Origin of the sequence: Aeromonas sp. R4-3, assembly GCF_040908275.1 — a bacterium.
GTDB lineage: Bacteria > Pseudomonadota > Gammaproteobacteria > Enterobacterales > Aeromonadaceae > Aeromonas > Aeromonas rivipollensis.
The window spans coordinates 1-57671 of sequence record NZ_JBFODK010000019.1; the positions used below are offsets into that span (position 1 = coordinate 1).

A 57671-nucleotide genomic window follows, 5' to 3' on the forward strand; every position below is an offset into this window, starting at 1 on the left:
CGTATCGAGGGTTCGAATCCCTCCCTCACCGCCAAATAAAGTAAAAGGGCCTGTCGCAAGACAGGCCCTTTTACTTTATCCGGTGATGGGCGGCTCGGTTCGAACCCTGGTTCGACAAGGGGGCATGATGGTCCGGTTAAATCCAGACCCGCCGGCAACATAAAAACCCGACCTTATGGTCGGGTTTTTGTCTTGTGGTGCCTGGTCATCTCTCACGCATTTCCCTTGAAGCAGGCCTGGCGGCATGCAGGGAGTGAGCGTCAGGCGAGATCGAAGCGATCCAGGTTCATCACCTTGGTCCAGGCCGCCACGAAGTCCTTCACGAACTTCTCTTTCCCGTCCGCACTGGCATACACCTCGGCCAGCGCCCGCAACTGGGAGTTAGAGCCGAACAGCAGATCGACGCGGGTGCCGGTCCACTTGACCTTGCCCGTCTTGCGATCACTCCCCTCGTAGATGCCCTTGGCTCCTGCCGCCGGTTTCCACTCAGTGCCCATGTCGAGCAGGTTGATGAAGAAGTCGTTGGAGAGGGTCCCAGGCGTTGCGGTAAACACCCCGTGGCAGTTGCCGGTGTTGGTGCCGAGCACGCGCATGCCACCGATCAGCACCGTCATCTCGGGGGCGCTGAGAGTCAGCAACTGGGCCTTGTCCACCAGCATGGCTTCCGAGAGCTCTGCGTAGTCACCGCCCAGATAGTTGCGAAAACCGTCGGCGAGGGGTTCGAGCACGGCAAAGGAGTCGACATCCGTCTGCGCCTGGGAGGCATCCATGCGACCCGGCGTGAAGGGCACAGTCACTGTGACCCCCGCCAGTTTGGCCGCCTGCTCGACGCCGACGCCGCCAGCCAGCACGATCAGATCGGCCAGGGATACCTGCTTGCCGCCAGTGGCCGAGGCGTTGAACCCCTGCTGGATGCCTTCTAGGGTCTTGAGCACCTTGGCCAGCTGTGCCGGTTGGTTTGCTGCCCACTCTTTTTGCGGTGCGAGCCGGATGCGCGCCCCGTTGGCGCCGCCCCGCTTGTCAGAGCCGCGGAAGGTGGCGGCAGAGGCCCAGGCGGTCGATGCCAGCTCGGCGACGGTCAGGGAGGCCGCGAGGATCTTCTCCTTGAGGGCGGCCAGGTCCTTGTCATCGACCAGGGGGTGATTGACGGCGGGGATGGGGTCTTGCCAGATCAGCTCCTCGCTGGGCACTTCCGGCCCCAGGTAGCGTGCGATGGGGCCCATGTCCCTGTGGGTCAGCTTGTACCAGGCGCGGGCAAAGGCATCGGCGAAGGCCTGGGGATCCTCGTAGAAGTGGCGGGAGATCTTGCCGAATTCTGGGTCAAAGCGCAGGGTCAGGTCGGTGGTCAGCATGGTCGGCTTGTGGAACTTGCCCGGGATATGCGCATCGGGGATGATCTCCGGTGCATCCTTGGCCACCCACTGTTTGGCGCCTGCCGGTGACTTGGTCAGCTCCCACTCGTACTTGAACAGGTTCTCGAAGAAGTTGTTGCTCCAAAGGGCCGGGGTCTTGGTCCAGGTCACCTCGAGACCGCTGGAGACGGTATCCTTGCCGTGGCCGCTGCCGTAGTCGCTCATCCAGCCCAGGCCCTGGGCTTCCAGGGGCGCGGCCTCCGGCTCGGGCCCCTTGTGGGACTCGGGGGCGGCGCCGTGGGCCTTGCCGAAGGTGTGGCCACCGGCAATGAGGGCGACCGTCTCTTCGTCATTCATGGCCATGCGGCCGAAGGTGGAGCGGATGTCTTTGGCCGCCTCCATGTAGTCGCCGCTGGCATTGGGGCCTTCGGGGTTGACGTAGATCAGCCCCATATGGGTTGCGCCAAAGGGCGCCGCGAGCTCGCGATCGCCCTTGACCCGATCGGGGTCGACCCCGAGCCAGGCGATTTCATCACCCCAGTTGACGTCCTGATCCGGCTCCCACACATCCGGGCGGCCGCCACCAAATCCGAAGGTTCTAAAGCCCATGGACTCCAGCGCGACGTTGCCGGCGAGGATCAGCAGATCGGCCCAGGAGATCTTGTTGCCGTACTTCTGCTTGATGGGCCAGAGCAGGCGGCGGGACTTGTCGATGTTGACGTTGTCGGGCCAGCTGTTGAGGGGGGCGAAGCGTTGCTGGCCACGACCGCCACCGCCACGGCCATCCGTGATGCGATAGGTGCCTGCGGCGTGCCAGGTCATGCGGATGAACTGGGGACCGTAGTGACCGAAGTCCGCCGGCCACCACTCCTGGGAGTCTGTCATCAGCTTGACCAGATCTTTCTTGAGTGCCTTGTAGTCGAGGCTGTTGAATGCCTCGGCATAGTTGAAATCTTTGTCCATGGGATCGGAGCTGGGGGAATGCTGGTGCAGCAGATCCAGCCGCAACTGATTCGGCCACCAATCACGATTGGTTCTGCCGACGCCGGCGGTGTGGTTGAAGGGGCATTTGCTTTCTTCACTCATCTCAGTCTCTCCTTGGAGGGCATGTACATTGCTGACAACTTAGTATGGGAAGATTTCCACTGCGCTGTGTGGGGTCATGGCAGGGGAGCTGTCTGCTGTTGTTCGGGTCCTTATCAATAACTCCTTTATTTTCAATTTATTGCGTTATTGTGCAGTGAACGGATTACGAAAAGATGAATCACGACCATCTAGTTTAACAATCTATTTACGTTCTGCCCGTCTTCCCCTGGTGTCAGGCGCGGCGGCCACGCGTGATAGTGCTGCCTGGGCGCAAGGGGTTGCTTGCCCTTGATGAGGGAAGCTGGCAAGGCATTTGTCTGGTTTTTATCCATATCACGGCCATCGGCATTTAAGCTTGCGCTGCATCATGGTGAGCAGGGATACAGCTGGGGGCCGTGGTGGCTCCGATCATTTCTGTGATCAGGCCGGGCGATGTGGCAACGCGGCGGGCTGGCGTGACGCTGACCGACCAGCAAAGAGACAAGCGTGAGGGAGCAGGGGGAACAACGAGAATATAAGAGGAAGCAGAGCGCTCGGGGCAGGCGGTGAGTCTGGAACGCAGGCACAAAAAAACCGGCGCAGGGCCGGTTTTGATGAGGGCATCAGATGCCCGGTTCATGGCAAGTCAGGCTTGCCCCTGTCGGCTTGACTCAGCACGAACAGGCAATAATGGGGTGGCTGATGGGGCTCGAACCCACGACAACCGGAATCACAATCCGGGACTCTACCAACTGAGCTACAGCCACCACTGAAATCTGCCTTCAATGCTCCTCTTCGAGGGAAGAGTCACATTAATGGCGCGCCCTGCAGGATTCGAACCTGCGACCCACGGCTTAGAAGGCCGTTGCTCTATCCGACTGAGCTAAGGGCGCTCTGTATCGAGCCGTCACAAGACGTCTCGATGAACCTGGTCGGTGATAAAGGATTCGAACCTTTGACCCTCTGGTCCCAAACCAGATGCGCTACCGGGCTGCGCTAATCACCGAAATCTCATCGTCCAGCATACCGGGGGCGGTATGACTGGGCAACGGGCGGGCATCATACCCAAGCGTCAAAGTCAGCGTCAATGACTTTTTCCGCCAGTAAATTCAAATGCCTACTTATTGCCCGCCAGGCGAGAGCCGCTAACACCCGCGCCAAAAAAATGCGACAATGCGCGGCAGTTGAACACATGGTGAGTGAAGAACGATGTCTGCCAAAATCATTGATGGAAAACAGGTTGCGCAAACGATTCGCAATCAGGTCGCCGAACAAGTCCAACAGCGGTTGGCACTGGGCAAGCGGGCACCGGGTCTGGCGGTGATCCTGGTAGGGCTGGATCCGGCGTCCCAGGTCTATGTGGGCAGCAAGCGTCGTGCCTGTGAAGAGGTGGGGTTTGTCTCCCGCTCCTATGATCTCAGCGCCAATGCGACCCAGGAAGAGTTGCTGGCCCTGATCGACCGGCTCAATGAGGATGCGGAGGTGGACGGCATTCTGGTGCAACTGCCCCTGCCGGCTCATTGCGACACTACCCAGGTGCTGGAGCGCATTCGTCCCGACAAGGACGTGGATGGTTTCCACCCCTACAACGTGGGTCGTCTGGCCCAGCGCATCCCGGCGCTGCGTCCCTGCACCCCCAAGGGGATCATGACCCTGATAGAGGCGACCGGCGTCAAGACCCACGGTCTGCATGCTGTGGTGGTCGGTGCCTCCAACATAGTCGGTCGCCCGATGACGCTGGAGCTGTTGCTGGCGGGTTGTACGACCACGACCTGCCATCGCTTCACCCAGGATCTGGAGGCCCAGGTGCGCCGTGCCGATCTGCTGGTGGTGGCGGTGGGCAAGCCGAACTTCATCCCGGGGGAGTGGGTCAAGCCCGGCGCCCTGGTGATCGACGTGGGGATCAACCGCCTGGCCGACGGCTCCCTGGTGGGGGACGTGGAGTTTGAAACGGCGCGCAATCATGCCGCCTTCATCACCCCTGTGCCCGGTGGCGTGGGACCCATGACGGTGGCCAGCCTGATGGAGAACACCCTGAGCGCCTGCCAGGATTATCACGACGCCTGAGCAGGGCCCCTTCCCGCACTAGGGAAGGGATGAGAGAAAGGGAAGGCCTGGCCTTCCCTTTTTTATTGCTGGTCGAACGTGATGCTCTGCCGAGGCGATTGGGCAGAGGCGGCCTTGTCAGATCAGGGCCAGCGCCGCCGCCAGATCGGCGATGAGATCATCGGCATCCTCCACCCCTATGCTGAAGCGGATGAGATCGTCGTTGACCCCGGCGGCGAGGCGGCTCGCCTCGTCCATGGCCGCGTGGGTGGTGCTGGCCGGATGGCAGGCCAGGCTCTCGAGATCCCCGAGGCTCACCGCCTGCACGAACAGCTGCAGGCTGTCGAGCAGGGTGGCGCAGAGGGCAAAGCCCCCTTCCAGCTCTATGCTCACCATGCCGCCAAAGCCGCTGGCGAAGGCGCCGAGGGCGTCGTGGCCCGGATGGCTGGCGAGGCCCGGGTAGATCACCTTCTTCACCGCCGGGTGGGCGGCGAGGAAGTCTGCCACCTTCTGGGCATTGTGCAGGTGGGCATCCATGCGCAGGGGCAGGGTCTTGACACCGCGCTGCAGCAGGTAGGCCTCCTGTGGCCCAATGGGGGAGCCTATGTGCTTGAGGGCCACGGTGCGCACCGACTTCATCAGCGCGTGGGAGCCCGCCACCACACCGGCGATGATGTCGCCGTGGCCGCCCAGGTACTTGGTGCCGCTGTGCATCACCAGATCGATGCCCAGCTCCAGCGGGCGCAGCAGATAGGGGGTGAGGAAGGTGTTGTCACAGACGCTGATGGCGCCGACCTTGCGGGCGGCTTCCACCACCACCCGGGGATCCACCACCTTGAGGGTGGGGTTGGTCAGGGTCTCGAACAGGATCACCTTGGTGGCGGGGCTGATGTTGGCCAGCAGATCCTGATCGCTGTCGTAACTTGTGATGGTGATGCCGGCCCGGCTGAAGGTCTGTTTCAAGAAAGCATCTGTGCCGCCGTACAGCGGGCCGACATAGGCCACTTCATCTCCGCTGCTGGCCAGGGCATAGAGGATGGCGCTCACCGCCGCCATGCCGCTCGCCACCACCAGCGCCTCGTCGGCGCCCTCGAGGGCCGCCAGTTTCAGCTCCAGCTCGGCGGTGGTGGGGTTGCCGAAGCGGCTGTAGATAAAGCCCGGGGCCTGGCCTGCGAACCGCTCCTTGCCCGCCTGGGCATTGACGTAGCTGAAGGTGCTGCTCTGGTAGAGTGGTGTGGTGAGGGCGCCGGTCTGGGGATCGATCCGCTGGCCGCTGTGCACGCTCATGGTCTTGAATTTCATTGTTTTGCTCCGTGATCGCCAGGCTATGGCGTTGTTGTTCTGGTGTGAAAATCGGTGGACGGGGCCGCGCCGGCGCCCCTCTCCTGTGGTCGGGATGGCAGCTTGTTGCCATCCCCCTTGATGGCGTCAGGCCGGTACCGGCTCCTGCGCTACCCTGTGTTGCTGAGCATAGTGGCGCGCCGCCACATCGGGATGGGAGCGCAGCCTGCCCTTGAGCACGTTCTCCCCCACCTGATAGAAGAGGGGGTTGGCGGGGTCGCTCTCTGGCCCTTGTGCCTGCGCCGCCAGCTCGGGGGAGAGGGTGAGCAGCGGCACTGTGGCATCGAGTCTCGCCGCCATGAAGAAGGCGCAGGAGAGACGCGAGACTCCGGGGGGCGGGCTCTGCACCCGGTGCAGGGTCGCCTTGAGGTAGCCGTTGGAGGCAAGCTCCAGCAGCTCGCCTATGTTGACCACCAGGGCGCCGGGCAGGGGCGGTGCGGAAATCCAGCCGTGCGCCGTCTCCACCTCTAGCCCCGAGTGATCGTCCTGCATCACCAGGGTCAGGTAGCCGGGATCCTTGTGGGCGCCGACCCCCTGGCCGCTGCCTCCCGCTTCCCGTCCCGGGTAGTGAATGAGCTTCATGTGCTGATAGGGGGCACCCTGGATGCTCTCGTCGAACACCCCGGCCGGTTGCTCCAGCACCTCGGCAAAGGCGGCGAGCAGGGTGAGGGTGATGTCGCTCAGCCGCTCCTGCCAGTCCAGCAGTTGCGTCTTCATCTCGGGCAGGGCGGTGGGCCACTGGTTGGGCCCTGTGAGCCGCTGCCAGGGTTTACCGGTCTGCGCCAGGGGGAGGGCCTGCTCCTCGTTCATGATGTCGAACTGCTCCCGCCTGTCCGGCCGCTCCCGGGTGAGCTCGGCCCCCACCAGGTTGTAGCCACGAAAGTGGGGGGAGTGCACCATCTGCACCGCCAGCTTCTCCTGCAGGGGCAGGGCGAAGAAGCGGGCCGCCAGCGCCAGGGTCTCCCGTTGCTCCGCTTCGCTCAGACCATGGCCTGTCAGATAGAAGAAGCCGATGTCGCGGGCTGCCCGGCCAAGCTTGGCCAGCATCAGGCGACGTTCCTCGGGGGGGCCATTGATCGCGGCATAGTCGATGATGGGCAGTGATGAATGTTCCATGTGCATCTCCTCACTTGCCGGATGTCGGGTGCAGTCCCGAGGCTCCGGTACAAAGACGGCGGTGTGGTTCGTGGCAGGAGTCGGGGTCTGTGGCTCACGATGGCACCATTTGGGTTGAGGGGGATGCTACTGTTCGGGGTTATAAGGTGGAAGCAACAAAATATTCTTAGTTATATACAAAAGTCGAAATAGAATTCGAGCCCTGTGGGGCAGCCTGTCGATTGCACGGAGAAAATGCGCCCCTGACGATCGCCTTGCCCATGCATCCGCCAGGGGCAGGGAAGGCGCAGTGCCCGTGGGAGGCGAATGAACAAAGGGGAGGCATCAGCCTCCCCTTTGTTGGTGGGGCGCAAGGAGCAAGGGCGAGCGCCCGCTCGGTGCGCACCGGTCAGTGTCTTCAGTAACCCAGGGTGAAGCGCTGGCGCAGGTGAGCCGGTTGTTCCGCTTCGTTGAGCACAGCGTTCGCCAGATCCCCGACCGTGATCCCGGCAGGCTTGTCGCCGCTAAAGAGCACCTGATCGCCCCCGAGACGATAGCCGCCGCGCTTCTCGCCGGGTTCGAGGAACACAGGCGGGGAGACGAAGCGCCAGTCGAGGGCGGCTTCGCGGCGCAGGGCGGTGAGACCGTCGCGGGCCGCAAGCGCCCCTTGCTTCCACTCGGCCGGGAAGTCCGGGGTATCCACCAGCTGCACGCCGGGGGCTATCTCCAGGCTGCCGGCACCGCCGACCACCAGCAACCAGCTGTGGGCGGCTTTGGCTGCCTCGACAATGGCGCTGGCGCCCTTGAGGTACTGATCATGGATATCAGGGGCACTCCAGCCCGGGTTGTAGGCGCTGATCACCCTGTCCTGCCCCTTGAGCACGTCGGCCAGCGCCTGCGGGTCCTGGGCATCTACCGCCACTGTGGTGATCTGCGGGTGGGGGGCGACTTTACTTGTGTCGCGCACTATGGCGGTGACGTGATGGCCACGGCTGACGGCCTCATCGAGGATGGCTGAACCGACAAAACCGCTGGCACCTATGAGGGCAATTTTCATGGAGACGTCTCCTTCACTGTGGGAATGAGGCTATCCTACGCCCCCGGATGTGATTTAATAATCACCTGTAAATTGCATTCACTTGTAAGCTGGATTTAATAATGGATCAGCTCAGACGTTACGCCATCTTCGCCGCCGTGGTGGAGGCGGGCACCATGACGGGGGCCGCCAAGGCCCTCGGCATGACCCCCTCCGCGGTCAGCCAGCATATAGGCCAGCTGGAGAGCCTGCTCGGCCTCACCCTGCTCCATCGCTCCACCCGCCGCCTCAGCCTGACCGAGGCGGGAGAGGTGGTGTGGCAGGGGTGCCAGTCCCTGCAACAGACCCTCAACCAGACCGAACTGCGCCTCTCGGAAGTGCGCGACAGCCTGCTCGGGGAGGTGCGGATCACCGCGCCCGTGGGCATGGCGGGCCAGCCGCTGGCGCTGGCCTTGTCACCCCTGTTGCAGGCCCATCCGGGCCTCTGCATCCAGATCATCGCCGACGACGAGAAGCGGGATCTCATTGCCGAGCGCATCGACGTGGCGCTGCGGGTCGGCACCCTGCCGGACTCCACCCTGGTGGCCCGCAAGCTGGGCCAGACCCGGATGCTGCTCTGCGCCGCCCCCGCCTACCTGGCGCGCAAGGGGACGCCGCGCACCCCCGCCGATCTGGCGACCCACGACTGGCTCAGTGGCGACATGCTGGGGAGCGGCTTGCTGCTCCTTGACGAGCGAGGGGGCGAGCACAGGGTGAGGTTCAAACCCAGGGTGCTCTGCAACAACGTCCTGCCCCTGCGCCAGTTTGCCCTGGCGGGGCAGGGGATCTCCCTGCAACCCGAGGGGGAGGTTGGCGAGGATCTCGCCCAGGGCCGCCTGCTGGAACTGCTGCCGGGCTTTCGGGTGCCGCCCATGGAGATCCACGCCATCACGCCGCAGCGGGAGATCCCGGAGAAGGTGCGGCGGGTGATCACCGCCCTGCGCAGCCATTTCGCCGAGCCAGGGGGGACGGTGCGTCCGCTGTAACGCTGGCCAATAAAGAGGGCAGCCCGTTGGCTGCCCCCTGTGGATCCCGCTTGTCCCGCGCTACTTCATATAGAGGCCGCCGTTGATGGCCAGGGTCTCCCCCGTGATATAGGCCCCCGCTTCGCTGGCGAGGAAGGCCACGGCGGCGGCTATCTCCTCCGGTTTGGCGAGGCGGCGCATGGGGATGTCGGCCTTGATGCTGTCGAGGATGTCGGAGCGGATCGCCGCCACCATGGGGGTGGCGGTGTAGCCGGGGGCGATGGCGTTGACCGTGACCCCGAAGCGGGCCCCTTCCGCCGCCAGCGCCTTGGTGAAGCCCAGCATGCCCGCCTTGGCCGCCGAGTAGTTAACCTGACCGAACTGTCCCTTCTGGCCGTTGACCGAGGAGATGTTGATGATGCGGGCATCGCGCTGCTCGCACATGGCGTCGAACAGCGGCTGGGTCACGTTGTAGAGGCTGCACAGGTTGGTGTGGATCACCTCGAACCACTGATCTGGCGCCATCCGCTTGAAGGCGCCATCCCGGGTGATGCCGGCGTTGTTGACCAGCACGTCCACCCGGCCCTCCTCCTGCAACAGGCGGCCCAGGGTCTCGCGGCACATGGCGGTGTCGGCCACGTCCAGCGCCAGCAGCCGCACCTGATCCTGGTGATAGCCCTGCTCTGCGTACCAGTCGTGGGCCGCCGCACTGTTGACGCTGGAGTGAGTGGCGATGATGCGATACCCCTGGGCCAGCAAGGCGGTGGTGATGGCGGATCCGATGCCGCCGCGGGCTCCGGTGATCAAGGCAATCTTCTTCATCTTGGCTCTCCCTGCATATCACGAGTTGAACTGTGCCCCTGGGGGCAATTGACAACATTGTTTGCAAACAATGTGGCAGGGAAAGGCGTCACTTTTGTGACAAGGGGGCGCCTGGGGGAGGGCTCTTGCGAGAGGGAGCCGGGCCGCCACCGGCCAGGCGCCGGGGTTGCCGGGGCCGCAGAAGGCTTGCCCCCGGCACGGCGGCCATGTTTAATGTGGTCACTTGGGCGACTGCGCCCCTTCGCCGGCACAGAGCCCGACCACAGCATGACAAGCTCCCTCGCTTTCCCAGACCCGGCGCCACGGACGCGCCCCCATTTCACCCGCATCGAGCGGGTGCTCGACTACATTCACGCCCACCTGGATCAGCCCCTGTCGCTGGAGCAGCTGGCCGAGCAGAGCTGCTGGTCGCGCTGGCAGTTGCAGCGGGTCTTCTTGCACGAGACCGGCCAGACGGTGGCCCACTATGTGCGCGAGTTGAAGCTGAGCCTGGCGGCGGAGGCGCTGCTCTCGAGCCGTCAGCGGGTGCTGGATCTGGCGCTGAATCACGGTTTTGGCTCGGAAGTCAGCTTCAGCCGGGCCTTCAAGCAGCACTTTGGCTGCTCCCCCCTGGCCTATCGCAAGCGGGGCCTGCGGCTGGGGCTACGTACCCCCCTGGTACGGGTCCCCATGCCCCTGGCCAGTCCCCCCAGACTGGTGCAGGTGCGGGTGGAGAGCCGGCCTGGGTTCACCCTGCACGGCGTCAGGGGGGAGATCCGGGGCCTCTTTGCGAAGGCGCCCGATTTTCAGCAGACGGTGCCCGCCATCTGGGGCGCCTGGCGCGAGGCGGGGGGACGCCTGTCCTCCAGCGAGCTGCTGGGGGTGGTGGACGTGTCGGGGGCGGGGGAGCGGCTGCCTTACTGGGCCGGGGTGGCGGCAGAGGAGGGGAGTGAGCCCGGCCTCGGGCTGGCGCGCCTCAGGGTGCCGGCACAGGAGTATGCGGTGCTCAGCCACCTGGGTCCCATCGATACGCTTGGGCAGTGCCTCAACTGGTTCATCCTGCACTGGCTGCCCTCTTCCAGCTATCGCGGGCTGGATGGCTTCGAGCTGGAGCGCTATGCCCCGGGCTTTGACGGCCAGCAGCCCGATGCCTCCATGGAGTACTGGCTACCCATAGCGCCCCGCTAGGCTCGGCAACGGGGCCTTTCATCCTGCCCGTATGACGCCAGATGGCCAGCCCCGTCAGTTTGCCGGGTGAACCCGGTTCTTGCCCGCCTCCTTGGCCTGATAGAGTGCCCGATCGACCCTTGCTATCAGCTGTGCGGCCGATTCATGGCGCCACAGCCCCAGCCCCGCCGAGAAGGTCACCACCAGTCCGGCCTCTCGCCATTGACGCTGCAGGACTCGCAGGCGCCAGCGCCCCAGCAGGGCCAGTGCCTGGGTCTCGTCTTCCCCCGGGATCAGGATGGCCAGCTCCTCCCCGCCGTACCGGTAGAGCCTGGCCAGGCCGTCGGCCACCGTCACCCCTTCCTGCGCCACGGCCTGGAGGACGCTGTCGCCCACCAGGTGCCCCAGCTGGTCGTTGATGGACTTGAAGTTGTCCAGATCTATCATGCCGAGGGAGAAGGGGCCGCCATCAGCCAGATGGCTGGCCAGATCCTGATCGAAGCTGCGGCGATTGAAGAGGCCGGTCAGGGCATCCGTGTTGGAGGCGGCGACGGCCTCCTGCATCTGGTGATGGGCGCTTTGGATCTCCTGGCGCAGCAGCTCTCCGGGCTTGCTCATGTCGATGCGGCCGACGCGCATCAGGGCGATGATCTCGACGATCATCTTGTTGATGGCATGGCGCAGTGAGCCCCAGCAGAGCAGGCAGATCAGCAGGCAGCCCGCCACGGCGATCTGCAACTGATAGGATTCGCTGTGGCTGGCCTCCTTGAACTCGGCGTCGCTGACGGTGTAGATGGCGAACCAGTCCGGGTTGGAGAAGGCGTAGTAGTAGACATGGGTCTGGTGCTCGGCGTCATAGAGATGGTCGGCCCCGTTGGTCATCTGTGCGATGAGCCGTGGCGCCAGCTGGCGGTGAAACAGGTTGCCCACATTGGCGTGCAGCAGGGTGTCGCCGGTACGGGCGATGAGATAGAACTCCCCCTTGAGGGGGCTCTTGAGCAGGCGCAGGGGATGGCTCATCTGCTCGAGATCGAGCTCCATGGCCAGGGTGCCGAGGGGAAAGCCCTCCCTGTCGACGATGGGCCGGGAGACGGAAATGGTCCGCTGCTGGTCAATCCTGCTGGCGTAGTGGTCCGTGTAGCTGACGAAGAGGGGGCGGGAGGTAGCGGATTTGAACCAGGGCCGCTCCCTGGCATCAAAGTCCGCCTCGACCGGCAGGTGGGGGACAGAGTTGAAATGCCCCTGCTGATCGGCGACCAGGATGCTTTTCACATAGGGGGTGAGGGACAACGTTTGCATCAGGGTCATGCGAAGGGGGGCGTGCCCGTTACCGAGGAAGGCCTGCAGGGCGGGCTTGTCAATAAAGCTGCCGGTCTCGTTGAGGACGTGCTCCAGCGGCTTGAATTGCAACGCGATGAACTGGGTCGCCATGTTGTGCACGAACATGGCGGCCACCTTGTGATACTTCACCTCGGCCGCACGCTGGATGCTGCAGCTGACCCCCACCAGGGCGGTGAGCAGGGTCAGCACTATCACGGCGAAGGAGACGTGGAGCTGGGTGTGACAGTGCAGATCTTTCTTGATGATGTCATTCATTGGCGTGATCGTTTGGCCTCGTATCGTCTCAAACAGGACTGATAAAAGGGGCCGCATACTATCGCCATCCCTGTCGGCAGGGCTTGACCCGGATCAAGGGTGTGGATGAAAAAAGAGCAAAAACTCTAAAACGAAGGTCGGATGCGAGGGCTGATCCGGCCCGGTTCGGCCAGCAGGGCAGGGGGCCTTGAGGCCACCCCGGCGAAAGCGCATCCAGACCAGCCCCAGGCCGCATCCTCTCCATTTGGCTTCCCCTGCACTCTATTTCACTCGTCACGAAGTCAGATGGCGCCCTTCTCTCCCCCTTTCTTTGTCACTGACCCGCCAACATGCCCCAAATTGTTAATTCCGGGGCAAATTAGAACAATAAAATGCAAATGATATTTGTTACTATTCACATGCAGTAGGCAGTCGAGGATCAGATGCAACTTGTTCACCCCCCATTGACCGTGGTCGCCGCGACCATCTCCACCCTGTTGGCAGGCTCTGTGCTGGCCGCCGCGCCCAGCAGCCAGGACGCGGCGCTGGCCGACGAGACCTTGACGGTGCTGGGTCAGACCTATCGCAACACCGCGACCAAGACCCGGCTCGATCCCATAGAGACGCCCCAGGCCATCTCGGTAGTGGAGAGCGAGACCCTGGAACAGCGTGGCGTGAGCTCGGTGAGCGAGGCGCTGCGCTACGTGCCCGGGGTCAATACCGAGCTGCGCGGCGGGGCGGTCAACCGGCTGGATCTGTTCAACATCCGCGGCTTTGACAACTACCAGAACTTCTATGACGGCCTCTTGCTGCAATACAACGAATGGAACCTGCAACCCCAGATAGATCCCGTGGCCATAGAGCAGCTGGAGGTGTTCAAGGGGCCGACCTCGGTGCTCTATGGCAGCATGCCGCCCGGCGGCATGGTCAACCTCATTGCCAAGCGCCCCCAGCGTGAAGCCAAGCACAGCGTCAGCCTGGCGACGGGGACAGGTACTCTCAAGGAGATGACCCTCGACAGCACAGGGGCCATCAACGATCAGCTCGCCTACCGTGTGGTGGGGCTGGCCCGCCAGAAAGAGGGCCAGGCGGTGACCTCCGAAGAGGAGCGCTACGTCTTTGCACCCTCCCTGGACTGGCAGCTCGGCGAGCGCACCCTGCTGAACCTCAACCTCTACTACCAGAAAGACCCGGAGGCGGGCATCTACACCACTGTACCCGCCAGCGGCTCGGTCAAGAGCAACCCCCTGGGGCAGCTTGGCAGCGATAGCTTCCTCGGCGACCAGAACTGGAACGAGTACAACCGGGATGTGACCCTGCTCGGCTACAAGCTGAGCCACGACTTCAGCGACAACTGGCAGGTGCTGCAAAACGCCCGCTACATGGACGCCTCCGCCTATCAGCGCAACACCTACAACGCGGCGCTGGCGGCGGACAACCGCACCCTGGCCCGCAACGCTTATTTGACCGACGAGCATTCCAAAGGGTTCGTCATCGACAACCAGCTGGCGGGCAAGGTGATGACGGGGCCGGCCCAGCACAACCTGTTGCTCGGGGTCGACTATCAATATCTGGACGCGCGTATCCTCTATCAGGACACCCTCGACTACTCTGCCCCCGCCATCGACATCTTCAACCCGGACCACAACCAGATCCGGCCGGATGCCCTGGCCTTCTCCTATGAGGATCGCAAGACCATCCGTCAGTCCCAGACCGGCGTCTATCTGCAGGATCAGGTGCGTCTGGACCGGCTGGTGGCCATAGGCGGCGCCCGCTACGACAGCTACCGGATGGACACCGACAGCCGCGGTCTCTACCTGGGGGCCGCCAGCCAGTCCCTGGCCCAGATCGATCAGGACAACCTCTCCTTCCGCCTCGGCGCCCTCTACGAGCTGGACTACGGCTTGTCACCCTATGTGAGCTATGCCGAGAGCTTCGAGCCGGTGCCGGGGGCGGACAAGAGCGGCAAGGCGTTCGATCCCTCTACTGGCCACCAGTGGGAGGGGGGGCTCAAGTTCCTCTCCGAGGACATGAGCAAGACCTTCACCGTCGCCGCCTTCCATATCACCAAGGAGAACGCCCTGGTGACGGATCCGGACAACGTCTACGGGCCCAAGCTGCAGACCGGCGAAATCGTCTCCAAGGGGATAGAGCTGGAAGGGCGCGCCGATCTCACCAGCCGGCTGGATCTGGCGCTGAGCTATACCCGCCAGGACATGGAGATCACCCGCGACACCACAGACTTGCAGGGCAAGACCCCGGTCTGGGTGCCCAGGCAGATGGCCTCCTTGTGGAGCAACTACCAGGCGGGCGGCAGCCTGGAGGGGATGCGGGTCGGCGCCGGCCTGCGCTACGTGGGGGAGGCCCAGCTCGATGCCGCCAACACCGACACAGTGCCGGATTATCTGCTGATGGACATGTCCGCCTCCTATGATCTCGCCGCCCTCAGCGCGAGCCTGAAGGGGGTGGGGGCATCCCTTAGCGCCAGCAACCTGCTTAACAAGACCTACTACTCCTGCTACGACCAGAACAACTGCTGGTTCGGGGCTGAGCGCAATGTGGAGGCTCGACTCAAATACGTATTCTGACCTTGCGCCCCGGACCTGCGCCGGGGCATGCCCTCTCTGCGGGGCCCGATGGCCGCCAGCACGCCCTGCCTCGCGGCCTCGGCACTCTGGCGGTGCACAGCCAGCATACCCTGCTGGCGGATCACGACGCCCTGTTTGCGGCGGCGGCCGGGCTCATCCCCTCCCTCAAGGGACGGCTGGCGGGAGAGTCCCCCGCTCTGCTGATGGCGTCCCCTCATGGCGCCCCGAGTGACGTCGCGGCTGCCCTGCATGGCCACTGGCAGCAGGCGTACCCTGAGGCGGGGGCGGCCTACTGGTTGACCCGCAGCTGGGGCATGCTCTGCTGGCAGTCCATCTACCTCGCCATGGTGGCCGTCTATCGGGTGGGGGCCGTGCCCGCTCTGGATCGGATGGGGCAGAGCTATCAGGAGGGGCTGGTGTCCGGCTTCAGCCTGCCGGCGGAGCCCATGATCAAGGGGGAGGTAAAGAGCCTGATCAAGACGGCGGGTGAGCGGTTGCAGGCCCACTGGCAGGAGTTGTTCGTGTTGCTTGGGGAGGTGCAGCGGCTGCGCCCCGGCTTCGTGCGCCCGCTCCTGTCGGACGATCTGCTGGCGGCCCTGGTGCGGGTACCGGATTTTTTCGGGGAGATAAGCCCAGAGGTGGTCCAAGCCCATGCGCCGCTCTGGCTCGCCGCCTGCGGCCTGCCCGCCGGGCATCTGGCGGGCTGGCGCCCGGCCTCGCTCCCCCGGGATGAGGCCTTCCCTGGCTATGTGCGCCAGCGCTGCTGCCTGCACTACAGGCGAGGGGATGGGGAGCTTTGTGGCAACTGCCCGAGACGGCAGGGAGCCGCCAGCTGCGACTAGGGATCCTGAGGCGCCTGAGAGCAGGCACATCGAGCTGCGTGAGCGCCGCCCCCAGGGGCGGCTTTTTCATGCCCTTTACTGCTCGGCCATCTGGCTGCGAATGCGCTCGAACAGGCTCTGCAGGCAGGGCTGATCCCGATCAGCGGCCCGCACGGCCCCGTACATATGGCGGCGGATCCCGCTGCCCAGGGGGCGCGCCTCGAGCAAGCCCTGGCGCACGAACTCCTCGCTGGCCCAGCGCGGCAGGGCGGCGACACCAAGTCCCGCGGCGGCCATCTGCAGCATGACCGAGGTGTTGTCCACCGGCTTGCAGCGGGCGGGCTCCACCCCGGCGGGTTGCAGGAAGCGGCGGAACACGTCCATCCGGGCCCGCTCCACCGGGTAGACCAGCAGCACCTCCTGCTTGAGATCCTCAGGGGCTATCTTGGCCTGGTGACAGAGGGAGTGGTCCGGCGCCATCACCAGGGTGAGATCGAAGGCGAACAGGGGCTCGAAGTGGAGATCCCCGCGGGCCTGCACGTCCGAGGTGAGCAGCAAGTCGAGCTGGCCGCCGAGCAGGGCGCTGATGGCATCGAAGCCGGGTACCGACTCCACCTCGAGCGCCACCCCGGGCCACTGGCGGCGAAAGCCCGGCAACAGCGGCAGCAGCCACTGGATGCAGCTGTGGCAATCCAGCGCCAGGTGCAGCCTGCCCGCATCGCCGCTGTGCAGGGCCAGCAGCTGGCGCTCGGTCTGGGCCAGGGCGGGCAGCACCTGACGGGCCAGGGCCAGCAGATGCTGGCCGGCTGCCGTCAATACCAGGGGGCGGCTTTTGCGCAGATAAAGCTCCAGATTGAGGCGGGTCTCCAGCTCTTTCAACTGGTGGGAGAGGGCTGACTGGGTGAGGTTGAGGCAGAGGGCCGCCCCCGCCAGTGAACCCTGCTCGGCCAGGGCGCTGATGGTCTTCAGGTGCTTGAGATCGATGCCCGCGTTGGTGTTCTGATGGCTGGTCGACTGGTTGGGCACACCCATGGCACTGCTCCTTTGTGCGTCAGTTGAGGATTTCTTGAGAGCCAGTTGAAGAGGATTCAATAGCCAAGGCCACCTTATCTCGTCACTCTAGATGTGTAAACATCTGGATGGCTAAATCATCCAGTTTCTCATCAGATGAATGAGCATAAGGAATTGGACCTATGACACGAGCACACACCCTGGGCTTCCCCCGTATCGGCGCCAAGCGCGAGTTGAAATTTGCCCTGGAATCCTACTGGCGCGGCGAGACCACCCAGGCCGAGCTGGTCGCCGTGGGCAAGAGCCTGCGGGAGCGCCACTGGCAGGCGCAGCGTACCGCCGGGGTCAACCTGCTGCCGGTGGGGGATTTTGCCTGGTACGATCAGGTGCTCGGTACCAGCCTGCTGGTGGACGCCGTGCCTGCCCGTCACCGCCATGTTGTCGATGGTAAGAGCGACACCGATCTCGACACCCTGTTCCGGGTGGCCCGTGGCCGTGCGCCCACAGGCCCGGCGGCTGCCGCCGCCGAGATGACCAAGTGGTTCAACACCAACTATCACTACCTGGTGCCCGAGTTCAGCCGCGACCAGCGCTTCAAGCTGGGCTGGAGCCAACTCTTTGAAGAGGTGGAAGAGGCCAAGGCGCTGGGGCTGCCGGTCAAGGCGGTACTGCTGGGGCCAGTCTCCTACCTCTGGCTTGGCAAGGAGAAAGAGAGCGGCTTCTCCCGCCTCGAGCTGCTCGACCGCCTGCTGATCGTCTATCAGGAGATCCTGGCCAAGCTCGCCGCCCAAGGGGTGGAGTGGGTGCAGATCGACGAGCCGGCCCTGGCGCTGGACCTGCCGGACGAGTGGCGCCTGGCCTACCTCAACGCCTATGAGCGCCTGAGCGGTCCCTGCAAGCTGCTGCTCACCACCTATTTCGGCTCGGTAGCCCATCAGCGCGACATCATCACCAGCCTTAAGGTGGATGGCCTGCACCTGGATCTGGTGGCGGCGCCCGAGCAGCTGGAGACCCTGGTCCCGCACTTGCCGGCCCAGTGGGTGCTTTCCGCTGGCGTCATCAACGGTCGCAACGTCTGGCGTGCCAACCTGGGCAAGCTGGCGCCGACCCTGAAAGCATTGAAAGCCAAGCTCGGTGAGCGGCTCTGGGTGGCCTCTTCCTGCTCCCTGCTGCACAGCCCGGTGGACTTGACCCTGGAGCACGAGCTGGATCCCCAGACCCGCAGCTGGTTCGCCTTCGCCCTGCAAAAGTGCTACGAGCTGGGGCTGCTCTCCGACTACCTGGACGGAGGGGATCTGGACAAGATCAGCGCCTACAGCCAGCCCATCGTCGATCGGGAGTCCGACAGCCGGGTCCACAAGCGCGCGGTGCAGTCCCGTCTGGCCAGCCTCACCAACAGCGATTTTGACCGCCAAAGCGCCTATCCGGTACGCGCCGAGGCCCAGCGCATTGATCTCAAGCTGCCGCTCTTGCCCACCACTACCATAGGCTCCTTCCCGCAGACCTCCGACATCCGGTTGCTGCGCCAGGAGTGGCGGGCCGGTCGCATCGACGACGCAGCTTACGAGGCGGGCATTCAGGCCCAGATCAAGGATGCCATCGCGCGTCAGGAAGCAATCGGGCTGGACGTGCTGGTGCACGGCGAGGCCGAGCGCAACGACATGGTGGAGTATTTCGGCGAACTGCTGGACGGCTTTGCCATCACCCGCTTCGGCTGGGTGCAGAGCTATGGCTCCCGCTGCGTCAAGCCGCCGGTGATCACCCGGGATATTGACCGCCCGACCCCCATGACGCTGGCGTGGACCAAGTTCGCCCAGAGTCTGACCGACAAGCCGGTCAAGGGGATGCTGACCGGGCCGGTGACCATACTCTGCTGGTCCTTCCCCCGGGAAGACGTGAGCCGCGAGCAGTCCGCCCTGCAAATTGGCCTGGCCATTCGCGACGAGGTGGCAGATCTCGAAGCCGCCGGCATCAAGATCATCCAGATCGACGAACCGGCCATCCGCGAAGGGCTGCCCCTGCGCAAGCAGGATCATCAGGCTTACCTGGATTGGGCGGTGCGCGCCTTCCGCCTGAGCGCCAGCCCAGTGGTGGACAGCACCCAGATCCACACCCACATGTGTTACAGCGACTTCAACCTCATCATAGAGGCGGTGGCGGCGCTGGACGCGGACGTCATCACCATAGAGACCAGCCGCAGCCAGATGCAGTTGCTCGAGGCGTTCGAGCGCTTCAACTACCCCAACGAGATCGGGCCGGGCGTCTACGACATCCACTCCCCGAACGTGCCGAGCCAGGGCTGGATTGAGGATCTGATCCGCAAGGCGGCCAGACAGATCCCGGCCGAGCGGCTCTGGGTCAACCCGGACTGCGGCCTCAAGACCCGCGGCTGGGAAGAGACCACGGCTGCCCTCAAGGTGATGGTCGATGCGACCCGGGCGCTGCGAGCCGAACTGGCCTGAGCAGGCTCTTACCGCTCGGCAGACAACGCAAGAGCACTGAGATAACGGCAGAGGGAAGGCGCAGGCCTTCCCTCTTTTTTGCATGAGGGCCTTAAGCCCCTCAGGGGGTAAGCAGCAGGGGGGCGCCGGTTTGCGGGTATGGTGCTGGGCTTTGCGGCCTGTGCCACCCCTGCGATGGTGCCTCCCGCGCCAGCGCCTCGGCCAGCCAGCGCCCGTCGAGGGGGATGGCGTTGCGATCCTCGATCACCAGATTGAGGTGCTGGGCGCCGAGGCAGCCGTAGCGCGCCGGGTCTGTCTGGGTGAAGAGTCCGAGGCAGGGCACGCCGCTCGCGGCCGCCAGATGCAGGGGACCTGTGTCGCAACTGACGAAGAGGGCGAGGCCGCGGGTGAAGCGGGCCAGCTCGCTCATGCTGGCCAGGGATAGGTGCAGATCCCCCAGCAGGGGTTGGGGGGAAGCCGGATCTTCGAGCTGGATCAGCAGGGCATCCGGACTGTGGCGGCGTAGCTCCCCGAGCAGTCGCCGCCACTGGGTGGCGGAGAGCCCCTTGCCCTTGCGGGCGCCGGTGAAGAAGCCGATGAGGGGGTGGCCCGGGTGGGCCCGCCGCAACGCGGCCAGCGGCGGGCAGGGGGCCAGGAGCACGCTGCCAAGCTCAATCTGCTCCGCCGGGTTGCCATGGCAACCGAGCAGTTGCAGGGGCTGGTGGGCGTAGTGGCAGCCACTGTCGGGGCTAAGGGGCTGATCGAACAGGGCATCCCCCTTGGCGTCGTCAAAGCCGATCTTCTCGCCGGCCCGCACCCAGGCGGCGATCAGGTGATCCGTGCTGGAGGCGAAGGGCACATAGACGCTGTCATAGTGCCGCTGGCGCAGGCGCCATAGCACCGCAAGGGCGCCGATCAGCTGCTTGCCCTGCAAGCGGATCCGATGGATGGCCCCCAGTTGCAGATCGGCGAGAAAGGGGAGCAAGGAACCGCCGCTGCACACCAGCTCGATCTCGGCTGTGGGGTGATCCCGTCTCAGCCGCTGCAGGAAGGGCAGCAGGAAGAGGTTGTTGCCGATGCGGTGGGTGCTGCGAATGACCAGGATCCGCCGGGGCGCCTGAGGTGAGGGGGGCAGGCGGCCCCGTCCGGCCAGCCAGGCGAGGGTGGCCCGCTCCAGCCCGGCGGTCCAGCTGCGGCGCTGGCCATCGAAGCGGCGCAGGGCATCTCTGAGAGTCTTCATAGCGTTTGGCTCCGTTCATGAGGATGGCAGCAAGGTGACAGCCGACCCTTAAGCCAGCGTTAAGAGGGAGGAAAAAGTGCCGTGGAGCCGGTGGCGGCAGGATCAGCGGGCGATAAGCCGGGTGGTTAACCCCTGGCGGGCTGGTATTGGACCGGGGTTACTGGCTAGAATTGCGCATTTGAAATAAATGTTATCGTCTTCGGGAGCAGGATGCAGTTCAGGGATTTTTTGCCGGTATCGACCAATACCAGCCTCAAAGAGAGTTGTTACGGTGCCCTCGGCGCCTTCGTCGGATTGCTGGGCACCGCCTGGCTCTGCCAGTGGGGGTTGGGGCTGGAGGTGCACTGGCTGATTGCCCCCATGGGAGCCTCCGCCGTGCTGCTGTTTGCCGCCCCGGCGAGCCCTCTGGCCCAGCCCTGGTCCATCCTGGTGGGCAACGGGGTCTCGGCCTTGATGGGGGTACTGAGTGCCAGCCTGGTGCCGGACATGGCCCTCGCCTCGGCCCTGGCGGTGATGCTGGCCATCGCCGCCATGTTCCTCACCCGCAGCCTGCACCCGCCCGGCGGGGCCGTGGCCCTGACCGCCGTCATAGGCGGCGAGGGGATCCGGGCGCTGGGGGTGGGTTATGTGCTGCTGCCTGTGCTGCTCAACTCCCTGCTGTTGCTGAGCCTGGGGCTGCTCTACAACCGCGCCCTGGGGCGCCGTTATCCCAATGGCGGCAAGGTGGCGCCCAATCGTCACCAGACGGCGGATCCCCAGCCGAGCGCCCGGTTGGCCACCCAGGACATCGACTTTGCCCTGGACAAGCACGGGGAGCTGCTCGACATCAGCCGCCAGGATCTGCAGGAGCTGCTGCAGGAGGCCCAGTTGCACGCCCTGCGGGGGCGAGTGGGCACGGTGCGCTGTCAGGATGTGATGTCGCGGGATCTGGTGGTCAGCTCCCCAGAGGCGTCAGCCATGGCGGCCTGGGATTTGCTCTCTCATCATCAGATCAAGGCGTTGCCGGTGGCGGACGAAGAGGGCCGATTGGCGGGCATCATCACCCTGCATGATCTGATGATCGACAGGGAGAGCCGCCAGCCCAGGGGGCGGGAGGCGCTCGAGCAATTGCGGGTGGCGGATCTGATGACCCGGGAGGTACGGACGGCGCGGCGCTACCAACCCCTCTACGATCTGGTAGAAGCCTTCTCCGACGGGGGCTTGCACCACATGCCTGTGGTGGAAGGAGAGCGGCTGGTGGGCATCATCACCCAGTCCGACATGGTGGCGGCCCTCTTCACCCTGGCCCTGCAACCCGGGCAGGCGGAGGAGGCGCCCGCCTGCGAGCCATAAGAAGCGGGCCCCTTGCGGGGCCCGTTTTGTTCAGGGTTTGGGGTAGACGGTCTCCCCCATGAAGACCGTCTGCTCGACCCGGGTCTGTGCGATCTGCTCCGGCGTGCCGGCCTTGACCAGGGCGAACAGGTCCCGGTCCAGCACGATGAAGTCCGCCGACTTGCCCGCCTCGATGGAGCCGGTGATCGCCTCCTGACGTACCGCCCTGGCGCCGTTGATGGTGTAGGCGGCCAGCATCTCGACAAGGGAGGTGCGCTGACTGGCCCTGAAATCATCGCCGCTGCCGGCCGCCTTCACTATGCCGGCGGCCATGTTCTCGAACGGGCGCGGGTCCCGGCTGTCCACCGGGGCGTCGCTGCCCGCCACCAGCACGGCGCCAGCCTGGCGCGAACTCTCGACCGGGTAGAGGGCGTCATGGAGATAGCCCATGGGGTCGTAGATGGCCTCGCTCAGGGACTGTCCCACCCTGGTTGGCTGGATGAAGGGGCTGACCAGCATGTCGTAGGCAAGCTGGGGCGTGGTCCAAGCATAGGTGAAGGTGAGGTAGAGGCCAAGTTCGCCGAGGCGTTTCTGATCGTCCGGGTGCACCACCTGCAGGTGGGCCAGGGTGTGGGGGATGCCGCTCTCCCCGTTGCTGGCGCGGGCCGCCTCCAGGGCATCGAGGGCTACCCGGGTGCTGCGATCGCCGATGCTGTGCATGTGGATGCCAAATCCGGCCCCATCCAGCGCAGTGACGTAGCGCGTCAGATCCGCCTCCTTGTAGTTGACTATGCCGTTGCTGCCCGCATCCTCGCTGTCCGCTGTGATGCTCACCTCGCCGCTGTCGGGATCCAGGGCCAGATGAGGACTGTGGTAGTTCTCCAGCATGCCGGCGTTGGGCAGGAAGGGGGGGCTGGTGAAGGGATCCCCCTCCAGCACGCCGTCGAGGAAGATCTTGACCGCATCGGCCTTGATCAGGGGGTTGCCTGCGAAGGCGTCACGCACCTGGTTCGCCTTGGCCAGGTGCCCGTCGATGTCCAGCTTGCCGCTGTAGTCATCCTGGTTGAAGCAGGTGGCGGCGGTGACGCGCATGTGCAGCAGATCCTGGTCCTGCATCTTGAGCATCCGATCCCGGATGAAGTCGTTGGCGCAGGCATCCTGCACCCCCGTGATGCCGCGGGACGCCATCAGCTCGGAGATGGCGGGGAGTATCTTGTCATACTGGGCCTCCGCCTGTTCCCCCTCCGCGCTCAGCACCCCGGTGTCGGGGACCGCAATGGCGCTGCGGGCCGCGTCCCGGATCACGCCGGTCGCCAGATCCACATAGGGGATGAAGGCCTCGAACACGCCGCCCGGGGCCAGGGTGGTGGCATTGAAGCCGACCACATTGCCATCTTCGTCCTGTGCCAGCGCTAGCGCCTGTGAGTTGTAGCCGCCGGCATGGCCGTCGACCCCGGCCAGCATCACCGGGTTGTTCGGTGCCGCCGCATCCAGGGCCGCCAGCAGGGTGGCATGGGTGGCGGTGGGGGTGTTGCCGTCATAGGGCGACCACTGGTTGACCACCAGCCAGTCCCCGGGGGCCGGGGCGTAGCGGGGCAGGCACTCGCTGACCTTGGCCGCGAGCTGATCCAGGTTGACGCTCTGGCCGTCCAGATCGCACATGTCGAGCGCAACCGTGCCGAGCAGGTGGATGTGGTTGTCGTGCAGGCCGGGCAGCACCATCCTCCCTTGCAGATCCACCACCTGGGTCGCACTGTTCTTCAAGGCCTCGGCCCCCGCGCGTGAGCCCACATAAGTGAACTTGCCCCCTTGCACCACCATGGCCTCGGCCTGGCTGCGTTGCCCATCCTGGGTGTGGATCTTGCCGTTGAGATAGAGGGTGTTGCCGGGCGGCGGCTCACTGCTGTCTTGCTGGCAGCCGAGCAGGCCACTCACCAGCAGGGCGATGGCGCCCAGCCTGAGACGGGGGTGTTTGCTATCCATAGCGCGCTCTCCTTGGGTTAATTGCAGTTTTTACTGCAGATATGAGCACTTATGGTTATTGCAGCTATTCTGAAAAATGCCAGTGATTGCTGCACTTTTTTTGACTTGTGTTTACCTTGTCTCATCATGTAGTTATGACAACCAGTCGCCCCTTGGGGGCGGAGACCGCATCGGGGGAAGAGAATGTCACAACACGTGCTGCCGGCCGAACTGTGCATGCGGCGCCAACCCAGGCAACTGCGCAGCCAGGAGGTGGCGAGCCGCATCGAGCAGGCCACCCTGGCCCTGTTGCAGGAGCAGGGGTTTGCGGCCCTCAACACCAACGCCATCGCCGCCCGCGCCGGGGTGGGCATCAAGTCGCTCTACCATCTGTTCCCCAACAAGGAGGCCATCATCTGCCGGCTGGCCCTGGACTGGCTGGCGGCGGTGTGCGAGGCGCAGGAGAGCATCCGCGAGCAGGCCGACAGCTGGCCGCAGACCCTGCTGATGCTGGACGAGGCGCTGGAGGAGCTGGATGAGCGCTTCGTCGGCTATGGGGCGCTGTGGCAGGCGATGGATCTCATTCCCGCCCTGCACGGGGTCGAGCAGGAGCACGAGGGGCGTCAGGTAGCCTTCTGGTCCGAGCGGCTGCGCCACTTTGGCTGCCGCTGGCCCGAGCCCGAGCTCACCACCCTGGTGCGCTATTTCTATCGGACCGCGGACGTGGCCAAGCAGTGCACCAAGGGGCAGGGGGAGGCGGGGGCGCAGCTGTGGCAACTGCATAGACGCTGGAGCGAGCAGCTGATGATGGCGGCCATCGAGGAGCCGGATCCCGCCCGGGTCTGGCAGTCGATGCCGGGACTGGTGCCGGGTCGCCAAGCCGCCGCGAAAGGGGGCGAATAGAAGAGAGGCGAATAAAGAGAGGGAGTGCCAGGCACTCCCTCTCTTGCATCTGGCATTGCGCCCTGCGGGCTAGCCGTAGCGGGCCAGGGTCAGCCCCTCGTCGCTGATGGCCGGAGCGCTGCCCGAGATGAGGTCGCTGAGTAGTTGGCCCGAGCCTGCCGCCATGGTCCAGCCCAGGGTGCCGTGGCCGGTATTGAGCCAGAGGCCCGGGATGGGGCTGGGGCCCACCAGGGGCGTGCCGTCCGGGGTCATGGGGCGCAGCCCGGTCCAGAACTCGGCCCGGGGGAGATCGCCCCCCTCGGGGAAGAGATCCCTCACCACCATGGCCAGGGTGTCGTGGCGTCTGGGGTTGAGCGCCAGATTGAAGCCGCTGAGCTCGGCCATGCCGCCGACCCGGATCCGCTCATCGAAGCGGGTGATGGCGACCTTGTAGGTTTCATCCAGCACAGTGCTGCGCGGCGCCCCAGCGGCGTCCGTCATCGGCAGGGTGAGGGAGTAGCCCTTGACCGGGTAGACGGGGAGCTCTATCCCGAGGGGGCGCAAGAAGCCAGTGCCATAGCTGCCCAGAGCGCAGACGATGGCGTCGGCCTTGAAGCGCCGCTCGCCGGCACGCACCGCCACGGCGCGCCCCTGGGCGAGCTCGACCTCGTCGATGGCGCAGTTGAAGATGAAGTTCACCCCGAGCCGCCGTGCCTCGTCAGCCAGGGCCTGGGTGAAACGGAAGCAGTCACCCGTCTCGTCCCCCGGCAGGCGCAGGCCCCCCACTATCTTGCCGCGCACCCTTGCCAGGGCGGGCTCCACCTCTTCACAGCCGTCGGCATTTAGGGACTGGTAGGGGACGCCGTACTCTTCAAGCACTTCGATGTCGCGCTGGCTGGCATCGCGCTGGGCCTGGCTTCGAAACAGTTGCAGGGTGCCGAGCTGGCGCCCCTCGTAGTCCAGCGCCAGCTCGTCGCGCAAAAGCTTCATGCAGTCGCGGCTGTATTCGGCCAGGCGCACCATGCGCCCCTTGTTGACCGCATAGGCTGCCGGGGTGCAGTTGGCGAACATCTTCAACATCCAGCGCAGCTGGAAGGGATCCGAGGTGGGGCGCACCGTGAAGGGGGCGTGTTTTTGCAGCAGCCATTTGGCCGCCTTGAGGGGAATGCCGGGGGCAGCCCAGGGGGAGGCATAACCCGGGGAGATCTGACCCGCATTGGCATGGCTGGTTTCAAGGGCCACCCCGCCGCGCCGCTCCAGCAGGGTCACCTTGTGACCGGCTTTGGCCAGATACCAGGCGCTGGTCACACCGACCACGCCACCACCGAGTACCACTATGTCCATCTTGTCTCTCCTTGACTGGGGCCTCCACCTTAATCAGCCGCCACAGGATATTCAACTGGTGTCGTTATCATTGGTGATTATCACCATTCACATTTTGTTAACTGGCTCTCAATGTTGTCATTTGCTCACTTTCTGGCATTAAATCCGGTAGATTCAGAGTCGTTCCAGGTGGAGCAAATGGTGCTCCGCCGTCGCCAGGATTGCCTGTTGCCGGGAGGTTGGCTGACCATCCCAGTTGGCATAGGGCAGGGCGAGGCGGGGGTGGCTGCCGAGCCTCTCCCGATGGCGCCATAAAAAGTGCCAGTAGAGGCTGTTGAACGGGCAACTGTCCGGCCCGCTGCGCTCCTTCACCTCGTAGTGGCACCCTTTGCAGTAGTGACCCATCCGCTCCAGGTAGGCGCCGCTGCTGGCGTAGGGCTTGCTGCCCATCAGACCGCCATCGGCAAACTGGCTCATGCCGCGGGTGTTGGGCAGCTCCACCCACTCGATGGCATCCACATAGATGCCGAGATACCAGGCATCCACCTCATCCGGATGGATCCCCGCCAGCAGGGCAAAGTTGCCGGTCACCATCAGCCGCTGGATATGGTGGGCATAGGCGTGATCAAGGGACTGCTGGATCGCGTGGCGCACGCAGGCCATCCGGGTCTGCCCGCTCCAGAAGAAACCGGGTAGGGGGCGCTCGGCCCCCAGGGCATTGACGCGACCATAGTCCGGCATCTTTTCCCAGTAGAGGGCGCGGACAAACTCGCGCCAGCCGAGGATCTGGCGAATGAAGCCCTCCACCTGTGCCAGGGTGATGGTGGCCTGATTGGCCTGCCAGTGGGATTCGGCGGCACGGATCACATCGAGGGGATGGAGCATCTTGCTGTTCATCGAAAACGACAGGCGGCTGTGGAACAGGCTCCAGCCCCGCTCGCTCAGGGCGTCCTGATAGCGGCCGAAGTGGGGTAGGCAGTGTGTAAGGAAGTGTTCAAGCAGCGCGCGGCTCTGGCGCCGGGAGACGGGCCAGGGCAGGGCGGCGGCATCGGCTGTGCCAATGGTGGCGACGCCGTGGCGGGTCAGCATGGCATCGATGTCGCTCACCTCGTTGGCAAAGGTGAGGGTTGCCGGTATGGGCTGGCGCTCCGGCAGTCTGGCGCGGTTCTCGTTATCGAAGTTCCAGCGCCCGCCAAGGGGCTGGCCATTTTCATCGAGCAGCACCTTGTACTGCTTTCGCAGGGCGCGGTAGAAGAACTCCATCCGGCTGTGGGGGTAGTGCCGCCAGCCATCCCGGGGGGTGAGAAAATGTTCGCTGTCCACCTCGCGGGCCGGGATGGCAAGACCTGCGGCCCAGGTTTTCAACTGGTTGGTAAGGCGCCACTCGTCCGGGCTCTGCCAGGCAAAGCGCTCGGCTTGATGGTGGGCGATCTGGGCCGCCAGCAAGCTGGGCAAATCGGGCCAGGGGGCGCTCTCGTCCAGGGTCAGGTAGCAGACCCGGTGGCCCGCCTTGGTGAGGGCGGCGGCGAAGGCGCGCATGGCGGCAAAGAAGGCCAGCACCTTCTGGCGATGATGGCGGCAGTAGTCCGTCTCCTGGCGCAGCTCCGCCATCAGGTAGCAGACAGCGGGATCCGGCGTGCGAAACCAGCTGTGACCGGCGTTCAGTTGATCCCCGAGGATGAGGCGCAGCTCCATCAGGCGTGCTCCTTCTGACGGCGGCAGCGTTCGCTGCAGTAGCGCACCTCCTGCCAGCAGCGGGCCCACTTGCGCCGCCAGGTGAAGGGACGCTGGCAGACGGGGCAGACTTTCTCGGGTAGATGAGGTTTGAGGTGCATGTTCCGCCTCGTTCACTGGGTTGACCGATCTCTGCCTGCATAACGAAGCGCAATCAGGATGGGATCACAGTGGGACGGGAAAGAGGTCGTGCCGGCTTGCGAGGGGAGAGGCGCAATGGGAAGGCCCCCGCACCTGTCGGTGCGGGGGCCTTCTGTGACCGTTACTGGTTGCTGAACAGCTTGGTGCGGGGCGTGGACTGGGCGGTCAGGGTCATGCGGCCCGAAGTTTCCAGCCAGGTTCTGATCTTCTTGGCGTCGGCCACCCGCTCATCCGTGGTATTGGCGTGAAGCAGCACCATGACCACGGGTTCATTGTTGACCCTGGTGTCCATCACCAGGCAGCGACCCGCCTCGCGGATGTAGCCGGTCTTGGAGACCATGATGGGCCAGCTCCCTTCCCGCACCAGGCGGTTGGAGTTGTGGTACTGCATCTGGCGTTTGCCGTTGCGCACCAGCCTGTGCTCTGTGGTGGAGTATTGGCGGATCAGCGGGTAGCTGGAGGCGCTGGCCACCAGCTTGGCGAGATCGTGGGCGCTGGAGACGTTGCGCGGGTTGAGCCCTGTGCTGTCGGCGAAATGGGTGCTCCACATGCCGAGCATGCGGGCCTTGGCGTTCATCGCCTCGATGAAGGCGCGGCGACCGCCGGGGTAGTGTCTCGCCAGAGCAGAGGCGGCCCGGTTTTCCGACGACATCAGGGCGATGTGCAACATGTCGGCGCGGCTGAGACGGGAGCCTATGGCCAGGCGGGAACCTGTGCCCTTGATCCTGTCCACATCGTCCATGGTGACGGTGAGCATCTCGTTGAGGCGCTGGTTGCCATCCAGCACCACCAGCGCCGTCATCAGCTTGGTGATGGAGGCGATTGCCATCACCCGGTTGGCGTTGCGTTCAGCCAGGATCTCCCCGGTTCTGGGGTTGGCGACCACGAAGGCATCGGATCCCAGGGCGAGATTGGTGCGTGGTGCTATCAGGCTGTTGGTGGAGGAAGAGGTCGCAGAAAACGGGTTGGCATGGGCGCTTTCCATGCTGGCGGGAAGGAGGAAGGCGCCGAGCAGCAGGGGAAGAAAAGGACGAAGGTTCATGGTTTGGCTCTACTACGACTGACAGGGACATTTGGCTAAGTTATATGACGGTAATTGACGCTTCACAACGTCTGACGGCCCGATATTTCCATTTTATGGGATGGCTCACCTTGAAATAACCGATTTCACGGCTATAGCGCCCTCTCACGGGATTCATAATGAGCCATGTATGGCACGCACATTGGCCTGGTTCAGCCCGTCATGGGGCGCACTATATGCCCTTTCTGACCAATCATTGCTACTCTTTTTGCACCTTCCGGGGCGGCATTGGACCGAAGGCACCATTAATCCTCTTTGTGTCGGGAAGATAGGCGCCGGCAGGGGCTGCGAGGGGGATGCCAGCCGACCCGGATCAGCGCAGCGCCACCCTCATCAGCGGCGAGGGGCTGCGCGCCACAAAATGGTGCCAGACATGGTCATAGAGCGCCTGCTGTCCGGGAAAGCTGACCAGTGCCTTGGCCTCGGTGAGCGAACACCAGCGGTACTCGGTGTGCTCGTCGTTGAGGGTCACAGCCTGATGGGGCGGGCAATAGACCACGAACACAGGCACCACCATCACGGAATTCGTGGCCGCGTCGTAAAACTGCTCCAGATATTGGCCGTTATAGAGCTCGGTCACTTTGATGCCCGTCTCCTCGCCAAATTCGCGCACTATGGTCTGCCAGCCGGTTTCACCCGCCTCGACCGTGCCCGCCACATGGCACCAGAAGCCACCCTTGACCCTGTTCATCAGCAACATCTTTATCTGGCCATCGATTTCAGATAGTGCCACTCCGGCAACGGCGTTGCAGCGAATGGGGATCATGCCTGTACCTTGTCGTCGTGAAATCACGGTTTGCATTATGGGGTTGTTCGGCGCCCCTTGCCCCATTTTCTGCGTCCCGCCCTGTCCCCGGTTAGCTCCCCATGATGCGGGCTGTCTGGATGGCCTCGATAAGTGCGGCCCGGTTGATGCGGGGGCGCTCGCTGTCGAGCAGCTGCTGCCACAGGGTGATGGCCTGGCGGTAGCGACCGTGCAGGAAGTGATCGGAGGCGAGCAGCATCAGGGCGCTCACTTCCCCCTTGTCCTGCTTGAGGGCGTCATCGAGCAGGCGTTGCGACTGCGGGGTGAGTCGCTGGCCCGCCTGGTAATAGAGCACTGTTGCCTGAGCGGCCAGGGTGGCGGCGCTGGCGCCCCCCTCCTGCAGGGCGAGGCGCTGGTAGGCGAGCAGAGCGTTGTCGTACTCGTCCCGATACAGATACAACTGGCCTAGCTCGGCCCAGGCTTCGAGATCGGCGGGGTTGCGCTGCAGCCGCTGGTGCAGGGCGCCGAGCGCCTTGTCCTGCAGATCCCGTGGACTCATCCCCGCCAGGGGATCGGGGCGGGACTGATAGGCCTGCCAGGCCTGATAGCGGCCGCTGGCGGCATAACAGGCGGCAACGGCGCCTATCGCCACTATCCCGAGCAGCAGCAGGGCGCGCGCGTGCTGCCTGCTGCGGCCGGGGGCCTGGGTCAGCCGCTCGCGCAGGGCCAGCTCGGCGACAGGCGTGGCACTGGCAAGGTGGGTGGCTGCCAGCTCCCGATAGAGGGGATCATGGGGGGAGAGGCCTGCCTGCTCCCTTACCATGATGAGGCGATTCAATGCGCTGCGGGTATCTCTCTCACGTAGGTTGACCCTGCCATCGGGCGGAATGGCCAGCTCCCCTCTGGCCTTCAGGCGGCGACGAAGGAGTTTCAGCGCCAGCCCCAGCAGCAGAAGGGGGCCGGTCCAGAGCATCAGGGTGCTGGCCTTGAAGGGGGGATCGTAGCGCACGAAATCGCCAAAGCGCTCCGTCATGCGGGCGATCACCTGCTCGTCGCTCTGTCCTTCGTCTATCCAGCGGTAGACCTCGAGGCGCAGATCCCGGGCTATGGGGGAGTTGGACTCCACCAGGTTCTGGTTCTGGCACTGGGGGCAGCGCAGGGCACGGGCGAGATCCTGGGCCCTGGCTTGCAACTCGGGGTGCTGGAACTGGTAGGTATCGACCCCGCTGGCCGTGGCCGCCGGGCTCAGTGCGATGATCAGCGTGATGGCCATCAGCAACGGGTTGATGAGGGGGCGGATCTTCATGGCTGCCCCTCCGCCTGTGGGGTGGGCAGGGCACGGGCCCTGGCAAGCAGGGGCACAAACTGGCGCTGCCAGACCTCCTTGGTGAGCTCCCCCGTGTGGCGGCTGAGCAGGGTGCCATCGGCGGCAAAGAGATAGGTCTCCGGCGTACCGTAGACGCCGAGCTCCAGCGCCAGCTTGCCGTTCGGGTCTGCCAGCACGGCCTTATAGGGGTTGCCCGCCTGGATAAGCCAGGCGCGGGCCGCGTCCCCCTTGTCCCGATAGTTGAGACCGTAGAGGGGCACAGTCTTGGCCAGCTCGCTGAGCAGCGGATGCTCGGCGCGGCAGCTCGGACACCAGCTGGCCCAGACGTTGAGCACAAAGGGCTCACCTTTTAGCTCAGCGGTATCAATAATCCCCCCATCCAGCAGGTTTTCGCTTTGCCAGGTCGGCAGGGTGCGCCCCAGGGTCGCCTCGTCCTGGCGGTAAGGATCCTTGCCAAGGCCGAGCCAGAGCAGGGCGCCGAGGCCCAGAGTGACTATCAGGGGGAGGAAGAGACGCAGGCGCGGACTCATGGCGCCTCCTTGGGGAGCAAGCCCGCGACTTGATGTGCAGCGGTCTGCGGTTGGGCTGCCAGCAATGGCTTGCGCCCCAGCAGACGCAGGGCGCCGCCCGCCATCATCAAGATGCCGCCGAGCCAGATCCAGCGCACCAGCGGCTTATGGTGCAGCCGCATGGCGTAGGCCCCGGGCCCCATCTTCTCGCCGAGCACCACGTAGAGATCCCCAAACAGTCCCCCCTGGATGCCGGGTTCGTTCATGTTCATGGTGCGCACGCTGTAGTGGCGCCGCTCCGGGGCCAGCCTGGCCACCTCCCGGCCATCCTTGTGCACGCTGACAGTGATGCGCTCGGCCGTGTAGTTGGGGCCGATCAGCGGCTCGCTCCCCTCATAGCGAAATTCATGGGCGCCGAGGCGATAGGGTTTATTGGCGGCGAGCACTGTGCCTCCCTCCTGGCTGTGGTGGCTCACCTGGGCGATGCCGAGGGCGCATACCGCCACCCCGAGATGGGCCAGCAGGCTCCCGAGCCGGCTGGCACTCAGATCGCGAGTCTTGAATGAGACATTGAGCAGCAGGCTCGCGATGAGCCAGAGGCTTATCATATTGGCGAGGATGCCGCTCCAGCCCAGGGTTCCCTGTTCGCGATAACCTAGGCTGAGCAGGCCGCCCCCCAGCAGGCCGAGCAGGGGCGGCAGCAGCATCTTGAGGCGGGAAGATGCCATCAGCCCCTGCCAGCGCAGGCGCGGGATCTGGGTCATGAGCGCCATCAGCACCAGCGCCAGCGGCACGAAAACAGCGTTGAAATAGGGGGCGCCCACCGAGAGCGAGCCCAGGTGCAGCGACTGGAACACCATGGGGTAGAAGGTGCCGAGCAGCACGCAGGCGCAGGCCACCGACAGCAGCAGTATGGTGGCGCCCAGCAGCCCCTCTTTTGACAGTAAGCCGAAGCGGGCGTAGGGGGCGCGGGTATCGGCCCGCAGCGCGAACAGGGTGAGGGCGCAGGTCAATAGCAGACCGAGCAGCAGCAACAGAGTGAGACCGCGATTGGGATCCACCGCGAAAGCGTGCACCGAGGTGAGCACCCCGGAGCGCACCACAAAGGTGCCGAGCAGGCTCAGGGCGAAGGTGAAGATGGAGAGCAGCAGCACGCCGTGGCCGTAGGCGCCGCGCTTCTCGCAGACGACGAGGGCGTGCAGCAGGGCTGTGCCCAGCAGCCAGGGCAGCAGGGAGGCATTCTCCACCGGATCCCAGAACCACCAGCCGCCCCAGCCGAGCTCGTAATAGGCCCACCAGGAGCCGAGCAGGATACCGGCGGTGAGAAACACCCAGGAGCCGAGCGCCCAGGGGCGGCTCCAGTGAGCCAGGGCGCCGTCCAGCCGGCCCGAGTGCAGCGCCGCCATGGCGAAGGCGAAGTTGACCGCAAAGCCGACGTAGCCGAGATAGAGCAGGGGGGGGTGAATGATGAGGCCGATATCCTGCAGCATTGGGTTGAGATCGCGCCCCTCAAGCGGCCCGGGGAATTGCCGGTCAAAGGGGCTGGAGAAGATCAGGGTATAGAGGGCAAATAGCCCGACGATCAGTCCCATGATGGCCAGTACTCGAGTGGTGATCAATGGATCGACCCGCTTTGAACAGAGCGCCACCAAGGCCCCCCAGAGGGCCAGTGCAAAGACGAAGAACAGCATGGAGCCCTCGTGGCCGCCCCAGACCGCCGCCAGCTTGAAACCCATGGGTAGGGTGCTGTTGGCGTGCTGGGCCACATAGACCAGAGTGAAGTCATCGAGCCCGAAGCAGCTGGCGAGCAGCAGCAAGGATATTCCGATCAGGGCGGCATTGAGCAGTGCCAGCGGTTTGGCGCAGCCCAGCAGGGGCGGGGAGGCGAGGCGCAAGCCCAGCCAGGGCAAGGTGCCCTGCAGCAGTGAGAGTGCCGCTGCCAGCAGCAGTGAGAGATAGCCGAACTCCGCCAGCACACAACCTCCAGGTTCATTCGTTTATGTTATGCCGCAGCGTCTGCACAGCACCGGCGCTGGGGGATAACATCCACACTCTTGGAAACAAACCAGCGCCAGTCCCCCGAGGGTGGCTGGCGCTGGCGATCATACTTTTAAACAACCGTCATCTGGCCGGCATACGAGGATGACGTAGCATCAGACAGCAGCATGCCCATCAGGGTCATGCTGCAAGCCGACGTCGTATGGTCGCTTTTGCTACAAATCATGCATTTCCCCTTATACAACGGTCATCTGACCGGCATAGAGCACGAAGTAGCGCAGCAGCAGTATCCCCACCAGGGTCAGGCTGCAGACCAGCACTAGGTGGCCGTTTTTGGCTCGCAGGGGCGCCGGGGCCAACAGGCTGACCAGCTGGGGCAACAGCATGCCGATCCCCACCACGCCGAGCCAGAACACCTGGGCCCAGAAGCCGCTGCCGATGGCGGCCCACATGGCCACCTCCTTCTGACCGCCACCGAAGTAGAGGCCGGTAAAGAAGCAGACCAGCAGCAACACCTCTACCGCCAACACGGGGCGCTCGAAGCTATGCACAAAGCTCACGCCCGGGCTGTGGTGGTTCTCCTTGAACAGGGTCACCGCCAGCAAGATGGTGGAGGCGATGCCGGAGCTGATACCGGATACCAGAAACAGCACCGGCAGCACAGGGTTGTTCAAGAGCGGATAGGTCTTGAGCGCGGAGAGCAGAAAGCCGGTGTAGGCCCCCAGCAGCACGGCGAGCAGCAGCAACAGCGGGGCCAGCAGCCGCTCGAAACGGGCCAGCAGGGCGATCAGCCCATCCACAAAGGCGAACTTCTCTTTCAGCAGGTGACGGCGCAGGGTCTCAATTTCGGCCCGAAACACCACCGCCAGCCAGGCAAACAGCACCGCCATATAGAGCTGGAACAGCATGACCCCCATCGACATCACAGAATCGAACTGGTAGTGGAACATCAGCTTCCAGAAGGTCCAGGGACGGGCCAGGTGGAAGATAAGGATCAAGAGCCCCAGGATCACCGAGAGTGGCGCCAGCAGGGCGGTCGCCTTGATGATGCCGCTCTCGCTGCCGGCCCCTTTGCGGCGCAATAGCACAGAGAGGCTGGTAGCCCCGGCGGAGATGCCGAGCAGGAACAGGTAGATGGCGATGGGCCAGTCCCAAACGAGGGAAGGGAAGTGAAATGCGTCATGCCACATGGTCATTCCCTCCATCTGTTACGGCCGGGGTAGATGGCGATGGGGCAAATCCCCACACCAGCGAGGGGAAGTGAAATGCCGCTTGCATGGTCATGACGTTATCTCCCCTTTGGGCACGCGGTACATCTTGGGCGAGGTGCCGAGCGCCTGCTTGTAGCGGTAGGTGGTCTCCTTCACCAGCCGTTTGGCAATCGGGCTGTCCGGGTCATCCAGATTGCCGAACACCAGCGCCTTGGTGGGGCAGGAGGCCACGCAGGCCGGCTCCTTGCCCGCCGCCAGGTTGGTCTTGCGGCAAAAGTCGCACTTATCGGCAACCTTGGTCACAGGGTTGATAAAGCGCACCTGATAGGGGCAGGCGGCCAGACAGTACATGCAGCCGACGCACAAGTCCGGATCCACGTCGACGATGCCATCCTCCTTGCGGATATGGGAGGCGCCGGTCGGGCAGACGTGGACGCAGGGGGCGTTGTCGCAGTGCTGGCAGGACTTGCGAAAGAAGTGGTAGTCGGCATCGGGGAAGGTGCCGACGGGGCCGGTGCGGAGGATCTCGAGCCGCGAGACCCCCTGTGGCACCTGGTTCACCTCCCGGCAGGCATCCATGCAGGCGGTACAGCCGATGCAGGCCGTCTCGTCATGGAGCATGCCATAGCGGACCCCGTCTATGGTCTGGCTGTGGGCCAGGATGGCTGTGCTGGCGCGCACCGGCCCCGTCATCATGATGAGGGCCCCCGCGCTCATCCCCGCCATAAAGTCACGACGAGAGCAGCTCATGGTACCTCCTTGCCCGCATTGACCTGCAGACCGGCCGCCTTGGCTTGATGCTGCTTGCTGTGGCAATCGACGCAGATCTTGATGCGGGATTTTTCGGCTATCCCCACCATGGGTTCCTTGGCCGGGTGCAGCGCGTGACAGCTGGTGCAGCTGAGCTTGGTGGCGTGCACGTCGTGGGCCCAGAGCGCCTCGCGCAGGGGTTTGGGCTCGTGGCAGCTCATGCAGACCCCGTTCTGCTCGGCGATGGGATAGCCATCGTCACCTTGCTTCTCATTGAAGCTGTCGCTAAAGCGCATCACATCCTTGACCCCTTCCCTGTGCTGGGGGGAGGGCTGGCCGTGGCAGTTGGTGCAGGTGACAGGTGCCAGGTTGTTGGGATTGGTCGCCTGACCATGCTTGCCATGCATCCCCTCGGTCTGCTCCTTGTGGCAGTCGGTGCAGGCCTTGTCGGGGCTGCGCAAGAACGCCACGTCATGCGTTTGGGGCAGGGCCGCAGGCGCGCTCGTCGCCTCGGCAGCCTGGCCCTGCAGGCTGGTCAGCAGCATGGCCGCCATCAGCATCAGTCGTAAGAAATCCATCGTTAAATCACCCATAGGAAGCCTCCATCCGATTGCGGGCCCGATTCGGCGGGCCCGCAAATCTCGTTACTGTGCGAGCCGTCCGGCCGCTTTGGCCTCGGCATCCCAGGCGGGGACTGTGGTCTTGAGGAACTGGGCCTTGTCGCTGTTCATCTGCTTCATGTCCATGCCAAGGGCGGCCTGGGCCTTCTCCTTGCTGGAGATGTCAGGAATGGCGATCTCGTGGCTGATCCCCTTGGCGGCAAGCAGGCGAGCCAGCTTGGTGCGGGCGTCGGCGGCCTTGTCCAGGGCGGTACCCAGCATGCGCAGCGCCACTTCAGGGGCGTGCATCTGCACCCCGTGGGAGGCGATGGAGAAGTCCCAGCGCCATTGGGCGTGACGGATGTCTTGCAGAATGTCCTTCATCTGCGCCTCGGTGGCGCCAGCATCCCAGGCCGCCTTGGCCTCGAAGTGGGCGTGCACCAGCTGCTTCTCGACCTTCAATTTGATCTCGGTCACCGCATCCTTGCGCTGCTTGACCACCCCCTGCAGCATCTCCTTGCTCTGGGTGTGGCAGTTGCGGCAGGTCTGCTCGAAGCGATCGAAGGGGTTGCCCACCTTGTGATCCGTGTAGACCTTGCCTTGCTCGTTTTGCACCTTGGGCATGTGGCAGTCGACGCAGGCGACGTTGTTCTGGCCGTGAATGCCGGCGCGCCAGGTCTCGTACTCGGGGTGCTGGGCCTTGAGCATGGGGGTCTTGGAGAGGGCATGGGTCCAGTCGGCGAAGCCGATCTCGTCGTAGTACTCTTCCATCTGCTCGACAGTGGTGCCCTTGTCCCAGGGGAATTTCACCGCCTTGGTGGGGCCATTGAAGTAGTACTCCACGTGGCACTGGCCGCACACCTGGGACTGTTGATCGAAGCGGCCCTGCTCCTTGAACGGTTTGCCGATGGCGGTCATGGCGCGGTCGGCATAGGGGCGGGAGAGGTGCAGGGCGGGTTTGCCCTCCTTGAACTCTTTCGAGGCGGTGTCGTGGCAGTCGGCGCAGCCTATGGTATTGACGATTTCCGGCCCGCCCTTGGCCCACATCCCCTTGAAGTAGCCATCCTCGCCTTTCTCGTCGATGACGCGGGCCACGTCCGGGCCCTTGCAGCTCCAGCAGGCCATGGGCAGGGGGCCATCCTCGGCGGTCTTGGGGGCGCCGGTGCGCAGAGTCTCCCGCACGTCCGTCAGGGCATAGAAGTGGCCGCGCGGCTTGTTGTAATCCTTGGAGAAGGGGTAGCCCGCCCAGAGCACCACCATCTGCGGATCTTCCGCCAGGGCGTCGGTGCGCTCCCGGCTCTCGCTGGTGTTTTTCCAGCTGCTGAACTGATCGGCGTGATCCTTGGCGAACAGCTCGCTGCGCGCCTCTATCTTGCCCTCGGGGGCGGCCTCGTCTGCCTGTGCCAGCATGCTGGTGCCCAGCAGGGCAGTCAGCAGCAGGGCGGCCAGACCCGGCCGAAATGGCTTGTTATGTGAACCCACGGTCATCACTCCCAGATAAAATGTCCATGCCGAGCCTGACCGTTCCATCTTGGTGCGTGGACATCTGTGCCCATGGTCGATGGGCATGGCAGGCCGATTAATTGTTATGACTGCATAAAAAATGATTTTTATGCATTTGCTCGTGGAGATAATACCAAATGGGTAAAATGGATAATCATTTATCCCTGTGGGAGTTGCGCTAGATCAATTGGCATGGGGGGCTAATGCAAAAAATGAGATCCAGGTTGAATTATTGAGCCCAATCTGGTGGTTACCCCTATCACCTCTCCATGATGATGCGCTGCGGCTGGCCATCGCCTCGGGGATGCAGGAGCGTGCCAAAGGGCGGGAGAGCAGGGGAATGGCCTCTGTGACCTGGGGTGTTGCCAAGCGAAAATGAATATTTATTCTTTATTTCTGTTGGGGGGGGATACCTTGCCTTCCCCTGGTGAAATAGTGGGGAAGCCTGTCGGGCGCGTTCAGGTCAGAAGCTGTCGCATGAATGGGTGCCAATAGGGTTATATTCTTAATTTCAGGCAGAAAATCGGACTTATATCCTGAGCTATTCCATGAATTGCAGCTCTTTTTTGAATTTAATAGGAAGGTTTACGGCATTTACTTTCGATATTTTCGAAAATGACGAAGGAATCTGTGTCCGTAGAGGCGGTAAAATAGCCGCCTGTCACGGTGACGTCCTGTACCCTTGTGGGTCTGGACTGTCTGTGTTTACCCGTTGGAGGATGTATGGCTGAGCTGCGAATAGAGAAACCGACTCTTGTTACCCAGGTGGAGGGTGCCGTGTTTGTAATGGATGCCGATGGCTCCTTGCACCCTGCCACCCTGGGGATGCAGCTGCTGCCGGGAATGCGCCTGCTCACCGAAGGGGACGGGCGTTTCGAGCTGGCCGATCCTGCAAAGACCCAAAACGCTGACCAGCCCGAGCTGGCGCAGACAGAACCGAACCTGGCCATGGATCCCGAGCTGGCCAGCTTGCAGGAGGCCATCCGTCAGGGGGCCGACCCGACCGAGCTGTTCGAGGAGACCGCGGCCGGTAACGCGGCCGCCGCCACGGGTGGCGGTGTGGTCGGCTCCAGCGCCAGCGGCTTCGTGGTGGTGGATCTCAACAGCGAATATACCCTGGCGGAGTCTGGCTTCGACACCGATCATCAGGGCGCCCAGCCAGGGGACGAACTGCTCTATTCGGAAGATCAGGATCTCCTGGCGGCCATCACCATCACCGAGCCCCAGACCACCGACAACATCATCAACGCCGACGAGGCGACCGGCGTCATCATTCGCGGCTTTGTCGAGGATGTGGAGGTCGGCCAGACCGTCACCGTTACCCTGATAGACCAGGATGGTAACCGCCTCACCACCACCACAGTGGTGCTGCCGGGCTTCGTCTGGGAGGCCAACTTCGGTGATGTCACCGGCAAGCTGGTGGACGGCCCGCTCACCATAGTGGCCGATACCCAGGATGCGGCCGGCAACCGGGCCAGCGACACCGGTCAGACCCTGCTCGACACCATCACCACCATCACGCTGGATCTCAGTGACGAGAGCGACAGCGGCGCCAGCCAGGTGGACGATCTGACCCGCGACACCACGCCGCTGCTGCAAGGCAAGGGAGAGCCCGGAGCCACCGTCACCCTGAGCCTCGGCGGAAACGTTCTGACCGTGCTCACCGTGGATGGCAACGGCAACTGGCAATACCAGATCCCCAGTGACATGGCCGACGGTGCCTATGATTTTCGCGTCGATTCGGTGGACATCGCCGGCAACAGAGCCAGCGACACCCTGACCGTTACCGTCGATACCCGGGCTGGTATCGACATCGACGATCTTGACACCCAGAGCCTGCTGGGCCAGGGCAACGTCACCCTGAGCGGCAGCACCACAGAGGTGGAAGCGGGCCAGCGCGTCACCATCAGCCTCATCGGCCAGAACGGCCAGACCCTTTACAGCGGCTCCGCCCTGGTGGGGAGCGACGGCCGCTGGCAGCTCAATGGCCTGGATCTCTCCGGCATTCAAGGCCCCTTCGAGGTGCGCGCCGAGGTGACGGATCTGGCGGGGAACCGGGTGATCGATGGCGCCCCCCTCATCGGCCAGAGCGATACCCTGACCCTGTCCGAGGCGGATCTGGCCAAGGGCCCGGTGAGCGCCACCGGCTCCCTGCACACGGGGGCGGGCCTGGATGGCAACCTGCAGGTGAGCTTCGGCGCCGATCAGAGCGCCCTCGAGCAGCTCGGCCTCACCAGCCAGGGCTCTGCCCTCAGCTACCAGATAAACGGCCAGACCCTGACCGCGAGCGCGGGGGGTGTCACCGTCTTCACCCTGACCCTGGCCAATGACGGCAGCTATCGCATCCTCTGGCAGCAGAGCCTGGATCACGGCCTGGACAGCCAGAGCTTGCCGTTCTCCCTCGAATACCGCGACAGCGACGGGGATCTGGTGAGCGCCAATCTCACCGTCAAGCTGGTGGACAGCACGCCGCCGGACTTCACCATAGCCCCCATCTCACTCACGGAAGACGGCTTCACTCAGCAGGGCGCCGTGGTGGGTCAGAGCGAGTTTGTGGTCGGCCACCAGGCCGATCCCCTGCTGGCGGACTCTCTTGCCTTTGCCGATCAGGCCGCGACGCTCACCCGCCTGAACGGCAGCGGGCTCAGCAGCGACGGCCATGTGCTCAGCTTCGAGTTCACCGGCGATCGCCTGCTGACCGGCTATTACCAGGATGCCAACGGCAACCGGGTCGAGGTGCTGAAAGCCGAGCTGACAGCCAGCCAAAATGGCAGCGATATCGATGGCAAGGTCACCGTCTCCCTCAATGGTCCGCTGGATCATCAGGGCAGCGACCAGCTCTCCCTCGGCCTCTCCATCTCTGCCAAGGAGATAGACGGTGACGAGACCCGCGCCGATCTCCAGGTCACCATCAATGACGGCATGGATCCCAGCCTCGGCACCGACACTGGCATCAGCCTGCAGGAAGGGGCCTCTGGTCAGAGCCTGGATGGCCAACTGCCGGTCAATGTGGGCAGCGACCGCCTGGTGTCCCTGAACTTCGAGGGGAACCAGCCCGCCCTGGATGGTCTCACCAGCGGCGGCAAGCCGACCACTTATCAGGTGAACGGCAATCAGATCACCCTGCTGGATGCGGGCGGCAAGACGGTGCTGACCGTGACCCTGGACTTGGACGGCAAGTACCATGTGAAGCTCGATGGCGTGCTGGATCAACCTGTGGGCACCAACAGCGTCAATCTGGGGCTGCAGGTGCAAGGCACCGACTTTGACGGCGACCAGAGCAACCTCGGCACCCTCAACATCCAGATCACCGACGGCGCCTTGCCCCAGGTCGACCCCGTCTCCCTGACTCTGGTGGAGGACAGCAACTGGAGCGCGGCCCAGACCCTGTCCGGTGATCTCAACATCACCGCCGGCAGCGATCCCCTTGCCAACATCAGTTTCGATGCCAGCCAGCCGGGCCTGCAGGGGCTCACCAGCGGCGGCCAGCCCGTTGTCATCAGCATCAGCGGCAACAGCATCAGCGGCGCCGTCAACGGCCAGAACGTCTTTACCCTCACGCTTGATCAGAAAGGTCACTACGTCTTCACCCTGAACCAGCCGCTGGATCAGGGCAGTGCGGACAGCCTGATCAAGGCGGGCTTCACCCTCACAGACAGTGACGGGGACAAAGTCTCCTCTTCTTTAAGTGTCGCCATCGGCGATGGGGCCAACCCGGTGATCAGCGCCGTGACCGGCACCAGCCTGACCGAGGCCAACCAGGGCGACGCCGCCGTGGTGGGCAATATGAGCTTCACCGTGAGCCACGGCTCGGATGCCCTCGATCAGAGCAGCCTCAAGTTCGATATTGCGGCCATTCAAGGCAGCCTGAACGGCAAGTACAGCAGCCACGGCAGCCCTGTGACCTTCACTCTGGATGCCAATGGGGATCTGGTGGGGACCAGCGCGGATGGCCGCGAGGTGCTGCGCGCCGAGCTGGATCTGGTGGACAATAACGGCAACTGGAGCGTCACCACCAAGGTGACCCTGAGTGGTGAGCTGGATCACCAGGGCAGCGAGTCCCTCGACCTGCCCCTGGCCATCACCCTCACGGACAAGGATGGGGACAGGGTCTCCACCCAGTTGCCGCTGACCATCAAGGACGGCAATGCGCCTGGCTTCGTGGCGGGTAGCGGGGTGAGCCTGGACGAGGGCAACCTCGATGGCAGCAACCCCCTGACCGGCACGGGCCACTTCACCGTGGACGCAGGCTCGGATCGGGTGAGCGAGGTGTCGTTCGCCGATCCTGCCGAGCAGCCGGCCCTGACCGCCCTGGGCCAGAGCGTGAAATACGAACTGGTGGACGGCGATGCCGGCATCCCGGGCAACCAGATCCTCAAGGGCTATGTGGAAGTGAACGGGGTGCGGGTCGAGGTGCTGCAGGTCGAAATCAGCGGCAAGCTCGACAACGCCGCCAGCAACGGTTTCGACTACAAGGTGACCCTGTTCGAGGGGGTACACCAGAGCAATGGCAACAGCACCGAGCTGCCGTTCAAGGTCAACGTCGTCGACAGCGACAAGGGATCAGGCAACAACGACAGCACCTTGGGCACCCTCAACATCAGCGTTGCGGAAGGGGACAAACCGACCCTCAGCCTCACCGGGGTGACCCTGAATGAAGGGCGCTTCGATGGGGCCGGCAGCAACCAGACGGCGGACGACCAGCAGGCCACCGGCACCCTCACCATCAAGGCGGATTCTGATCCCGTGGTGGACGTACGCCTGACCCTCTCCGGTCAGGTCGTGGACGCCAGCGGCAAGGCCATCACCCACAACGGGGAGACCCTGACCTGGCAGGAGGTGCCGGGCAGTAACGGTCACAGCTTCCAGGGGGTGACTGCGAGCGGCACCCTGGTGCTGAGCGTGACCCTGCCGAGCGTGCCGGGCAGCATAGCGGCCCACAGCTCGGCGACCCTGGATTACCAGGTCACTGTGCACACCAACCTGGATCACGGCGCCGACGACAAGCTCACCCTGACCCTGCCGGTCCAGGTGACCGACAGCGATGGCTCTGTGATCAACGGCAATACAACGGCAGTGATCAAAGATGCCGCCAACCCCGTGATCAGCTCCATCGGGAGTGTCACCGTCAATGAGTCGGATCTCAATGGCGGCACTGGTCAGCACGGGGGCACCAACCCTGCGGGTACAGGGGAGAAAGCCACCGGGCAGGTGGTCATCGATGCGGGTAGCGACAAGGTGGTGGCCCTGCAACTGGATGTGGCCCGCTTCAACGCCCTCAACCAGCTCAGCTCCGGGGGCAAGGCCGTCAGCATCAGCGCCGACAGCCAGCCGGGTGTCTATCTGGGCAAGGACAGCGGGGGCAAGCTCATCTTCAAGCTGACCCTGGATGTCTCTGGCCGTTATACCTTCGAGCTGACCGGCAATCTGGATCACAGTGCTCAGGGCAATGATCTGCTGGATATCCAGCTGCCGTTGCAGGCCCTGGACAGCGATGGGGATCTCAGCGGCGAGGTGATAGGTCACGTCAGCGTGCGGGACGATGTGCCCGAGGCGGACGATTACAGCAAGACCCTGAACCAGGGGGCGAAAGTGAGCGGCGATCTGCTGGCTACCGCCAGCGAGGGAGCCGACGATGCCGTGATAAAATCGGTCACCATCAACGGGGTCGAACACTCCATTTCCGCCAGCGGCAACACCACCATTGCGGTCACAGACAGCACAGGGCAGACCATAGGCACCCTGGTGATCAACGCCGAGGGGAATTACAGCTTCACCGCCCGGGCGGATATAGATCACAGCAACAACACCCTGGTGCAGAAGGTCGACTTCCACCTGGTGGACGGGGATGGGGATACCGATGATGGGGTGCTGACCCTGACCATCAGGGATGAGGCGGGTCTCCTTAACGTGACTGCTGCGACCGGGCAGGAAGATGAGGGGGCGCTGGATCCAAGCCAGGGCATTCCCATCGCCATGAACCTGGACATAGGCGACTTCGATCGGGGCGAGTTCGTTGAGAAATTGCTGATCCAGGCCCCGGCCAATGCCCATGGCACCTTCTACTTCAACGGTGTTGCGCTCACCACCATCACCCAGGGTGGCAAGACCTGGTATCAGGTGCCGCCAGCGGCCATGGTGGCGGTGGCCAATACCGATGACAAGTTCCAGTTGACTGGTGTGACCTTCGTACCCGCTCACGACTATTCGAGCCAGAGCGATGGCGGCAACCCGCTTCGCTTCCCGGTGCAGTTGCAGGTCGGCGTCACAGAAGGCAGCAAGCCCCCCGTGCTGACCGGCAACCTGGCCATCACTGTGCAGGGCATTGCCGACAAGCCGCTCTGGGATGACGGCAGCACGAATAAGCACTACAGCACCGATGAGGACAGCACCGGCATAGCCCTCAACGTGCAGGCCAAGCTCACCGACACCGATGGCTCCGAGACCCTGAGCTACCAGATCAGGTGGGCGTCCGGCGAAGGCAGCCTGACCCTGAACGGCAAGGTGCTCACGCCCGACGCGAACGGCCTCTATACCGTCTCTGCGGGGGACATCAACAAGATCACAGTCGTGCCCGGCAAGGACTACAGCGGTGACATCAAGCTTGTCGTGACGCCGGTGAGCACGGAGAAAACCCCAGTGGTCACCGGGAAGGAGACGGCCCTTGGGGATCCCATCGATCTCATCATCAACGTCAACCCGCAGGCGGATGACGCCAAGCTGACGGTGCGCGACATCCAGGGCAAGGAAGACAGCCTGCTGGATCTGGGCAGCAAGATAGCGCTCGCCCATCTGGGGGATACAGCTGATGGCTCCGAGCAGATGTTCGTGCGCATCAGCGGCCTGCCCGCCGGCGCCACCCTCTGGCTCGGCGGCGTGGCGGTCACCCTGGATGCGAACGGTTATTACGAGGTGCCCTATGCCCGCATCGGCGAGCTCAAGCTAGAGCCGCCGAAGGACAGCAACGTCGACTTCGATCTCAACATCCAGGGGGTGGTAAAGGATACCGCCACCCTGACCGATGCCAATGGTCAGACCCAGACAGTGGTCAACGAGAAGGTGACCGGCAGCCAGGGCCTGCATGTGGATCTGGTGGGGGTGGTGGATGAGCCTCATTTTAATCTGGACAGTACCGGCTGGAGCCAGGATGGCAAGGGTTACACCACCACCATAGGGGAAGATGGCAAGGCGCCGCTGGACTTCAAACTGACGTCGGGGGAGACGACGAGGGATGGTTCCGAAACCCTCAACCTGGTGCTGGAAGGCTTGCCGGAAGGGGCCAAGGTGTTCGATGGCAACGGCAAGGAGCTCACCCTGACCTTCGCCGGGCTCGACGCTCAGGGCAAGCCGACCTATCAGGTCGACGTCTCGAGTCTGGGCAACCTGCAGATCCAGCCGCCCCCCAACAGCACCGCCGATATCCACCTCATCGGCCACGTGGTGGTGACCGAGAACGACGGGGATCACCAGAGTTTCGATGTTCCGCTCACCATCAAGGTGGAGCCCGCGATCGATGCCGGTGACTATGCCAAGACCAGCCATGGTCTGGAGGATGAGTTCGCGGTGCTCGACTGGCAGCCGGACCTGACCGACAGCGCCGAAAAGGTGACTCACCTCAGCCTCTCCGACATAGAGCCGGGTTACGAGATCTGGATCCGGGTGGGCGGGGCCGAGACCCAGCTTAACGTGACGGGCGGCAAGGTGGAGTTGAGTGACGCGGATCTGAAGAGCCTGCTCGGCGGCGGTCAGCTGCTGGTGAAGGCGCCACAAGACAGCGATAGGGACACCACCATCAAAAGCCATGTCACCGTGACTCAGAAGGATGTGGATTCCAATGTTGTAGTCAGCAAAGAGGTCAATGGTCAGCTGCACGTGGATATCCAGGCCGTGGTCGAACCGGATGGCAACCTGGTGCAGCAGGGTGGGGATCTGGTCAGCCCGGATGGTCATGACATCCCGCTCAAAGATGTCTTCGTGTTCGATGACAGGGATCCGACCAGCGATGAGGTCATCGACTACCTGGTCATCAGCGATCTGCCCCCCGGCTTCGTGGTGGTGGGGGGGATCAACGACGGCCAGGGCAACTGGACAGTGCCTAACAGCGCCCTCGGGAGCTTCTCCCTGCGTTCACCGGATGGTTTCACCGGCACTGCCACCTTCAAGGTCAGCGCCAAGGTGATCGATCTTGGCGACAACAACGAAGGGGATGTCAGCGCACCGGCTTATCGGGAGATCACCACCAGCGCCGAGTTCAAAGGTGCAACCAACTCTGGCCAGCTTGCGGCCGGCGTCGATCTCGACAACAGCCAGCCCATCACAGGGGTAGAGGATCACGGCGTCAACTTCGGCACCCAGCTCAAGAGCATGGTGACCCTGGGGACGGCAAACATCGGTGATGACGAGCTCAGCATAGTCCTCACCGGTCTGCCCCCCGGCGTGAGCGTGCAGGGGCTCACCTTCGACTTCGTCAACGGCGAGTACCTCATCAAGCTGCCGGGTGGCCTCAGTGACCTCGACAAGCTGACCCTGACCCTGCCGGAGGATTACGCCGGCAGCGGCCTGAGCTTCAACGTGCGTCTGGTCAATACCGACACAGTGAGTGGCAACACCAATACGGTGGAGAAGGTCGTTTCCCTCTCCATCACCCCCGAGGTGGACATCAAGGGCGGCGCAGATGGCCAGCCCGAGCTGCACCTGCAGGTGAAGGAGGTGAACGGTCAGCCGAGCAACCTGGAAGACACCGAGATCCACCTCGATCTCTCGGTCAAACTCGCGGACATCAGCCCCTCGGTGGCCAACGGCGGCCTGGAGACGGTGGAGCGGGTAACCCTGACAGTGGATGCCAAATACGGCCATTTCCTCGATGGCAACGGCCAGCCGGTCAATACCCTGGTGGTGACGGATCCCGATGATCTCAAGGATCTGGTGTTCGTACCCAGGGAGCACTTCAGCGGTCAGGTACCCCTGGGCATCAAGGTCGACATTCTGGACAGTGCCACCACGGGGACGGACAGGGGCAGTTGGAGCGGCAATGCGAGCTTCGAGGTGCTGCCGGTCAATGATCCGGCCCAGCTCACGGTGAAGGATGTGAGCGGCAACGAGGATGGCAGCGTCAGCCTCGGCGGGCTAGGCGCGACCCTGGTCGACAATGATGGATCCGAACAGATAGTGGCGCTGCAGATCAAGGGCGTGCCGGATGGCTTCACCCTGTCGGCACCGGCGGTCAACAACGGCGGTGGCGTATGGCAGGTGCCTGTGGGCACAGACTTCTCCAAGCTGACCCTGATCCCGCCCGCCAACTTCAGCGGCAACGTGGAGCTCACCCTGAGCGCCTTCACCCAGGACTTGGGGCTCACCATGCCCCTCGAGACCAGCGACAGCTTCACCGTCACCGTCAAGCCGGTGGGGGATGTCATCATCGCCGACATTCAGGACAAGGCGAGTGGCACCGAGGGGGACGTGGTCACCCTCAACCTGGGGCTGGAGACCAAGGACACCCAGGCCACCGGCGGCAGCGCCACCAACGTTCACGAGAACGGCCCGGAGCAGGTGCGGGTCACCATAGAAGGGGTTCCCGATGGGGCAGAGATCCGTCTGCCGAGCGGGGTGACCGGCACTGTGGTGGATCTGGGCGGCGGCGTCTGGCAAGTGACCACGACGGGCGGCAAGCTGGCTGCCGTGGAGCTGGTGACCAACGACGCCAATGGCACCCTGGATCTCAAGGTGACGGCCCAGAGCCTGGACAACGGCGCCCTCGGCCCCGAGGTCAGTGGCACCATCCAGGTGGAGGTGAGCCCGGTCAACGACGCCCCCATCAACGTGCTGCCAACGGATCCCCAGGTGGCCCAGGAGGACAAGCCCTTCACCATCCAGGGTTTACAGGTCAAGGATGTGGATGCGGGCAGTGGCAACATAGAGGTGCGTCTGTCGGTGACTCACGGCTCCCTGACGGTGCTCAATGCCGCTGGAGTGACGGTGACCGGCGACGGCAGCGGTTCCCTGTTGCTCAGCGGCACCCTGGCGCAGATCAATGCCTTGCTCAGTGGTGGCATCGACTATCTGGGCAATAGCAACTTCAATGGCAATGACGCCCTGACCATGGTCACCAATGATCTGGGCAACACCGGCAGCGGTGGGGCGCTCGGCGACACCGACGTGCTGCCCATCGAGGTGCAAGCGGTCAACGATGCTCCCGTCAACCTGCTGCCGGGCACCCCTCAGGTGGCACAGGAGGATACTCCCTTCGTCATCAAGGGCCTGCAGGTACAGGACGTGGATGCGGGCAGCAGCCCCATGGAGGTGCGTCTGTCCGTCCTGCACGGCACCCTGGTGCTGGCGGACGGCAGCGGGGTGACGGTGACTGGCAGCGGCAGCGATACCCTGGTGCTGAGCGGATCGCAAGATGCCATCAATGCCCTGCTGGCGGGCGGCGTGACCTATCAGGGCGAGCAGGACTTCAATGGCCAGGATGCCCTGACCATGGTGACCAATGACAAGGGCAACACCGGCAGCGGTGGCGCCCTGGTCGACACAGACGTGCTGCCCATCGAGGTGCAGGCGGGCAACGATGCCCCTGTGACCCAGGTGCCGGCTGCCATGCAGGTGAAGGAAGATGGTTCACTGTCCCTCGCCGGGATCAGCGTGAAGGACGTGGATGCGGGCACTGCCCCCATCTCCATGGTGCTGAGGGTCGAGCACGGCATGCTGACCCTGCTCGGGGCGGCGGGCGCCGTCTCGGTGCAGGGGGCTGGCAGCAGCGAGATCACCCTGGTGGGCTCCCTTGATGATCTTAACAACCTCATCAATGGCAACCTGCATTACGAGCCGGCCAAGGACTTCTGGGGACAGGACAACCTGACCATCACCACCTCGGATCAGGGCAATACCGGGTCGGGCGGCGTCCTGACCGACAGCGCCCAGATTGGCATTCAGGTGACCGCAGAGGCAGACGATCCCCAGCTCAGCCTGGGCACCCACGACATCCATGCCCTGCAAGGGGCCTGGGTGCCGCTCAACCTGAGCGCCAGCGTGGTCAACCCGGCAACCGGCGAACTCTCCATCCGCATCCAGAATCTGGGGAGCGCCCAGGTGGTGGATGAGCACGGCCAGAGCGTGGGTCATGCGGACAGCAACGGCGACTGGCTGCTGCCGGGGGATCAGTCCGTGCCCCTCTACCTCAGCGGTCTGACGGCGGGGGATCATGCCCTGACCCTGAGTGCGGAATCCAGCGCGGGTGGCAGCACCCTGAGATCGGCCGAGGAGACCCTCAACATCCACAGCCAGAGCGGCCATGACCTGCTGGGCTCGGATCAGAGTGACTGGCTGTTCGGCTCCACCGGCGACGATCGCATACTGGGCGGCCTGGGGGATGACGTGCTCCGGGGCGGTCAGGGCAACGACATCCTGACCGGTGGCGCGGGCAGCGATCTCTTCGTGTGGGGCAGTGGCGATGAAGGAACGGCGGCCTTGCCGGCCATCGACACCGTCACCGACTTCCACCCGGAGGAGGGGGACAAGATAGATCTGGCGGACCTGCTCAAGGGGGTGACCGACAACAGCGTGGATGGCTTGCTGGGCCACCTCTCTGCGTCTGTGACCGCAGGCAGCGGCGGGCTGAGCGACGTGAGCCTGTCGGTCTCCCCGGCGGGGGATGGTCAGGTGACCCAGCAGATCACCCTGAAGGACGTGGATCTGAGCGGCTGGAACCTGAGCGGCTCCTCCTCCCACGACATACTGCAGTCCATGCTGGATCAGCACAGCCTGATCATCCAGCACCCCTGAATCTGAGGGAGACAGCACCATGGAAAAGAGCCGGCAATTGCCGGCTCTTGTTTTATCACTGCCTGTTTGTTACTGCGGGTTGATCACCGCGTAAGCGGATCTCTGCGTGGATTGTTTTTTGTTATCAGTCGGGCACCCGGGTCGGTCAGGCCAGGGCCTGGGCCAGCAGGTGGATCGGATGCTCGCAGCGGAACGCTGTGCTCATCTCGATCTGCCACTTGCAGGTCTCGCAGTCGGTGATCACCAGATCAGGCTTGAGGCGGTTTATCTGATCGAACAGCCCCTCACCTATGGTCTGGCTGGTCTCGTAGTTCTCCGACTTGAAGCCGTAGGTACCGGCGATGCCGCAGCACTGGGAGTCGAGCACGGTCACCTTGACCCCGGGAATGGCGCGCAGCAATTCGAGGGTGTAGATGACGCCCCCCATCTTCTCCATGTGGCAGGGGGTGTGGTAGGCGATGTGCAGGTTGAGCGGCTTCATGGCTGGCTTGTTGCCCCGGTAGAACTCGTTCCACAGGAAGCGGGTCACCAGCGAGATGCGATCCCGCACCTTGCGGTTGTCCTGCTCCAGCAGGTGGGGGTATTCGTCCCTCAGGGTGAAGCCGCAGGTGGAGGAGGTGGCCAATAGCGGCATCTCGTTGCCCAGCAGGGAGTTCTCCATCTGCTTGATGTTGAAGGCCGCCTGCTGCTTGGCCTTGTCCATGAAGCCGTTGGCAATGAGCGGCACGCCGCAGCACTTCTCCCGATCCAGCAGTTGCATGCCTATGTTCATGGCGTTGAGCACCTGCACCAGCTCCTTGCCGAGCTGCGGGTGGTTGTAGTTGACGTAGCAGCCGTGGAAGTAGGCGATCTGGCGCTCGAAGCTGGCCTGGGTGGCCTTCTGCTTCTTGTACCAGCCGCGGAAGGTGCCCTGGGAATACTTGGGCAGGTCCCGGTGGGAGGAGACCCCCAGTGCCTTGTCCAGCACCAGCTTCATCGGCTTGAGGCCTGTGGTGAAGTTGACCACGGGGGCCATCAGGGTGGACATGCTGCCCATCAGATCGGTGTGGGAGAGCACGAACTCGCGGATCCCCGGTTTGAAGCCGCTGTACTGGTGCTTGGCTTTGGCGATGATGTCGCCGATGCGCACCCCGCTTGGGCAGGCCACTTCACAGCGCTTGCAGTTGGTGCAGTGCTTGAGGGCGCTGTCAAAGAGCTCAGGGCTCTTGATCCGCAGCCGCTCCCCATCCGGGCCCGCCTGCTTGGGGCCCGGGTAGGCCGGGTTGGCCTTGGCCACCGGGCAGTAGGCGGTACAGACGGTGCATTTGATGCACTGATCGAAGGTTTGATTGGCGTGATCCAGTAGCATGATTTACTCCTCCCGGGCCGGATTGAAAGCGCAAGGGACGCGGCAATGGGATTGTCGAGCGGGCAGCGCTCTGCCCGCAGTCAGAAAACAGAGGGTGGGCATCTCAGACTCCAGCCAGAATATGGCCAGCGGCCTGCCAGCCGGTGGCGACGGCGACCCCGGAGCCTGAACCTTCTCGCACGGGATCGTAGTGGGCCAGCACGCTGCCGGCGCCATAGAGGTTGGCAAGGGGCTTGCCGCCGCGCAGCACTCGCAGCTGGTCGTCCGTCTTGACCCCGAAGCCCATGAAGGGGTGGTGGTCGAACAGGCGGCGACCGGCCCAGGCGTCGCGCTCGGGGAGGCTCAAGACGTCGGCGTCGAAGATGGGCTCGCGAATGCCCCCAAGGCGGGACTCCAGCCCGCGGCTGAAGAAGCTGCCGGAGGCGAGCACGAAGTGGTCCGCCTCGAACAGCTGATCGTCGCCGTTCTGGCTGTGCACGCCTACCACCCGATCGCCGTCGTAGCGGGCGCCCAGCACCCGCTCGCTGGTGAGGAAGGTGCCGCCGAGGGCCAGGAAGCGGCGCTTGAGCGCCTCCTGCATCCGCATCCCGATGAGGGACGGCGGCATGGTGGCCACCTCCTTGATGGTGCAGCCAGTGCGCGCCTCCAGCTCAGCCAGGCGGGGACCGACCAGCCCCAGCGACAGGCAGGCGGGCAGCACTATATGGCGGCAGCCAGGCTCGCCGCACTCCTGCACCATGCGGCCTATCTCGCGGGCCAGATCCGTCAGCAGGTCCTGCTTGTCGTGCTGCTGTTTGTCAAACAGACGGGCTATGTCGGCAGAGCGAAACTCGTGGGGATTGCGGCTGAATTCGGCCAGCTGGGGCAGGCGAATTTCACCGGTCAGGATGCGGCAGTGGGCGAAGCGCGCGTGGGTCGCCAGATTGGCCGCCGCCAGCGCCGGGTGGAAGTCGCGAAAGCCCTCGATCGTCGCCAGCAGCAGGACGTCCGGGGCGGGGGCCTCTGTGACGCAGGCGCAGGTCTCGGGGGAGAGCCAGGTGGATTTCAGGGTGCCGATGGGGGTCAGCCGCTGATGGTTGCGCTCCTGGCGAAACAGGGGCAACCCCTGCTCGTGGCAGTGGCGCTGCAGATCCGCGAGGCTCGCCTCTATGTTGGTCAACCCCACCTTGCTGTAGGGGTGATCCGGATGGGTGGCCATAAAGGCGGGCAGGGCGGCGAGAGGGTCGCCTTCGCTTTCCAGCAGATCCACCGAGCCGGAAGAGAAGTGCAGGGCGCTCTGGCCCGAGGCCATCAGCAGGGTCTTCTGGCCCGCCTCGGCCAGACGCAGGGCCGCTGACAGGCCTGCCATGCCGCCGCCTATCACGATAGTGTCAAATTTCATGGCTGCACTCCTTGGCTGGATGGGCTTGACGGTGTCCGGGCGAGGGGAAAGGGGGGATCGCTCACCAGATGGGGCGCCGTCCATTCCCCCAGACCAAAGAGCCCTTCGTAGATCCAGTAGGTAAATTCGGCTTCGCGCAGGGCATCCCCCCAGAGCACGGGGCGGGTCCCCTTGTAACGCTCCTCGAGGAACTGGCGCAGCATGACGCAGGCCTCACGGCCATCGGCCTTGCCGTACTCCTGCATCAGACCGGCGGCGCGGTAGGCGCACAGCTCCCCCTGACAGGGACCCATCCCCAGACGGGTACGGCGGCGCAGATCCACCAGGTTGTCCACGTCGAGCTCGCGCAGGGCGTATTCAATCTCCCCTGCGGTCACCATCTCGCACTCGCAGATGAGGGCGTTGGCCTTGGGGTTGTCCCGGAAGAAGGCGATGACCCGCTCGCCGTGGCGGTACTGGGCAGACCCTTCGACCGGCACAGAGAGACCGGGGGCCGAGACCTTCTCTGGATCCCGCGAGCCGGGCAGATTGAGTTCGGCGGTGCGGCAGGGCCGGGAGTTGCCGAGCTTGTTGGCGACGAGATCGGTGGCCCACTCCGCCATCAGGCGGTAGGTCATCAGCTTGCCGCCGGTGATGGTGTTGAAGCCCTTGAGACCGTCGCGATCGCTGTGATCCAGCAGCACTATGCCGCGGCTGATGTTGCGGCCGCTCTCGTCGCCGTCCACCGCCACCAGGGGACGTACCCCGGCGTAGGCGCGCAACAGACGGGTGCGCGCCATTATGGGGGCGAGCTTGATCCCCTCGCGCAGTAACACTTCTACCTCTTCGGGTTCGACGGTGAGCTGATCAATCTTGTTGTAATCGATGCGGCTCGAGGTGGTGCCGATGAGGGAGATGGTATCGCCCGGTACCAGAATGTCCGCATCCGCCGGTTTGCGGGCGCGGTTGAGCACCAACTGGTTGATGCGGTAATCCATGATGAGCAGGGAGCCCTTGGCCGGGAACATGCGGATGCCGAGATCGGCGTATTCGCAGATTTGCTGGCCCCAGATGCCGGCGGCGTTGATCACCTCCTGGCACTCCACCTCGAACGCTTCGCCGGTGCGGGTGTTGATGGCCTTGACCCCATGGACCCTGTCCTGAGTGCGCAGCAGCCCCAGCACCTTGCTGTGGGTGAAGATGCGGGCGCCATGTTCCTTGGCATCCAAGACGTTTGCGGCGGCCAGGCGGAAGGGATCGACGGTGCCATCCGGCACATGAATGGCGCCTATCATCGCCGGGTTGGCGTTGGGTTCGAGCCGCAGCGCCTCGCGGGGATCCAGCTGGCGGGTGTCGATACCGGCCAGGGCACAGGCATCCATGAAGGTACTTTGGAAATGGATGTCATCTTCCGGCAGGGTGAGGAAGAGGCCGCCGGTCGCCTCCACGCAGTGGCTGGCGATCCGCTTGAGGATGCGGTTCTCCTGAATGCACTCGCGGGCGGACTCCGGATCCGTCACCGCGTAGCGGGCCCCCGAATGGAGCAGGCCGTGGTTGCGCCCCGTGGTGCCTGCGGCTATGTCATCCCGCTCCAGCAGGATGCAGTCGATACCGCGCAGCGCGCAATCGCGCATGATGCCGGCCCCGGTGGCGCCGCCGCCTATGATGACGACTTCTGTGGTTATTCTTTTCATTCTTGCCCGTCTCATCTCGTCCAGATGGGGCCAGTGTGGCGCCTGTCTGGCTGAAAATGTTTGATATGGGCCAAATTAATGTTCGCAAACGCTCACTAATGGTGAGGTTGATGAGCGAACTGTGACCATAGTCACATCCCGATCAGGGCGGGGCCAGGGCCGGCACCTCAAAAAAGAGAAAAGCGGGAAGGGGAATACGGGATAGAGCAGAGAGTCGAGAGCAAAGAACCGAGCAGAGAGAGGAAGGGGCAGATGGCGGCTCGCCCCTGATGGACGGCGGGGAGGCGATGGCCACCCCGCAGCAGCGCGGGCTAGCTCCTCAGCCGTAGCACTTCTTGAACTTCTTGCCGCTGCCACAGGGGCAGGGGTCGTTGCGACCGACCCGCAGGGGGGCGGGATCCTGCTCGCCGTCGGTGTAGACCCAGCGCCCCTGGTAACGCACGAAGCGGGAGCGTTCATGCAGGCAGTGACGTTCTTCGCCCTCCAAAAACCAGGCCTTGAACTCCACCATGCCGGTCTCATCGGCGGGGCCGCCCTGGGCGGCCAGGATCTCCAGCCCATCCCAACGGGTGTCGGTCTGGGAGAGCTCCTCCACGGTCAGAGAGCCCAGATAGTCCGGGTGCCAGCTGTGGACCAGATAGTCGCCGAGCCCCAGCACGAAGGCGCTGTAGCGCGAGCGCATCAGCTGCTCTGTGGTGGTGGCGGCTTGGCCTGCGTGAAGCGCGCCGCAGCATTGGGGGAGAGAAAGAGAGGATCCGCAAGGACATTGGCTCATGGGTCGGTTCATCGGGTCGATATAGAAGATGGCGGGATTGTAGCGAAAGCGGCCCCCCCTCGGCCAGCATCCCATGCCGATGCAGTAGGAACTGAACATCAAGAATAAACAGCAGAAAGGATTACACCATGACACTTAAGCAGAAGATCCTGTTACTGGGGGCCATCCCCGTGCTGCTGATGGCCCTGGTGGTCAACCTCAGCAACTACCTGGTGGCCAGGAGCGACCTGGAGTCCGAGCTGGTGGTAGCGAGGGACAAGGCGGTCAAGGAGCGCAAGGCCCTGCTCAGCAGCTACCTGATGCTTGCCAAGACGGCCATCGACAAGGTCTATGCCGAGCCGGACAGCCCAGAGGCCCGTGCCCGGGTGAAGGAGATCCTGCGCCCCTTGCGTTATGGCAGTGACGGTTACTTCTTCGTCTACGACTTCCAGGGCAATACTCTGCTGCTGCCCACCCGCCCCGAGGTGGAGGGCAAGAACCGCTGGCAGGACAAGGATACCAAGGGCACCTTCCTCATTCAGGAGATCGTCAAGGCGGCCCGTGAGGGGGATGGCTACTCGGAGTACTGGACCAACAAGCCTTCCATAGGGCGGGATGCGCCCAAGCTCTCCTTCAACCTGGTGCTCGACAAGTATCAGTGGGTGGTGGGGACCGGCTTCTACATAGATGATATCGATACCGAGCTGGCGGCCCTGCGCAGCGAGCGCGAGGAGAACATGCACGGCTCCCTGCAGAGCAGCGTGCTGCTCATTCTGGTGATCCTGGGGGTGACCCTGGCGGTGACAGTGGTGCTTGGCAACCGGGTCACCCGGCCGCTGGCGGATGCGGTGGCGGCCCTCAATGACATCGCCGATGGTGAGGGGGATCTGACCCGGCGCCTCAAGGTGCAGAGCGAGGACGAGGTGGGCCAGCTGGCCAGCGCCTTCAACCGCTTCGTGGAGCGGATCCAGTCGGTGGTGAGCCAGGTCGGGGAGACCAGCCATCAGCTGCTGGGGGCCGTGGACAGGCTGCACAGCTTGAGCGAGCACGCCGACCGGCAGATGCACGGCCATGGCCGTGAGACGGATCAGGTGGTTACCGCGGTGACCGAGATGAGCTCCACCGCCCAGGAAGTGGCGGCCAGCGCCTCCAACGCGGCCACGGCCACCAGCGACGCGGCGCGGGAATCCGATGCGGCCCGTGAGGTGGTGGGCAGCGCCATCGGCAGCATCAACCGCCTGGTGGAGGAGGTGCACACCGCCTCCGGGGTCATCGAGCAGCTGGCCCAGGAGACCGGCAAGATAGGATCCGTGGTGGAGGTGATCCGCGGCATCGCCGACCAGACCAACCTGCTGGCCCTGAATGCGGCCATCGAGGCGGCCCGGGCCGGTGAGCAGGGGCGCGGCTTTGCGGTGGTGGCGGACGAGGTGCGATCGCTCGCCGGTCGCACCCAGCAGAGCACCAAGGAGATCAACGAGATGCTGCAACGGCTGCAGGGGGGCGTGCGCCAGGCGGTGGAGGTAATGCAGGCGAGCGAGGCGCGCAGCCAGGAGACGGTGCAGGAGGCGAGCCACATTGCCAGCTCCCTCGACAGCATGGTGACGGCGGTCAGTACCATCAACGACATGAACATCCAGATAGCGACCGCCGCCGAGGAGCAGCATGCGGTCTCCGAGGAGATCAACAAGAACCTGGTGGCCATACAGCAGATCGTCAGCGAGCTGACCGAGGCCGCCGGGGAGTCCAACACCACCACCCGCGCCCTGGCCGGTACGGGTGACAAATTGCGTCAACTCGTCTCCCGCTTCCGTTACTAGTCACATTTTTGCCGTCTGGACGTCATTTCCAGACGGCAAATTTGGGGATCGGCGCAGAATGTGGGAAAATCGCGCCATTCGTTCCTTTCGTTAGCCCCTACCCTATGAATGAGATCGTGAAAGGCAGTATCGATTTGATCCGTCAGCTCAACTACGGCCTGGTCTACGCCAGCCTGGAAGAGCACAAGGAACTGTCCCGTACCGATCTGTCCCGTTTGACCGGCCTCTCACCGGCCAGCATCACCAAGATCACCCGCGAACTGCTCGATGGCGGTCTGGTGGTCACCTGCGGCGAGAGCTCGGTGGGCCGTGGCCGTCGTCAGACCCTGCTGCGCATCAACGAGCGCCGCTTCCAGTTTCTCTCCATGCGTCTTGGCCGCGGCTACGTGGACATGGCCCTGTTCGATCTCGCCGGTCACTCCCTGGCCCGCCATCGCCACCTGTTCAGCGAGTCGGAACGCGAAGACCTGCTGGCCAGCCTGGTGCGGGCCATCGAGGGCTTCTTGCCGAAGAAGGCCCTGCGGCTGGCCTGCATCGCCCTCTGCCTGCCCGGGCAGGTGGAGCGCCACTCCGGCATGGTGAAACACTTCCCCTTCTACGATCTGCGCAACTGGCCCCTTGGTCCGACCCTGCAAGAGGCCTTCGAGGTGCCTGTGCTGGTGAGCGGTGACGTGCGCACCTGGATCCAGGCCGAGCGGGAGTGGGGCGCCGCCAGGAACTGCGCCGATGCGGTGCTGGTGTTCGTCCACAACGACATAGGGGTGGGCATGGTGGTCAACGGCCAGCTCATCGAGAGCGAGTCGGCCCTGCTCGGGGATCTCAGCCACCTGCAGCTCGAACCCTATGGCCAGCGCTGCTACTGCGGCGGCTTCGGCTGCGCCTGCACCTTGGTCACCAACCAGGCCCTGGAGGCGCAATATCGGGACCTGCGTGAGCGGATGCAGGAGCACGATCTGCCGGCGAGCGTCAACATCCGAGAGCTGTGCGAGCTGGCGCTGGCGGGCAACAGCCTGTGCCAGGACATACTGCACCAGGCGGCGGGCCGGCTCTCCCGGGTGCTTGCCAACCTCATCTGCCTGCTCAACCCGGGCAAGCTGCTGCTGGGGGGGGAGATCACCCGGGCCGATCGGCTGCTGTTCCCCATGCTGCACCAGTCCCTGGCGAGCCAGCTGCCGGCGGAATACCTGGTGCGCCTGCAGATCGAGTCCACCCATTTTTACGAAGATCCCACCAAGCCCACCTCGGTGCAGGTGCACAA

Annotated in this window: 35 protein-coding genes, 3 tRNA genes and 1 pseudogene (1 of these 39 running past the window's edge); 11 read left to right on the forward strand and 28 right to left on the reverse strand. The window is 64.1% G+C overall.

All coding sequences use genetic code 11. The features are described from left to right. Positions 1-260: 260 nt before the first annotated feature. The 4 genes from katG to AB5Y91_RS03365 form a co-directional block, all read right to left on the reverse strand. The gene (gene katG / locus AB5Y91_RS03350; protein WP_368169073.1) at positions 261-2438 is read right to left on the reverse strand and encodes a catalase/peroxidase HPI; all 2178 of its coding nucleotides are present in this window, start codon (positions 2436-2438) and stop codon (positions 261-263) included. Positions 2439-3108: 670 nt separating this feature from the next. Beyond that, positions 3109-3184, reverse strand: a tRNA-His gene (locus AB5Y91_RS03355). A 49-nt stretch (positions 3185-3233) separates the two neighbouring features. Further along, positions 3234-3310: transfer RNA gene (locus AB5Y91_RS03360), tRNA-Arg, on the reverse strand. Between the two features lie 36 nt (positions 3311-3346). Beyond that, positions 3347-3423: transfer RNA gene (locus AB5Y91_RS03365), tRNA-Pro, on the reverse strand. A 203-nt stretch (positions 3424-3626) separates the two neighbouring features. On the opposite strand from AB5Y91_RS03365, the gene folD reads away from it, so the two are divergent. Then, the gene (gene folD, locus AB5Y91_RS03370) at positions 3627-4484 is read left to right on the forward strand and encodes a bifunctional methylenetetrahydrofolate dehydrogenase/methenyltetrahydrofolate cyclohydrolase FolD (protein ID WP_005326697.1); all 858 of its coding nucleotides are present in this window, start codon (positions 3627-3629) and stop codon (positions 4482-4484) included. A 117-nt stretch (positions 4485-4601) separates the two neighbouring features. Here the strand turns inward: folD and AB5Y91_RS03375 are convergent, their stop codons facing one another. The 3 genes from AB5Y91_RS03375 to AB5Y91_RS03385 all read right to left on the reverse strand — a co-directional run bounded on the left by AB5Y91_RS03375 (position 4602) and on the right by AB5Y91_RS03385 (position 7956). After that, positions 4602-5765, reverse strand: coding sequence for a PLP-dependent aspartate aminotransferase family protein (locus AB5Y91_RS03375; RefSeq protein ID WP_368169074.1), 1164 nt, complete (start codon positions 5763-5765; stop codon positions 4602-4604). Between the two features lie 126 nt (positions 5766-5891). Beyond that, positions 5892-6920 (reverse strand): isopenicillin N synthase family dioxygenase, encoded by a 1029-nt coding sequence (locus AB5Y91_RS03380; protein ID WP_368169075.1) that lies wholly within the window; start codon positions 6918-6920, stop codon positions 5892-5894. Positions 6921-7317: 397 nt separating this feature from the next. Continuing rightward, a complete protein-coding gene (locus AB5Y91_RS03385) occupies positions 7318-7956 on the reverse strand; it encodes an NAD(P)-dependent oxidoreductase (RefSeq protein ID WP_303806570.1) in 639 nt (212 codons plus the stop codon). Positions 7957-8057: 101 nt separating this feature from the next. Here AB5Y91_RS03385 and AB5Y91_RS03390 point away from each other — a divergent pair, with 101 nt between their 5' ends. Beyond that, entirely contained in the window at positions 8058-8960 is a 903-nt protein-coding gene (locus AB5Y91_RS03390) for a LysR family transcriptional regulator (RefSeq protein WP_368169076.1), read from the forward strand. Between the two features lie 60 nt (positions 8961-9020). Here the strand turns inward: AB5Y91_RS03390 and AB5Y91_RS03395 are convergent, their stop codons facing one another. Further along, positions 9021-9761 carry an SDR family oxidoreductase gene (locus AB5Y91_RS03395; RefSeq protein WP_111912918.1) on the reverse strand — a complete coding sequence of 247 codons (741 nt, stop codon included), beginning with the start codon at positions 9759-9761 and terminating at the stop codon, positions 9021-9023. A 267-nt stretch (positions 9762-10028) separates the two neighbouring features. Here AB5Y91_RS03395 and AB5Y91_RS03400 point away from each other — a divergent pair, with 267 nt between their 5' ends. Next, positions 10029-10928 (forward strand): helix-turn-helix domain-containing protein, encoded by a 900-nt coding sequence (locus AB5Y91_RS03400; protein ID WP_368169077.1) that lies wholly within the window; start codon positions 10029-10031, stop codon positions 10926-10928. A 54-nt stretch (positions 10929-10982) separates the two neighbouring features. On the opposite strand, the gene AB5Y91_RS03405 is transcribed toward AB5Y91_RS03400, so the two are convergent. Beyond that, positions 10983-12503 carry a diguanylate cyclase gene (locus AB5Y91_RS03405; RefSeq protein ID WP_368169078.1) on the reverse strand — a complete coding sequence of 507 codons (1521 nt, stop codon included), beginning with the start codon at positions 12501-12503 and terminating at the stop codon, positions 10983-10985. Positions 12504-12925: 422 nt separating this feature from the next. Here AB5Y91_RS03405 and AB5Y91_RS03410 point away from each other — a divergent pair, with 422 nt between their 5' ends. Continuing rightward, on the forward strand, positions 12926-15070 hold the full coding sequence (locus AB5Y91_RS03410) for a TonB-dependent siderophore receptor (protein ID WP_368169079.1): 2145 nt from the start codon (positions 12926-12928) through the stop codon (positions 15068-15070). 92 nt (positions 15071-15162) lie between these two features. Continuing rightward, a complete protein-coding gene (locus tag AB5Y91_RS03415; RefSeq protein WP_368169102.1) occupies positions 15163-15912 on the forward strand; it encodes a siderophore ferric iron reductase in 750 nt (249 codons plus the stop codon). Positions 15913-15987: 75 nt separating this feature from the next. On the opposite strand, the gene AB5Y91_RS03420 is transcribed toward AB5Y91_RS03415, so the two are convergent. Beyond that, positions 15988-16923: a LysR substrate-binding domain-containing protein gene (locus AB5Y91_RS03420; protein ID WP_368169080.1), complete on the reverse strand. Its 936-nt coding sequence runs from the start codon at positions 16921-16923 to the stop codon at positions 15988-15990. Between the two features lie 161 nt (positions 16924-17084). On the opposite strand from AB5Y91_RS03420, the gene metE reads away from it, so the two are divergent. Then, positions 17085-19364: a 5-methyltetrahydropteroyltriglutamate--homocysteine S-methyltransferase gene (gene metE, locus AB5Y91_RS03425; protein WP_368169081.1), complete on the forward strand. Its 2280-nt coding sequence runs from the start codon at positions 17085-17087 to the stop codon at positions 19362-19364. A gap of 100 nt (positions 19365-19464) precedes the next feature. Here the strand turns inward: metE and AB5Y91_RS03430 are convergent, their stop codons facing one another. Beyond that, positions 19465-20583, reverse strand: coding sequence for a glycosyltransferase family 9 protein (locus AB5Y91_RS03430; protein ID WP_368169082.1), 1119 nt, complete (start codon positions 20581-20583; stop codon positions 19465-19467). Positions 20584-20793: 210 nt separating this feature from the next. Between AB5Y91_RS03430 and AB5Y91_RS03435 the strand changes: the two genes are divergently transcribed. Beyond that, the gene (locus AB5Y91_RS03435; RefSeq protein ID WP_163137855.1) at positions 20794-21915 is read left to right on the forward strand and encodes an HPP family protein; all 1122 of its coding nucleotides are present in this window, start codon (positions 20794-20796) and stop codon (positions 21913-21915) included. Between the two features lie 30 nt (positions 21916-21945). Here AB5Y91_RS03435 and AB5Y91_RS03440 read toward each other — a convergent pair whose 3' ends face one another. Continuing rightward, positions 21946-23877: an amidohydrolase gene (locus AB5Y91_RS03440; protein ID WP_163137856.1), complete on the reverse strand. Its 1932-nt coding sequence runs from the start codon at positions 23875-23877 to the stop codon at positions 21946-21948. A 183-nt stretch (positions 23878-24060) separates the two neighbouring features. Between AB5Y91_RS03440 and AB5Y91_RS03445 the strand changes: the two genes are divergently transcribed. Continuing rightward, positions 24061-24759, forward strand: coding sequence for a TetR/AcrR family transcriptional regulator (locus tag AB5Y91_RS03445; RefSeq protein ID WP_368169083.1), 699 nt, complete (start codon positions 24061-24063; stop codon positions 24757-24759). A 69-nt stretch (positions 24760-24828) separates the two neighbouring features. Here the strand turns inward: AB5Y91_RS03445 and AB5Y91_RS03450 are convergent, their stop codons facing one another. The 12 genes from AB5Y91_RS03450 to nrfA all read right to left on the reverse strand — a co-directional run bounded on the left by AB5Y91_RS03450 (position 24829) and on the right by nrfA (position 37644). Continuing rightward, on the reverse strand, positions 24829-26082 hold the full coding sequence (locus tag AB5Y91_RS03450) for a D-amino acid dehydrogenase (RefSeq protein WP_368169084.1): 1254 nt from the start codon (positions 26080-26082) through the stop codon (positions 24829-24831). Between the two features lie 153 nt (positions 26083-26235). Then, positions 26236-27756 carry a cryptochrome/photolyase family protein gene (locus tag AB5Y91_RS03455; RefSeq protein WP_368169085.1) on the reverse strand — a complete coding sequence of 507 codons (1521 nt, stop codon included), beginning with the start codon at positions 27754-27756 and terminating at the stop codon, positions 26236-26238. After that, entirely contained in the window at positions 27756-27896 is a 141-nt protein-coding gene (locus AB5Y91_RS03460) for a DUF2256 domain-containing protein (protein WP_163137860.1), read from the reverse strand. The genes AB5Y91_RS03455 and AB5Y91_RS03460 overlap by 1 nt, the downstream gene beginning before the upstream one ends. Positions 27897-28057: 161 nt before the next feature. Beyond that, positions 28058-28978, reverse strand: coding sequence for a D-alanyl-D-alanine endopeptidase (gene pbpG, locus AB5Y91_RS03465; protein WP_139744283.1), 921 nt, complete (start codon positions 28976-28978; stop codon positions 28058-28060). Positions 28979-29330: 352 nt separating this feature from the next. Continuing rightward, on the reverse strand, positions 29331-29783 hold the full coding sequence (locus tag AB5Y91_RS03470; protein WP_234689845.1) for an NUDIX pyrophosphatase: 453 nt from the start codon (positions 29781-29783) through the stop codon (positions 29331-29333). Between the two features lie 91 nt (positions 29784-29874). Then, positions 29875-31068, reverse strand: coding sequence for a heme lyase NrfEFG subunit NrfF (gene nrfF / locus AB5Y91_RS03475; RefSeq protein WP_368169086.1), 1194 nt, complete (start codon positions 31066-31068; stop codon positions 29875-29877). Continuing rightward, on the reverse strand, positions 31065-31619 hold the full coding sequence (locus AB5Y91_RS03480) for a DsbE family thiol:disulfide interchange protein (protein WP_368169087.1): 555 nt from the start codon (positions 31617-31619) through the stop codon (positions 31065-31067). Before AB5Y91_RS03480 ends, nrfF begins: the two co-directional genes overlap by 4 nt. Beyond that, positions 31616-33574, reverse strand: a complete 1959-nt coding sequence (gene nrfE, locus AB5Y91_RS03485; RefSeq protein WP_368169088.1) for a heme lyase NrfEFG subunit NrfE — start codon at positions 33572-33574, stop codon at positions 31616-31618. Before nrfE ends, AB5Y91_RS03480 begins: the two co-directional genes overlap by 4 nt. Before the next feature lie 258 nt (positions 33575-33832). Next, positions 33833-34786 carry a cytochrome c nitrite reductase subunit NrfD gene (gene nrfD, locus AB5Y91_RS03490; protein WP_368169103.1) on the reverse strand — a complete coding sequence of 318 codons (954 nt, stop codon included), beginning with the start codon at positions 34784-34786 and terminating at the stop codon, positions 33833-33835. Positions 34787-34876: 90 nt separating this feature from the next. Then, positions 34877-35557 carry a 4Fe-4S dicluster domain-containing protein gene (locus AB5Y91_RS03495; RefSeq protein ID WP_368169089.1) on the reverse strand — a complete coding sequence of 227 codons (681 nt, stop codon included), beginning with the start codon at positions 35555-35557 and terminating at the stop codon, positions 34877-34879. Further along, complete coding sequence (gene nrfB, locus AB5Y91_RS03500; RefSeq protein ID WP_368169090.1) at positions 35554-36150, reverse strand: cytochrome c nitrite reductase pentaheme subunit; 597 nt, start codon at positions 36148-36150, stop codon at positions 35554-35556. The genes AB5Y91_RS03495 and nrfB overlap by 4 nt, the downstream gene beginning before the upstream one ends. Positions 36151-36201: 51 nt before the next feature. Beyond that, positions 36202-37644, reverse strand: a complete 1443-nt coding sequence (nrfA, locus tag AB5Y91_RS03505) for an ammonia-forming nitrite reductase cytochrome c552 subunit (protein ID WP_234568563.1) — start codon at positions 37642-37644, stop codon at positions 36202-36204. 738 nt (positions 37645-38382) lie between these two features. Here nrfA and AB5Y91_RS03510 point away from each other — a divergent pair. Continuing rightward, on the forward strand, positions 38383-49440 hold the full coding sequence (locus AB5Y91_RS03510) for a retention module-containing protein (RefSeq protein ID WP_368169091.1): 11058 nt from the start codon (positions 38383-38385) through the stop codon (positions 49438-49440). A 145-nt stretch (positions 49441-49585) separates the two neighbouring features. Here AB5Y91_RS03510 and glpC read toward each other — a convergent pair whose 3' ends face one another. The 4 genes and pseudogenes from glpC to AB5Y91_RS03530 all read right to left on the reverse strand — a co-directional run bounded on the left by glpC (position 49586) and on the right by AB5Y91_RS03530 (position 54617). After that, a complete protein-coding gene (gene glpC / locus AB5Y91_RS03515) occupies positions 49586-50788 on the reverse strand; it encodes an anaerobic glycerol-3-phosphate dehydrogenase subunit GlpC (RefSeq protein WP_368169092.1) in 1203 nt (400 codons plus the stop codon). Between the two features lie 103 nt (positions 50789-50891). Continuing rightward, positions 50892-52169, reverse strand: a complete 1278-nt coding sequence (gene glpB / locus AB5Y91_RS03520) for a glycerol-3-phosphate dehydrogenase subunit GlpB (protein WP_368169093.1) — start codon at positions 52167-52169, stop codon at positions 50892-50894. Further along, positions 52159-53842, reverse strand: a pseudogene (gene glpA / locus AB5Y91_RS03525) (anaerobic glycerol-3-phosphate dehydrogenase subunit A). Before glpA ends, glpB begins: the two are co-directional and overlap by 11 nt. 319 nt (positions 53843-54161) lie before the next feature. Continuing rightward, positions 54162-54617: a YchJ family protein gene (locus AB5Y91_RS03530; protein WP_368169094.1), complete on the reverse strand. Its 456-nt coding sequence runs from the start codon at positions 54615-54617 to the stop codon at positions 54162-54164. A 128-nt stretch (positions 54618-54745) separates the two neighbouring features. On the opposite strand from AB5Y91_RS03530, the gene AB5Y91_RS03535 reads away from it, so the two are divergent. Next, positions 54746-56413, forward strand: coding sequence for a methyl-accepting chemotaxis protein (locus tag AB5Y91_RS03535; RefSeq protein WP_041205651.1), 1668 nt, complete (start codon positions 54746-54748; stop codon positions 56411-56413). Positions 56414-56517: 104 nt separating this feature from the next. After that, on the forward strand, positions 56518-57671 hold the 5' portion of the coding sequence (locus tag AB5Y91_RS03540; RefSeq protein WP_106886644.1) for an ROK family protein. 58 nt of this gene lie beyond the right edge of the window; 1154 of the gene's 1212 nt are visible here — the first part of the coding sequence; its start codon is at positions 56518-56520; its stop codon lies beyond the right edge, outside the window.

What these genes read in the sequence shown, in the direction of transcription:
- AB5Y91_RS03400 (WP_368169077.1), top strand. Translation starts at nt 10,029, where the DNA reads ATGACAAGCTCCCTCGCTTTCCCAGACCCGGCGCCACGGACGCGCCCC.
- AB5Y91_RS03380 (WP_368169075.1), bottom strand. Translation starts at nt 6,920, where the DNA reads ATGGAACATTCATCACTGCCCATCATCGACTATGCCGCGATCAATGGC.
- AB5Y91_RS03410 (WP_368169079.1), top strand. Translation starts at nt 12,926, where the DNA reads ATGCAACTTGTTCACCCCCCATTGACCGTGGTCGCCGCGACCATCTCC.
- AB5Y91_RS03510 (WP_368169091.1), top strand. Translation starts at nt 38,383, where the DNA reads ATGGCTGAGCTGCGAATAGAGAAACCGACTCTTGTTACCCAGGTGGAG.
- AB5Y91_RS03395 (WP_111912918.1), bottom strand. Translation starts at nt 9,761, where the DNA reads ATGAAGAAGATTGCCTTGATCACCGGAGCCCGCGGCGGCATCGGATCC.
- AB5Y91_RS03405 (WP_368169078.1), bottom strand. Translation starts at nt 12,503, where the DNA reads ATGAATGACATCATCAAGAAAGATCTGCACTGTCACACCCAGCTCCAC.
- AB5Y91_RS03420 (WP_368169080.1), bottom strand. Translation starts at nt 16,923, where the DNA reads ATGGGTGTGCCCAACCAGTCGACCAGCCATCAGAACACCAACGCGGGC.
- nrfB (WP_368169090.1), bottom strand. Translation starts at nt 36,150, where the DNA reads ATGGGTGATTTAACGATGGATTTCTTACGACTGATGCTGATGGCGGCC.
- nrfF (WP_368169086.1), bottom strand. Translation starts at nt 31,068, where the DNA reads ATGAAGATCCGCCCCCTCATCAACCCGTTGCTGATGGCCATCACGCTG.
- AB5Y91_RS03480 (WP_368169087.1), bottom strand. Translation starts at nt 31,619, where the DNA reads ATGAGTCCGCGCCTGCGTCTCTTCCTCCCCCTGATAGTCACTCTGGGC.
- AB5Y91_RS03460 (WP_163137860.1), bottom strand. Translation starts at nt 27,896, where the DNA reads ATGCACCTCAAACCTCATCTACCCGAGAAAGTCTGCCCCGTCTGCCAG.
- AB5Y91_RS03455 (WP_368169085.1), bottom strand. Translation starts at nt 27,756, where the DNA reads ATGGAGCTGCGCCTCATCCTCGGGGATCAACTGAACGCCGGTCACAGC.
- AB5Y91_RS03470 (WP_234689845.1), bottom strand. Translation starts at nt 29,783, where the DNA reads ATGATCCCCATTCGCTGCAACGCCGTTGCCGGAGTGGCACTATCTGAA.
- glpB (WP_368169093.1), bottom strand. Translation starts at nt 52,169, where the DNA reads ATGAAATTTGACACTATCGTGATAGGCGGCGGCATGGCAGGCCTGTCA.
- nrfA (WP_234568563.1), bottom strand. Translation starts at nt 37,644, where the DNA reads ATGACCGTGGGTTCACATAACAAGCCATTTCGGCCGGGTCTGGCCGCC.
- AB5Y91_RS03530 (WP_368169094.1), bottom strand. Translation starts at nt 54,617, where the DNA reads ATGAGCCAATGTCCTTGCGGATCCTCTCTTTCTCTCCCCCAATGCTGC.
- AB5Y91_RS03430 (WP_368169082.1), bottom strand. Translation starts at nt 20,583, where the DNA reads ATGAAGACTCTCAGAGATGCCCTGCGCCGCTTCGATGGCCAGCGCCGC.
- AB5Y91_RS03385 (WP_303806570.1), bottom strand. Translation starts at nt 7,956, where the DNA reads ATGAAAATTGCCCTCATAGGTGCCAGCGGTTTTGTCGGTTCAGCCATC.
- AB5Y91_RS03535 (WP_041205651.1), top strand. Translation starts at nt 54,746, where the DNA reads ATGACACTTAAGCAGAAGATCCTGTTACTGGGGGCCATCCCCGTGCTG.
- folD (WP_005326697.1), top strand. Translation starts at nt 3,627, where the DNA reads ATGTCTGCCAAAATCATTGATGGAAAACAGGTTGCGCAAACGATTCGC.
- AB5Y91_RS03440 (WP_163137856.1), bottom strand. Translation starts at nt 23,877, where the DNA reads ATGGATAGCAAACACCCCCGTCTCAGGCTGGGCGCCATCGCCCTGCTG.
- pbpG (WP_139744283.1), bottom strand. Translation starts at nt 28,978, where the DNA reads ATGAACCTTCGTCCTTTTCTTCCCCTGCTGCTCGGCGCCTTCCTCCTT.
- AB5Y91_RS03445 (WP_368169083.1), top strand. Translation starts at nt 24,061, where the DNA reads ATGTCACAACACGTGCTGCCGGCCGAACTGTGCATGCGGCGCCAACCC.
- metE (WP_368169081.1), top strand. Translation starts at nt 17,085, where the DNA reads ATGACACGAGCACACACCCTGGGCTTCCCCCGTATCGGCGCCAAGCGC.
- AB5Y91_RS03495 (WP_368169089.1), bottom strand. Translation starts at nt 35,557, where the DNA reads ATGAGCTGCTCTCGTCGTGACTTTATGGCGGGGATGAGCGCGGGGGCC.
- katG (WP_368169073.1), bottom strand. Translation starts at nt 2,438, where the DNA reads ATGAGTGAAGAAAGCAAATGCCCCTTCAACCACACCGCCGGCGTCGGC.
- glpC (WP_368169092.1), bottom strand. Translation starts at nt 50,788, where the DNA reads ATGCTACTGGATCACGCCAATCAAACCTTCGATCAGTGCATCAAATGC.
- AB5Y91_RS03450 (WP_368169084.1), bottom strand. Translation starts at nt 26,082, where the DNA reads ATGGACATAGTGGTACTCGGTGGTGGCGTGGTCGGTGTGACCAGCGCC.
- AB5Y91_RS03435 (WP_163137855.1), top strand. Translation starts at nt 20,794, where the DNA reads ATGCAGTTCAGGGATTTTTTGCCGGTATCGACCAATACCAGCCTCAAA.
- AB5Y91_RS03390 (WP_368169076.1), top strand. Translation starts at nt 8,058, where the DNA reads ATGGATCAGCTCAGACGTTACGCCATCTTCGCCGCCGTGGTGGAGGCG.
- AB5Y91_RS03375 (WP_368169074.1), bottom strand. Translation starts at nt 5,765, where the DNA reads ATGAAATTCAAGACCATGAGCGTGCACAGCGGCCAGCGGATCGATCCC.
- nrfD (WP_368169103.1), bottom strand. Translation starts at nt 34,786, where the DNA reads ATGTGGCATGACGCATTTCACTTCCCTTCCCTCGTTTGGGACTGGCCC.